This is a genomic window from Hydrogenophaga sp. (assembly GCF_025699295.1).
In the GTDB taxonomy this organism is placed as follows: Bacteria; Pseudomonadota; Gammaproteobacteria; order Burkholderiales; family Burkholderiaceae_C; genus Hydrogenophaga.
In genome coordinates, this window is sequence record NZ_JAILWB010000024.1 from 1 (window position 1) to 55272 (window position 55272).

Below are 55272 nucleotides of genomic sequence, written 5' to 3' on the forward strand. Positions count from 1 at the left end.
CGTGCTCGCGGCGGTGGCCGCCATTTCGCCGTCGCGCACCCAGTCCACGGCGTAGTGTTCGGCGCGCAGCAGGTCCAGCACGGCCTCGCCGATCATGGTGTCGTCCTCGACCAGCAACAACCTCATGGTGCACGTTCTCCTGGCCCGCGTGCCGGGCATCCTGCGTCCATCTTGCAGGGATTGGCTTAGGCCGGCCTTAGGCCCCGGGGACGCCGTCGGCGTCAGTCCCCGGCCAGCAAGCGCTTGAGATCGCCCGCCAGCGCCGCCGACCCAGTGCCGTATCGGTGATACAGGCGGATGCGACCCTGCGGGTCGTAGATGTAGCTGCCGGCCGAATGGTCCATGCTGTAGCTGGTGGGCGTGGGGCCGTCAACCTTCTTGTAATAGACCTTGTAGCTCCTGGCCAGCGCAGGCAGCGCGTCGGGTGCGGCATACAGGGCCAGGAAACTCGGATCGAAGCTGGCCATGTACTGCTTCATGATCTCGGGCGTATCCCGCTCGGGGTCGACGCTGATGAACAGGCCCTGGAGACGCTCGCCATCGGGCCCCAGCAGGCGCCTGGCCTCGGCCAGTTCGCTCATCGAGGTGGGGCACACGTCGGGACACTGGGTGAAACCAAAGAACACCACCACGACCTTGCCCTTGAAGTCGGTCAGCGTGCGCGGCTGGCCGTTGTGGTCGGTCAGCGAGAAGCCGGTGGCGTAGTCTGCACCGGTGATGTCGATGCCGGAGAAAGCGGCAGGCGCATCGGCCTGATCGGTGCAGGCCGCCAGGCCCAGCAGGGCGGCGCCACAGGCAGCGGCCATGAGGGTGCGGCGGGTCAGCGGGATGTGGGTCATGGTCATCAGATGTAGTGATCCACCAGCAGGGCGGCGAACAGCAGCGCCAGGTGAATCAGCGAGAAGCGAAACGTCTTGCGCGCCAGCGCATCGGAGTAGTTGCGCCACAGCGCGATGGCGTAGCCGCAGAAGCCGATGCTCAACACGACCGCCGCCACCAGGTAGACCCAGCCGCTCATGCGCATCACGAAAGGCATGAGGCAGGCTGCGAACAGCACGAACGTGTAGAGCACGATCTGCAACCGCGTGAACTCGGAGCCGTGCGTGACAGGCAGCATCGGCAGGCCAGACTTGCGGTAGTCCTCCACGCGGTACAGCGCCAGCGCCCAGAAGTGCGGTGGCGTCCAGAGGAAGATGATCAGGAACAGGATCAGCGCCTCGGGCGCGACCACGCCGGTCATGGCGGCCCAGCCCAGCACCGGCGGCATGGCGCCGGAGGCGCCGCCGATCACGATGTTCTGCGGCGTGAGCGGTTTCAGGATCACGGTGTAGACCACCGCGTAACCGACGAAGGTGGCAAAGGTCAGCCACATGGTCAAGGGGTTGACGAGGAAGTACAGCACCGCCGAGCCGGCGCCGCAGAGCACGGCGGAAAACGTCAGTGTCTTCGCGTTGGTGAGCTCGCCCTTGGCGGTGGGACGCCAGGCGGTGCGCTTCATCTTCGCGTCGATCTGCTGTTCGACCAAGCAGTTGAACGCCGCGGCGGCACCCGCCACCAGCCAGATGCCGAAGCAGGCAATGGCGGCCAGTTGCACCTGTGCCCACGTGGGCACACCCGGCACGGCCAGCACCATGCCGATCAGCGCGCAGAACACAATGAGCTGGATCACGCGCGGCTTGGTCAGCGCGTGGTACTGGCGCCAGACCGAGGGCAGCGCGGAGGCAACGGGAGGGGTGGGCGCGGTGCTCATCGGATCGGCATGGACAGGGGCAAGGAGGAAGAGGCTGGCGCAGTCGCACCGAGCGGGCGGGTGCTGCGTGTGCCGGCCAGCGCGCCGGTGAGCACGATCACCAGCGCGGCCGCGCCTCCGGTGTGCCCCACGGCGGCCAGCAGCGGCCAGTCGAGCACCACATTGCTCAGGCCGCTGGCGAACTGCCAGGCGGCCAGCAGCAGCAACGCACGCGCGCCCGGGCGCATGCCCGACACGCGCCACAGACGCCAGGCGAGCCAGAGCATCGCGGCCAGCACCGCATAGGCCATGAGACGGTGCACATAGTGGATGGCGGTCAGCGCCGGGAAGGTGATCGCCTCGCCAGCATGGCTGCGCCCGAGCTCGCGCCAGAGTGTGAAGCCTTCGCGCACCGCCATGGGTGGCCACCAGCTGCCCTGGCAGGTGGGGAAGTCGCGGCAGGCAAGCACGGCGTAGTTGGTACTGACCCAGCCACCCAGTGCGATCTGCAGCCACAACAAGGCAAACACGCCCACCAGGGCCCAACGCAGGCGGCCGGGCAGTTCCACCGGGCCAGGGTGGCCCGGTGCCGCCAGCGCATACCCACTCGACTGGGCGCGCAGCAGGGCCAGCAGGCCCAGACCGCCCAGCAGGTGCAGGGTGACGATGGCAGGGAACAGCTTCATCGTGACCGTGAGCGCACCGAATGCCCCCTGCAGGCAGACCCAAACCAGCGTGGCCAGCGGCCACAGGTACGACACGCTCACCCGTCTGCGCTCGACCCAGCTCACCAGCGCGAGCACCAGGATCAGCACTCCGACCGCGGTGGCAAGGTAGCGATGGATCATCTCGATCCAGGCCTTGGAGAAGGTGACCGGGCCGGAGGGCATGACGCTTTGGGCTGCTGCGATCGACGTGCTCGCCCCAACCGGGCTGGCACTGCCGTAGCACCCCGGCCAGTCGGGGCAACCCAGACCCGAGTCGGTCAGGCGCGTGAAGGCACCGAACAGCACCAGGTCGAAGGTGAGAAACAACGTGACCAGAGTGAGCACACGCAGGCGCTGTGCGGGCGGCGCATGGCGGTTGCGCAGCCAGACCCAGGCCAGTGGCCCGAGCGCGATCACCACGCCCAGGAGCATGAGGCGCGCCACGGGGGCGAGATCGTACAGGGGCTGGGCGCTGTCCATGTCAGTTGGCGCGCCCTTCTTTGTCCCAGAAGGCGGAGGCGCGCAGCAGGCGGTCCAGGTCGCGCCTGGCTTGCTTGGGGTCGAGGTTGGCGGGGAACCGCATCATCCAGTTGCCCAGCGGGTCGACGACATACAGATGGTCCTCGATCTTCTGGCCGGGGGCGGGTTGCAACCAGGCAGCGAGTGCCTGCGCATCCACATGCAGCACCTGCGCGGCAGCGGTGACCTGCTTCAGTGGCTCGGACAATACGGCCTCGCCGGTGCGCAGCCAAACCCAGTCGAGCCGCTCTTTCTCACGGCCCAGCGTTTCCCGCAGCTGGCGCTGCAGGTACAGGTGCTGCTGGCAGGCGTCGTTGCAGGCGCTGTCGGCCACGCTGATCAGCAGCCACTGGTCCTTGAGCATGCTCAGCGGCACGACGCGCCCTTGCACGTCGGTGCCGGTCCAGGCCGGCAGCGGGCGCTGCGGGTCGATCAGCTCGCCGTAGTTGCGGCGTCCCTCGGGGCGAACCACGTAGTAAGTGAGATAGGACGCAATGACGGGGGCGGCGCAGACCAGCATCAGGCCCAGCATCTTCCAGCGCCCGGCACGCGTGCTGGCCACAGCGTCCGCGCTCGCCCGGTCCAACTTCGGCAGGCTGTGCACGGTCAGGGTCAGGGGTTCATCGGGCGTCTGTGCCATGGGAACTGCGCTTTCGGCGGGGGGATAGGAATTGGAACCAGACATAGAGACCCGCCGCGAGGGCGCACAGGGCGAACCACTGGAAGGCGTAGCCATGGTGCTTGTGCACGTCGACCGCGATGCGGGGCCAATCGCGCTTCAGTCCATCGGCGGCTTCACCGCCTTGCAGGACGGACACGCCCAGCAGGTTCAGCCCGGTCTCCTGCGCAAAGGCGGCGAGATCGATATTTTGCCGGATCGCCCCGGTCCCCGCGCCGCCGAGTTCGAAAAGCTTGCCGGGCGAAGAGGCCAATCGCCCCTGTATCTCGACGGTGTCCAGGGGCGTGGTGATCGTGGGTACCCGGCTGCGATCGGTGAAATCGCGCGGCACCCAGCCGCGCTGGACCAGCACCGCGCGCTCACTGCCCAGCAAGCGCAGCGGCGTCACCAGGAACAGACCCACCCTGCCGTTCATCTGGCGGTTGTCCAGGAACACACTGGCCTGCGGCACCCACTGCCCCCGCAGGCGCACCGGACGGTGCACGCCCTCGGCCGGGTCTGCCGCGCCGAGCAGGTCGGCAGTGTTCCAGGCCGGCAGCACGCTGCGCTGATCGATCTGCGCCTGCAAGGCCAGCTTCTGACCCGCGCGGTCGAGCTGCCAGAGCCCGAGCGCGGCCGTCACCACCACCGTGATCACCGTGGCGGCGGTGACGGTCCAGAAGCGCGGCGTGCGAGTCGGCATGGCTCAGCCTCCGACACCGCTCACGCTGCGCAGGACGATAATCGGACCTATGAAATATCTGGTCATCGTGGCTTTCATCGCCATCATCGGCAGTCTGGGGGTCGCGCTGCTGTACATGATGCGGGGTGGTGAAGCCGACGGTGCCGAGGGCAGCGCGCCGCGCAAGAACCATATGGCGCGGGCGTTGGCCTTTCGGGTCGGGTTTTCCATCCTGCTCTTCGTGGTGGTGCTTGTCAGCTACCTGATGGGCTGGATCCAGCCCACGGGCCTGCCTCTGCGCGGCTGAGCCCCCATCCCCTTCAACAAAAAAGCGCCTGATGGCGCCTTTTTGTTGCGGGTTAGCCCGGGTGGAGCAACCTCCAGGGCGTATTACATCCAGTACACCAGGATGTACAGGCCCAGCCAGACCACGTCAACGAAGTGCCAGTACCAGGCCGCGCCTTCGAAACCGAAATGGCGCTCGGCCGTGAAATGGCCCCTCTGCAGGCGCAGGGTGATGAACAGCAGCATCAGCATGCCCACAAACACATGGAAACCGTGGAAGCCGGTGAGCATGAAGAATGTGGAGCCGAACACGCCCGACGAGAGCTTGAGGTTCAGGTCGGCGTAGGCATGAGCGTATTCATAGCCTTGCACGCCCAGGAACAGAATGCCCAGCAGCACGGTGATCCACATGAAGCCGATGGTCCTGGCGCGGTTGCCCGCCTGCAGTGCGTGGTGCGCGATGGTCAGAGTCACGCCCGAAGTGAGCAGCAAGGCGGTGTTGATCGTGGGCAACCAGAACGGTCCCATGGTCTGGAAAGGCTCGACGATGTCGCCCGGCGAGGCGGTGGCACCCACCTGCACACTGGGCCACACGGCGGTGAAATCGGGCCAGATCAGCGCGTTCTCGATGCTGCCCAGCGCCGGCACCGAGTGCGTGCGGGTCCACCACAGGGCGGTGAAGAAGGCGCCGAAGAACATCACCTCGGAAAAGATGAACCAGCTCATGCTCCAGCGAAACGACAGATCGACCTTGCGTCCGTACATGCCACTCTCGCTCTCGCCCACAGACTGGCTGAACCACTGGAACAGCACGACCAGCCAGAACACGAGGCCGAAAGCCAGCGAGTAAGCACCCCAGCCGGCGCCATTGATCCACTGACCGGCGCCCAGGATGACGAAGAAAAGCCCGATCGCGGCCATTACGGGGTGGCGCGACGGACCGGGAACGTAGTAGTAGGGCGTCGTGCCGTGGGATGCTGCTGACATGCTCACTCCTGTTGTGCTTTCGCTTGTATCAATGTCTAGGAATCAAAAAAACTGCGCTTTGCTGACCTCAGCCGGCCACCCAGTTCACCAGCAGGATCAGACCGAGCACGAAGAGAAAGGCCATGCCCAAACCCACCGCGATCAGGTGCAGTGGATTGAGCTTGGCGATGTCGTCCTGGTAGTCGGCGTTGCGTCGCACGCCCAGGAACCCCCAGAGCACCGCCCTGACGGTGCCCAGGAAGGAGCCTTTGCGCGGATCGACTGGCGTGCTCACACGGCCCCCGCCGGTTTGACGATCGCCGGGCTGATCGCCAGCGGGGCTGCGTCCTGGGGCGCCGCCGGCACCTTGCCACCCACCTCGAAGAATGTGTACGACAGCGTGATCGTGCTCACATCTTTCGACAGGCGTGGATCAATCACGAAGGCCACCGGCCATTCCTTCTTCTCGCCTGCCTGCAGTGTGTATTGCGTGAAGCAGAAGCACTCCAGCTTGTTGAAGTGGGCCGCGGCCTGCTGAGGTGCGTAGCTGGGAATGGCTTGCGCCGCCATCGTGCGGTTCTGGATGTTCTGGAACTCGTACATGACCGTGGTGAGTTCACCCGGGTGCACCTGAAGCGAACGCACCGCCGGCTTGAAATGCCACGGTCCGCGGCTGTTGACGTCGAATTCGACCGTGATGGTGCGGCTTGTGTCCACCTGCGTGTTGGCCGGAAGCTTCGGTGCCGCGCCTGGAATCTCGCGCTCGGTCAGCGCCAGCACGTTGATGCCGGTGACTTCGCAGATGGCCTTGTAAATCGGCACCAGGGCATAGCCGAAGGCGAACATGCCCAGCGCGATCACGCCGAGCTTGCCCACCATCTTGAAGTTTTCGCGCCGCAGTCCCACGGTATTCCAGTCGGTTGGTTGGGAGCTGGAAGTCAGCTGCCCAGAAACACCATCTTGCCGATGAAGCCGGCGAAAAAAACCAGCGCGACCGAGGCCAGGATCAGCGCCAGCCGCAAGTTGTTCTTCTTCTGTTCACGGGTCTTCATCGGGTCAGCTCCGTTTGCGTGCCAATCAGCCAATCACCTTGGTGGCGGTGGCGTCAAGCTTGGGTGGGTTCTCGAAGGTGTGGAACGGTGCCGGCGACGGCACTTCCCATTCCAGGCCCTCCGCGCCTTCCCAGGGCTTCTGCACAGCTTTTTCGCCCTGGCCACGCATGGCGGGAACGACCACGGCCACGAAGAAATACACCTGCGCAAGGCCGAAGCCGAAGGCGCCCACCGAGGCAATGGCGTTGAAGTCGGCGAACTGCATCGGGTAGTCGGCATACCGGCGCGGCATGCCGGCCAGACCGAGGAAGTGCATCGGGAAAAAGGTGATGTTGAAGGAAATCATCGACCACCAGAAGTGGATCTTGCCCTTGGTCTCGCTGTACATGACGCCGGTCCACTTGGGCAGCCAGTAATAGATGCCGGAGAACATGGCGAACAGGGATCCGGCCACCAGCACGTAGTGGAAGTGGGCCACCACGTAATAGGTGTCCTGCATCTGGGTGTCGATCGGCGCGACCGAAAGGATCAGGCCAGTGAAGCCACCGATGGTGAACACGAAGATGAAGCCCACGGCCCAGAGCATCGGGGTTTCGAAGGTCATCGAGCCCTTCCACATGGTCGCGATCCAGTTGAAGATCTTCACGCCCGTGGGCACAGCGATCAGCATCGTCGAGTACATGAAGAACAGCTGACCAGTGAGCGGCATGCCGGTGGTGAACATGTGGTGCGCCCACACGACGAAGGACAGGATGGCAATGGAGCCGGTGGCATACACCATGGAGGCATAGCCGAACAGCTTCTTGCGCGAGAAAGCAGGCACGACCTGGCTCACGATGCCGAAGGCCGGCAGGATCATGATGTAGACCTCGGGGTGGCCGAAGAACCAGAAGATGTGCTGGTACATCACCGGGTCGCCACCGCCGGCGGGGTTGAAGAAGCTGGTGCCGAAATGGCGGTCGGTCAGCGTCATGGTGATGGCACCTGCCAGCACGGGCATCACGGCGATCAGCAGGTAGGCGGTGATCAGCCAGGTCCAGCAGAACATGGGCATCTTCATCAGCGTCATGCCGGGGGCGCGCATGTTGAGGATGGTGACGATGATGTTGATCGAACCCATGATCGACGAGGCACCCAGGATGTGCATGGCAAAAATGCCGGCGTCCATCGAGGGGCCCATCTGCAGGGTCAGGGGGGCATACAGCGTCCAGCCGGCAGCGGGCGCGCCACCGGGCATGAAGAAGGAGGCCACAAGCATGATGGCCGCCGGGATCATCAGCCAGAAGCTGAAGTTGTTCATGCGGGCAAATGCCATGTCGCCCGCACCGATCTGCAGCGGAATCATCCAGTTCGCGAAGCCCACGAAGGCCGGCATGATGGCGCCGAACACCATGATCAGGCCGTGCATGGTGGTGAGCTGGTTGAACAGCCCGGGGTTGACCAGTTGCAGGCCGGGCTGGAACAGCTCGGCGCGGATCAGCAGCGCGAGAACGCCACCCACCATGAGCATGGTGAAGGCGAACAGCAGATACAGCGTGCCGATGTCCTTGTGGTTGGTGGCATAGACCCAACGCCGCCAGCCCGTGGGGGCATGGTGGTCGTGATCGTGTCCGTGCGCGTCGTGGTGGTCAAGAACTGCACTCATCGTCGATTCCTTTGAGACTCAATGTTTTTCTGGCAACCGGATCACTGGCGCGCGGCCTGCACTTCGGCGGGCTGCACGATCTGCTCGGTGTTGTTGGACCAGCTGTTCTTGGCGAAGGTCATGACCGCGGCCAGCTCGGTGTCCGAGAGTTGCTTCCAGGCGGGCATGGCACCACCGGCAGCGCCGTTGAGCATCACCGTGATCATCTTGCCGTGGTCCTTGTCGGTCACGATGGCGGAACCATCCAGCGGCTTGATCGGGCCAGCACCCTTTCCACTTGCCTGGTGGCAGGCTGCGCAATTGGCCGCGTATACCGACTCACCGCGCTTGACGAGATCGGCCAGCGTCCAGACCTTGCTCGGGTCGTCGGCTGCGGCGGCCATGGCCTTGTTTTTATCGGCCACCCAGGCGGTGTACTCCTCGGCAGAAACCACCTTCACATGGATGGGCATGTAGGCGTGCTCCTTGCCGCACAGCTCGGCGCACTGACCGTAGAAGTCGCCGGTCTTCTCCGCGCGGAACCAGGTGTCGCGCACGAAGCCGGGAATCGCGTCCTGCTTGACGCCGAACGCCGGCACCATCCAGGCATGGATCACATCGTTGGCAGTGGTGATGATGCGCACCTTCCTGTTCACGGGCACCACGAGAGGGTTGTCGACCTTGAGCAGGTAGTCGTCGGTGGCTTCGGGCTTGCCGCTGTTGGACATCACGCGGTGGCTGGTGTCCAGGGTCGACAGGAAGCCGATGCCTTCGCCTTCGCCCTTGATGTAGTCGTAACCCCACTTCCACTGCATGCCCGTGGCCTTGATGGTGAGGTCGCTGTTGGTGGTGTCCTTCTGCGCCACAAGTACCTTGGTCGCAGGCAACGCCATGCCGATGACGATCAGCAGGGGAACGATGGTCCAGCCCAGCTCCACCCAGATCGGCTCGGCCAGCGCCTGGGACTTGTGGCCCACCGACTTGCGGTGCTTGAGGATGGAATAGAACATCACCCCGAAGACGATGACGAAGATCACCGCGCACAAGGCCATCATGAACCAGTGCAGCCAGTGCTGCTCTTCGGCAATGCGCGTGACTGGCGGGTGAAAGTTCAGCTGATTGACCGCCGGTCCACCGGCCAGATCCTTGACCGTCTGCGCAGCGACCGTGGACCAGGCGCCTGCGCCCAGCGCCAGGGTGGTGCCCGCAGCACGGATCATGGCCCATCGGTTTCGCAGGGAATGCACCGTTTTCTTCGTCGTACTCACTTTAAGCGCCTCAAATATAAGTATTGATTTATATCAATGCCGATTAGAACAAATTTTCCGGGCTCACCCACCCAAAACCCACTGTCACGCGCCACGCAAAGCCTGGCGAATCTCCCGTGCCAGCACCGGTCGCAAGTCGGAACGCAAGAACCGCCCCACCCGCACCGACTGGCCGCCACCCCGGACTTCGATCATCTGACCGCCGTCGCCTGACGCCTCCACCCTCACCCACTCACGGGCGAACTCGCACCGCTTCGTCCGTCCCGCCGTCTCCAGTTCCACCACCAGCTGGCCTGGCCGAAGGCTGATGCGCTCGCGATCGGTCGCATGCCGCGCATAGGCCAGAAAGGCCGCACCCACGGCGACAAGTTCCAGCGCCGCGAAGGGCAGCACCAGTCTGGCGCCCAGTGACCAGCAAAAGCCAGCCACGGCGAGCGACACGACACACATGGAGGCGTACAGCCATCCCAGTTGTGTGGGCGTGATCGAACAGTTGCGCTTCAGCGACCACTCCATGCCGTGCTCGGACGGGGTCGCGAAACGGAAAGCGTTGCTGGCATGGCTCACCACCCACCACCGGATCAAACCGCGCCCGGCACGAAGGCCCGCGCGATGACGCAGGGAAAATACCCTTGAAACCTGGAACGCCGACAATTGTAGCGGCGGGAGCGCGGACCTTCTCTGGTAAAGCCGCCATATCCGACTCGGACAATGCGCCCGAACGGGAGACCGCAGCTGCAGCCGCCGGCACCCGGTTCAGCCCCGACGACCTCGCAACATGGAGCGCATGTCTTCCACGGCCACGGTGGCGGACGGTTTCATGGGGACCCGCGGCACGGCCTTGAACGCATGGCCATAGATGATTTCGAAGGTCAGCAGGAGACGCCCGTCCTGCGCGCGCGGCAAGCCGGCCTCGATCGCCTCACACAGGCGCTCGCGCCATTGACGCGACCGACAGGCGGGAAACCGCTGCGTGTGCAGATTGCGCCCCAGGCTGCGCAGTTCAGCCAGTAGAGGCTCGGCGCCGCTGTAAGAGAGCGTGATCCGCTCCATGTCCATCACCGGCTCCGCAAAGCCGCCGTGCACCAGCATGTCGCCCCAGTCGTGCATGTCCGTGAAGGCGTGGGACGGCTCGGGCCATCCCTGTTGCGCGTAGACGGCACGCAATTCGCGCAGGCTGTCCGGCCCCAGGCAGGAAAACATGAGGAATCCGTCGGTCTCGATGTGCGTGTTCCAGCGCCGGAGCAGGGCCTGCGGCTGCGCCTCCATGTGCAGGACCATGTTGGCCCACAGCATGCGAACCCTCGTGGACGCGTCCGCTGGCCGCGGGCCATTGCCTCGTCGCCAGCTCAGCGGATTCCAGAGCGTGCCCCTCGACTCGTGCGTCGCCTGAAGTGCCTCCGGCAGGCGCAGTGCCGCGACATGACACGGCGCGTCGGGCCACAGGGCCCGCAGCTGCTGGTGCGCCAGCAGGCCACCGTTGACCGGCTCCCAGTGCATCCAGTTCGCTGGCGGCTCGCGAAACCACTTCAAGCGCTCCGCCATGCGCGAGGCCACTTCCTCGTGAAGCCACGGGCTGGTGGAGGCACGGCGCTGCAGCCAGCGCTGCGCAGCCACCATGTCCATGCCGGGCACGGCTGTTTCAGGGTCAGGGGAGGTGTTCAAACGGACAGCCAGCTGCAGGAAAAGGATGCAAGTCAGTGAGGACGCGGCGCCCCAGTATATTGGCGCGATGTTCTCCACCATGACCTCTCTGCCACAGCGGCTGCCCGGCACCTGTCAGGTGTGCGGTGCCTGGCCTTCGCGTCCTGTGTGCGAGGACTGCGTCACGCGATTTCACGGCGCACGTCACCGGTGTCGTGAGTGCGCGGCGCCCATGCCGTCCGACATGCCTTCCCAGTGCGGCGCCTGCCTGACGCGCCCGGGCACCTCCGCGCTACAGGCCTGCGCGGCCGCGGTGGACTACGCCTACCCGTGGGACGGACTGATCGCGCGCTTCAAGTTCCAGGGCGAACCAGGCTGGGCCTCGCAATTCGCCTGCCGCATGCTGCAGGCACCGCGATCAATCACACTGCTGTCACAAAGCGACCTGCTGGTGCCGGTACCACTGACGGCGGCCCGGCTCGCCGAGCGTGGCTACAACCAGGCGTGGGAACTTGTGAAGGCCCTGAAACGCCTGTGCACGGCGACAGTTGCCGCGCAGCCGGTGGCCGATGCGCTGGTGCGCGTGATCGAGGCACCCGACCAGCATCACCTCACACGCGAACGGCGCCTGCGCAATCTGCACGGCGTTTTTGCGCCACACCCGTGGCATGCATCCCGCCTGTCGGGCGCACATGTCCTGCTGGTCGACGACGTGACCACCACCGGCGCCACCCTGCAGGCTGCCGCGCAGGCGCTCTGCCAGGCCGGGGCAGAGCGCGTGAGCGCCCTGGTCTTCGCGTGCACGCCACCGCGGTAAGCTCGCTCGCCACCCTGTACCGCCTGTCATGTTCCATATCGTCCTGGTCGAGCCCGAAATCCCGCCCAACACTGGCAACGTGATCCGCCTCAGCGCGAACGCAGGTTGCGCGTTGCACCTCATCGAGCCTCTCGGATTCTCGATGGACGACAAGCACATGCGCCGCGCCGGACTCGATTACCACGAGTACGCGAAGTTGCGCTGCCATGCCAGCTGGTCCGACTTCCTGGGCAACGAGCGTCCCGATCCGCAACGCATGTTCGCATTCACGACCCGCGGCAGCCACAGCGTGTTCGACAACCGCTTCCGGGCGGGCGACTGGCTGGTGTTCGGCGCCGAGACCCGTGGACTGCCCGAGTCCGTGCGCGAGTCGTTCCCCGCAGGCCAGCGGCTGCGGCTGCCCATGGTGGAAGGTCAGCGCAGCCTCAATCTGTCCAACGCCGTGGCAATCACCGTGTTTGAAGCCTGGCGCCAGAACGGGTTTGTCATGCCCCTTCCGTGACGCAGATCACGCGGATCGCAGATGGTGCGAGCCAACCCTTGCGTGGAACGCGCAACATAGCTGCATCGGCCTGATCCGGGGTGCCAGCGGCCACAAGCGCCAGTGCCCCGACCAGGCTCCGCAACCCGAACGGCTGCCCGGAGACCGCATTGATCACTGCAATAGCACGGATGTTTCAGGTGCACCTTGCGCCCCAGAGGCGACCGCATCGCCATGCCAGCATCAAGGACGTGGCCAACATCCGCCATCAGCTGCAGGGCAGCATCGAGGACTGCACGAGCGAATCCGCGCACCGCCTGCGCAAGAAAATCGATCAAGCCCGCACACCCCAGGAACTCTGGCTGCTGCGCAACGATGCCTACCAGTTGATATCGCAGCAACACAACCAGGCCGTTGCCGCCCAGCGCATCAACGGCCTGATCCCATCCTTCGAGGGCTGGCTCGAACCCAGGCAGCTCGTTCGTATTGGCTAGGGATACCGGCGCACCAGCGACTCGGCGAAACACACGGGCTTGTCGCTGCCCTCACGCTCCACCACCACGCCCCAGGTCATCTGCACACCACCCTGCTCGATGGGCTCGGAGGCCTGCAGTGTCATGCGCGCACGCAGGCGGCTGCCCACTGGCACCGGCGCGGTGAAGCGCACACGGTTCAGGCCGTAGTTCACGCCCATGCGCGAGCCACGGATGTCGAAAGCCGACTCGAAGAACACCGGCAGCAACGACAGCGTGAGGAATCCGTGGGCAATGGGTGCGCCGAACGGGCCGGCCCTGGCGCGCTCCACGTCCACATGGATCCACTGGTGGTCGCCCGTGGCCTCGGCAAAGCGGTTCACCTGCTCCTGGCTGATGGTGACCCAGTCGCTGACAGCCACTTCCTGGCCCACGCAGGCCGCAAGGTCGGCCAGGGTTTCAAAGATTTTCATGCCACGCACTGTATCGTCCGCCTCCGGCCGCGCATGTCGGACCGGGGACAGGACGGTCGGGGCTCAGCGGTCAAGCCAGTCACAGATGCCCTGCCACTGGTTCAGGTCCTTTTCCACCCTGCCGGGCGCCACGTCGAACAGCGTCAGTCCGCGCGCGGCAAGGTGCACGTAGTTCTGCGTGTCGCGCAGCGCGCCCAGCACGGGCAGGCCCAGGCCGGTCACGAACTCGCGCAGCTTGTCGGCCGAGATGGTGCGCATGTCCACACGCATGCCCACAATGCCGACCTGCAGCTTGTCCGCACGGCGCGACTCGGCCAGTTCGTCGAGAAAGGCTCGTGTGGCATAGATGTCGAAAATGCTGGGCTGCAGCGGCACCAGTACCTTGTCGGCGATCTTGAGCACGTCCTTGAAGCGCCAGCCGTGCAAGCCCGCTGGCGTGTCGAGCACGACGTGGGTGACATCCTTGGGAGGACGGGCAATCAGGTCCTGGGACACATCCCAGGTCTGGATCGGTCGAGCCTCAGGCGGCCGCAACTTGAGCCACAGCGCGGACGACTGCTGCCTATCAGCGTCCCCCAGCATGACCGAATGGCCTTTGCGGGCAAAGTAGCCGGCGACGTTGGTCGACAGCGTGGACTTGCCCACGCCTCCTTTGGGATTGGCAACCACCACGATGGGCATGTGAAGCTCCTTTGTGTGCGGACGCCCCACGCGGCCAGCGCGGTGGGGATGGGGGTATCGGGCCCTATGTTATCGCCACCGCATCCCACACCAGTTTGCAGCCTGTAAGGAACATGCCGGCGTAGATCAATCGGTAGAACAGCCGGGGCTTGATGCGGTGGGCAATGCGCACACCCAGCCACACGCCCAGCGGCGCAAACGGCAGCAACGCGAGTGAGGTCGTCATGTTGCGCAGGTCCAGCAGGCCCAACCAGGCGTAGGGAATCCATTTGGCCAGGTTGATGAAGAAGAAGAAGAACGCCAGCGTGCCGGTGAACACCACCGGCGACAGGCGCATCGGGATCACATAGGCATTGATGGGCGGCCCACCCGCGTGCGCGATGAAGCTGGTGAAACCCGAGGTGGCCGTAAGCAACGCGCCCACCCACTTCGGCGGCGGCGCGCTGTCGGGCCGAGGTGGGAACAGCAGGCGCTGCGCCAGAAACAGCAAGGTGAAGACACCCACGATACCGGCCACCACGCGCGCGTCCAGCAGCTTGAACAGCAGCGCGCCCACGACAATGCCCACCAGACCCGAGGGCAACAGGAACATCAGCAGGCGCCGGTCCACATTCTTTCGAAAGGCCGCCATGCCCAGCAGGTCCATGAGCAGCAGCACCGGCATGAGGATGGCGGCCGCCTGCGGCACCGTGACCGCCAGCGCCATCATGGGAACTGCCAGCGAGCCAAAGCCCGCACCGAAACCGCTCTTGCTGACGCCCAGCAACAGCACGGCAGGAACCGCCACGGCGTAAAAGAACGGGTCTGTGATCAAAGGCATGAAGCGACAATCCGGTGATGCAAAACGTTCAAGTCTGGGGCGAGACCGTGCGCCTGCTGGTGGAACTCGCAGCCACGGCCGCCTTCGCACTCTCGGGCATCCTCATGGGCGCGCGCGTGCGGCTGGACGCGGTGGGCGTGGCGGTAGTGGGTTTTCTGGCTGCGTTTGGCGGCGGCACACTGCGCGATCTGCTGCTCGACCAGCGGCCCTTTTTCTGGGTACGGCATGTGGAAATGCTGTGGGGGGTGCTCGCGCTGTGCGTACTGGCCATGCTGTTCCTGCGCAAACGGCACGTCGCACTCACCGAGCGCGCCATCCAGTGGCCCGACGCGATGGGGTTGGGCCTGTTCACCGCCACCGGCGTGCATCAGGCCCTGCTGCTGGACATGCCGGCGCTGGTGGCCGTGCTCATGGGTCTGATCACCGGGGTGTTCGGCGGCGTGTTGCGCGACGTGGTGTGCAACCAGATTCCCACCGCCTTCCGCGATCATCGGCCGTACGCGCTGTGTGCGTTTGCGGGAGGCTGGCTGTACGTCGGCCTGTGGCAGGTGCAGGCCCCGGGCTGGCTGGCCCTGGTGGCCTGCGTGCTGTTCACCGCTGGATTGCGTGCCCTGGCACTGTGGCGCAATTGGCAACTGCCGGCGTGGAAGTTCTGAGGGCACTCACACCCGTTCGAGCACCAGCGCAATACCCTGCCCCACGCCGATACACATGGTGCACAGCGCGTAGCGGCCGCCCGTGGCGTGCAGACGGTTCACGGCCGTGGTCGCCAGTCGCGCGCCGCTGGCCCCCAGCGGGTGACCCAGCGCGATCGCGCCGCCCCAGGCGTTGACGCGCTCGTCGTCGTCCTTCAGCCCCAGCATGCGCAGCACCGCCAGCCCCTGCGCGGCAAACGCCTCGTTGAGCTCGATCACGTCCAGCTGTTCCAGCTTCAACCCGGTGAGGGCCAGCACCTTCTGCGTGGCCGGCGCCGGGCCGATGCCCATGACACGCGGCGCCACGCCGGCCGTGGCCATGCCCACGATGCGGGCCCTTGGCGTGAGGCCGTTCTTCGCCGCCATCGCCTCATCGGCCAGCAGCAGCGCGCAGGCGCCGTCGTTCACGCCGCTGGCGTTGCCCGCGGTCACCGTGCCGTCGGGCTTGACCACGCCCTTGAGCTTTGCCAGCGCCTCCAGGCTGGTTTCGCGCGGATGTTCGTCGGTGTCCACGATCAGCGGATCGCCCTTCTTCTGCGGCACGCTCACCGCGCAGATCTCGCGCGCCAGGTGCCCCGCCTTGATGGCCGCGACGGCCTTCAACTGGCTGAACAACGCCATGCGGTCCTGCGCCTCGCGTTCGATCTTGTGGTCGACGGCCACGTTCTCGGCCGTCTCGGGCATGGAGTCCACACCGTACTGCGCCTTCATCAGCTTGTTGACGAAGCGCCAGCCGATCGTCGTGTCGTAGACCGCATTGGCCCGGCTGAAGGCACTTTCCGCCTTGGGCATGACGAAGGGCGCACGACTCATGCTTTCCACACCACCGGCGATCATCAGGCCGGCCTCACCTGCCTTGATGGCACGCGCGGCCGTGCCCACGGCGTCCAGGCCGGAGCCGCACAGGCGGTTGATGGTGGCGCCGGGCACTTCCATGGGCAGGCCAGCGAGCAGGCCGGCCATGCGCGCGACGTTGCGGTTGTCCTCACCGGCCTGGTTGGCGCAGCCAAAGATGATGTCGACCACGGCGGCCCAGTCCACGCCGGGGTTGCGCTGCATGAGAGCCTTGAGCGGAATGGCGCCGAGGTCGTCGGTGCGCACGCTGGAGAGGGCGCCGCCGTAGCGGCCAATGGGTGTGCGAATCGCGTCGCAGATGAAGGCTTGGGTCATGTGTGTTCTCCTCAGGTCAGCCTGCGACTGTAACCAAGCCGGGCGCATGGGTGCGCGGCATGCGGGAGAATCCCCGCACCATGTTCAACCCATCTCAAGCCGACGTGCGCCGGTTTTTCTGCGCCGTGCATGCCAAGCGCCTGCAGCAGCAGCCCATGGAGGCCATCGAGACCCTGGCCGGCCAGTGGATCGCGGAACACCCCGAATACCACCCGGAACTTGCCGACGTGGACGCGGCGCTGGCGCGCCTGGGCGAGCCGGATACGGCGCGCGACAACCCGTTTCTGCACCTGTCCATGCACCTGTCGGTCAGCGAACAGTGCAGCATTGACCAGCCTCCCGGCATCCGCCAGGCGGTGGAGTTGCTGGCCGTGCGGCGCGGCGATCTGCATGCCGCGCACCACGAGGTCATGGAATGCCTGGGCACCATGCTGTGGGAGAGCCAGCGGGCGGGGCGCCCACCCGATGGGCAGGCCTACATCGATGCGGTGCGCCGCCGGGCCACGAAGGACTGAAGAGGCAAGAAAAAAGCCGCTCGACGAGCGGCTTTTTTCAGAGGCAGGTTCAGCTCACTTGAAGCGCGACTGCGGCACGGTCTTGAGTTCGCCTTCCACGGTGGAGAGGTACTTGGCGATCTCGCGCATTTCGGCGGGCGTGTACTGCTTGGCGATGCCGGCCATGATGCCGTTGGAACGCCCGATCATGCCATTGCCCTCGACCGTGTAGGCCTTGAGCGCGAAGAACAGGTAGTCGGCGTGCTGGCCACCGATCTTGGGGTAGCTCGGATCGATCGGCTTGCTGAAGTTGGCGCCATGGCAGGAAGCACAAGCGCCCTTCTCGATCAGTGCGGCGGCAGCTGTGCTGGCGCTGCGCGGCGCATCGGGCGCAATCCTGTCGGCATGCGAGGCGTAAAAGGCGCCGAGGTCGGCCATGTCCTGCTCGCTCAGCGAACCCGCGATGCCACGCATCGTCGGGTGCTTGCGATCGCCCTTCTTGTAGGCATTCAGCGCGGCCACGATGTATTTGTCCGACTGTCCCGAGATCATGGGCACCTTGTGGATCTCGGGGAAGCTGTTCTGGTAGCCCGGGATGCCATGGCAGCCGATGCACATCTCGGCCTTCTTCTGGCCGGCCTGCACATCACCCGTCACGCCCTGGGCATGCGCGGCCACGGCAACCGCTGAAAACGTCGCAGCGGCGACAAGGGTACGGACGATCGTGGGCAACAGTTGGATCATTTTGCAAGCACAATGAATGGGGCGGCTGAGGAAAAATCAACCGCCGATTATATAGACTGGGCAAGCCTGCGCACCGCACCCGACCTGCCGTGGCGCAAGTCCCGCCCGAACATCCCGCGGCAGCCCCCTCGCGCCACATTCCGCCTCAATCTTCCTGCAAAGCTTCCCATGAAATTCCAAGGCTCCGAGAACTACGTCGCCACGCAAGACCTGATGCTGGCGGTGAATGCGGCCATCACGCTCAAACGCCCGCTGCTCGTCAAGGGCGAACCCGGCACCGGCAAGACCATGCTGGCCGAGGAAGTGGCGCAGTCCCTGGACCTGCCACTGCTGCAATGGCACATCAAGAGCACCACCAAGGCACAGCAGGGCCTGTACGAATACGACGCCGTGAGCCGTCTGCGCGACTCGCAACTGGGCGACGAGCGCGTCAAGGACATCCACAACTACATCGTCAAGGGCGTGCTCTGGCAGGCCTTCACGGCCGAGCAACCGGTGGCGCTGCTGATCGACGAGATCGACAAGGCCGACATCGAATTCCCCAACGACCTGCTGCGCGAACTCGACCGCATGGAGTTCTATTGCTACGAAACCCACGAGCTCATTCGCGCGAAACACCGCCCACTGGTCTTCATCACCTCCAACAACGAGAAAGAACTGCCCGACGCCTTCCTGCGCCGCTGCTTCTTCCACTACATCAAGTTCCCCGACGCCGAGACCATGCAGCGCATCGTCGACGTGCACTTCCCGAAACTCAAGAAGGAGCTGCTGGCTGCGGCCATGAAGACCTTCTACGACGTTCGCAACCTGCCCGGCCTGAAGAAGAAGCCCAGCACCTCCGAGCTGCTGGACTGGCTCAAGCTGCTCATGGCCGAGGACATCCCGCTCGAGGCGCTGCAAAGCGCCGACAGCAAGGTCAGCATCCCGCCGCTGGTGGGTGCGCTGCTCAAGAACGAGCAGGACACCACGCTCTTCGAGAAGCTCGTCTTCATGAACCAGCGGAATCGCTGATCGGACACGCCATGGCCTTCGTCGAAGCCGTCACCCTGCGCGACAACGGCATTGCCCTGGTCCCGTTGTCGCTCGACCACGAGGACGGCCTGCGCGCCGCGGCGGCCGACGGCGAGCTGTGGAAGCTGCGCATCACCTCGGTGCCCGAACCCCACGAGACGCGCGGCTACATCGAGTCCGCTCTGAAAATGCGCGACGAAGGCCATCGATTCGCGTTCGCGGTGACCGAGGAGGCCACCGGCCGGGTGCTGGGCAGCACCAGCTACCACGACATCCTGCCCGCTGTGAAGCGGGTGGAGGTCGGCTACACCTGGTACGCGAAAAGCGTGCAACGCACCCACGTCAACACCACCTGCAAGCTGCTCATGATGGGCCACGCCTTCGACACACTGGGCTGCCACGTGGTGGGCTGGCGCACGGACAACTACAACTTCGCCTCGCAGCGCGCGATCGAGCGTCTCGGTGCGAAGCAGGACGGCGTCATCCGCGGTCACGCGTTGCGCCGCGACGGCACCATCCGCGACACTGTGATGTACAGCATGCGCTCGGGCGAGTGGCCCGAGGCCAAGGCGCAGTTGCTCTACCTGCGTGGCCTGCGCGACTGACCCCGGGAGATCACGACCATGTTGATCGACTTCTTCTACACCCTGCGCTCAGCCAAGCTGCCGGTCTCGGTCAAGGAATACCTGGTGCTGCTCGAGGCCATGCAGGCCGACGTGGTGGGGCCGCGCAATCCCGATGCCTGCAGCATGGACGACTTCTACTTCCTGGCGCGCACCGCGCTGGTGAAGGACGAGAAGCACTACGACAAGTTCGACCGCGCCTTCGCCGCCTACTTCAAGGGCGTCGAGATGATCGCGGACTTCACCAAGCCGATTCCCGCCGACTGGCTGCGCCGCGAAATGGAGCGCATCCTCTCGGAGGAGCAGAAGGCCAACGCGCCGAAGATGGACTGGGACGAGCTCATGGAGACACTGCGCAAGCGGCTCGAGGAGCAGAAGGAGCGCCACGAGGGTGGCAGCAAGTGGATCGGCACTGGCGGCACCTCGCCCTTCGGCAACAGCGGGCAGAACCCGCAGGGCGTGCGCATCGGCGGCAAGGGCGGCAACAAGAGCGGCGTGAAGGTCTGGGAGCAGCGCGCCTACCGGGACTACGACGACACGCAGGAACTTGGCACGCGCAACATCAAGGTGGCGCTGCGCCGCCTGCGCAAGTTCGCGCGCGAGGGCAACGAATTCGAACTCGACCTGCCCGACACGATCCGCTCCACCGCAGCCAACGCCGGCTGGCTGGACATCAAGATGATCCCCGAGCGGCACAACAACGTGAAGGTGCTGCTGCTCATGGATGTGGGCGGCACCATGGACGAGCACATCCAGCGCGTCGAAGAGTTGTTCTCGGCCGTCAAGAGCGAGTTCAAGCACCTGGAGTTCTATTACTTCCACAACTGCGTCTACGACTTCATGTGGAAGAACAACCGCCGCCGCTATGCGGAGAAATTCCCGACCTGGGACATCATCCGCAAGTACAACAAGGACTACAAGCTCATCTTCGTCGGCGACGCGACCATGAGCCCCTACGAGATCCTGCAGCCCGGCGGCAGCGTGGAATACAACAACGAGGAGGCTGGTGCCGAGTGGCTGCAGCGCCTCACGCACGCCTTTCCCAAGTACGCGTGGATCAACCCGGAACCTCAAGGGGTGTGGCAGTATCGACAGAGCATCAGCGTGATCCAGCAGCTGATGGGCCAGCGCATGTACCCGCTGACCCTCAAGGGGCTGGAGGACACGATGCGATTGCTCTCGAAATAACTGCTGCATGAGATTTCCCCTCCCGGGCCACGCTCCCCTGGCGTGGCTGCTGTGCCTGTGCGCGGCGCTGCTGTGGCCCCTCGCCGCACACGCCCAGGGCACTCCCGCGCCCGCCATTGCGCCTGCGGCGGACGCGGACGAAGCCGCGGAAGACGGCGCCAGCACACCCGGGGCCGTTGCACAGCGCCGGACTCGCGCGCCCGGCGGTCCGCGCTTCGAGATCGACATGCAGGCACCCGAAGCCATCGGCGACTTCCTCCTGCGCCACATGGAATTGCAGCGCTACCGCGAATTGCGCAACCTCGACGCCAACGAGCTGGGCCGCCTGCTGGCCCAGGCGCCTGCCAACCTGCGCGAGCTGCTGGCCACGCTGGGCCACTTCAAGCCCATGGTCGAGGTGAGCGCGCCACCTGGCCTGGATGACGCGCTGGCCCAGGGCGAAGGCGGTGCCACGCCGGCCAACCCATCACCGCGGCAGCTGGGCACCGTCACGATCCGCGTCGAGCCGGGGCCGGTGACGCAGGTGGTCTCGGTCAACGTGTCCTTCGTGGGCGACATCGCCCAGGCACCGGAAGCGGCGGCGCAGCGCGCCGATATCCAGCGCGAGGCGGCCCTGATCGAAAACCTGCCGTTCTCCCAGTCCGACTGGGATGCCGCCAAAACCGCCGCGCTGCGCCGGCTGATCGCGCAGCGTTATCCCCTGGGCCGGGTGCAGAACAGCCTGGCCGACATCGACGCCGAGGCGCACCAGGCGCGGCTCTACATCGAGCTCGACTCGGGCCGGGCCATGCGCATGGGCGACGTGGTGGTGCAGGGCGCCGACCGCTACGACGCCATCACCGCCGAGCGGCTGGTGCGGCTCTCCGGACTCACGCCGGGCAGCGACTACGACCTGGACAAGCTGCAGGACGCGCAGCGGCGCATCGCCGAAAGCGGGTACTACGACTCCGCCTTTGTGTACGTGGAGCCGTCCCCCGACGGCGAGACGCTGCCGGTGATGGTGCAACTGCGCGAAGCCCGGCGGCAGAAGGTGGCCATCGGCATCGGCGGCAGCACCGACAACGGCGCCCGCTTCTCGCTGGAGCACACCCACAACAGCGTGCCGGGCCTGGGCTGGCGCGCGCTGAGCAAGTTGCAGCTCGAACGCATCGACCAGCTCGCCAGCACCGACTGGAGCTCGCCACCCAACGACGACGGCTGGCGCAGGATCGTCGGTGGACAACTGGCCGAGCAACTCAATGACTTCACCACCACCACCAGCCTGCGCCTGCGCGCCGGGCGGTCACAGGTGGGCGTCGAGTACGACCGCAGCTTCTACCTGCAGTACGACCGGGCGCGGGTGGCCAGCGACGTCACCGGCCAGGACGACGCCAACGCGTCCATCAGCGCCAACTACGCCTGGACGCGGCGCCGTTTCGATGACCTTGTCTTTCCCCACCGGGGCTATGGCCTGGCCGTGGAGCTCGGCGTGGGCTACACCCTGGGAGGCACGCGCCTGCCCTTTGGCCGCACCCAGGCGCGCTGGCTCACCTACTGGCCGCTGGGCGGCCTGGTGCAACTGGCCGACCCGGTGCCCGGCCAGGCGCGCGATGTGGGTTCGGCCGCCACACGGCGCACGCAGCTCGGACGGCTGGCCTTGCGACTCGAAGGCGGCGCGGTCATTGCACGCGACGACGCGCCGATCCCGGACACGCAGCTCTTCTACACCGGTGGCGACAACACGGTGCGCGGCTACGGCCTGCGCGACATCGGCGTGCCGCGCGCCGACGGCACCCTCGGGCCCGGCCGCTACAAGGCGGTGGTCAGCCTGGAGTGGCAGCGCCCGATCTGGAACGAGGACCAGCGCTCCAACTGGGAGAACGTGATCTTCATCGACGGTGGCGCCATTGCCAACCAGGCCGGCGACCTCAAGCCCGTGTGGGGCGTGGGCACTGGTGTGCGCTACAACAGCCCTGTCGGCCCGCTGCAGCTGGATCTGGCCTACGGGCTCGAGACCCGGCGCTGGCGGCTGCACCTCAACGTCGGTTTCACGTTCTGACCGCGCGCATGACGCCCGACCCCGACACCACCGCCCCGCCGCCCTCGCGCACCGGCCGCATCGTGCGCCGGCTGCTCGGCGGTCTCGTTGCCCTGGTGCTGCTGGCCCTGCTCGCCTTCGGCCTCTGGGCGGCCTCGCCCGGGTCGCTGGCGCAGGCCATCGGCTGGGGCCAGTCGTTCATGGCGCGCCAGGGCCCGGCCGCCGGCACGCTCACCACCGAAGGCGTGCAAGGCAGCCTGTTCGCCGGCGGCCAGATCGGGCAGTTGCGTTGGCAGCGCGACGGCCTCACGGTCGAAGCCAGCGGCGTGCGCATCGGCCTGAGCCGCTGGTTCTGGGCCGACGCGCTGCTCGGGCGCGGTGTGCGGCTGTCGCAGCTCGACATCGACCGGCTGCGCATCGACGACCGGCGCCCGCCCCAGCCGCCCAAGCCGCCCGAACCGTTGCAGCCCGTCACCCTGCCGCTGCCGGTCACCCTGCCCTGGTCGATCGGGGTGCTCGAATTCGCCGGCGGCGCGCAGACCCTGACCCTGAGTGAACTCGAAGGCGAGTACCGCTACCGGACGGCGGACAGCGCCTGGCGGCTCGGCGTGGCCGACGCGCACCAGCTCGACCTGAAGAACCTGCGCGTGGCCGGCGGCCGCTACGAAGCGCAGGCGGTGCTGGGTGCGCAGGCCCCGATGCCACTGCGTGTGGATGCCCGCGGCGAGGTGCAGGCCACCGTGCCCGGCGGCGCCAGCGTCGCCCTGCAGGCGGTGGCAAAACTCGCCGGCACGCTGGCCACGCAGGATGCCGCGCTCGACGCATCGGCCAGCCTTCGATCCAGCGACGCCGCCACCGCCGCCCAGGCACCGACGCTGGAGGCCACGGCGCGCCTGCGGCCCTGGCGCGCGCAGCCGGTGGACACCGTCGACGCCACCATGGAGCGCCTGGATCTCGCCGCCCTCTGGCCCCAGGCTCCGGCCACGCTGCTCAGCGGCACGGTGCAGGCGCGGCCCGACGGCGCGGACACCTGGCGCGCTGCGCTGCGCATCACCAACGCCGCCAGCGGCCCGGCCGATCAGCAGCGCCTGCCCGCCGAGCGCATCGAGGCCGACCTCGAACAACGCGGTGCGCGCTGGACGCTCTCGCGGCTGGACGCGCGCCTGGGCGGCGGGCGCCTGCAGGGCCAGGGCTGGTTCGAACCCGGCAGCAGTGCGCCCGCCGCAGCCTCGTCTTCATCCTCCCCTGCCCGCTGGCACGGCGACGTGACCGCCACCAGCGTCAACCCGTCGCTGCTCTGGAGCCGCATCGCACCGGCCGCGCTCGACGGCTCGGCCCAGGCGCGCACGGAAGACACGGGTGCTGGCGAAGCCATCGCCATCAGCGCGCGCATCCAGCCCTCGGGCACGCAGCCACGCGCCGGTGCGCTCGCCGGCCTGCGCCTGCGCGAACTCGATGTGAAAGGCCGCTGGCGCCCTGCCCCCACCGACATGGCGCAGGGCGTGCTGGAGCTGCGCTCGTTGCGCCTGCTGGCCGCCGACGCCACGCTGGAAGGCCAGGGCAGCCTGGACACGCAGGCGCGCCGCTTCGACGGCCAGCTGGCGCTGCAGGTCCCCGGCGCGCAGGCCCGCTGGCAGGGCCAGACCGCGCACGCGCAAGGCCAGGGCGATCTGGACCTGCGACTGGACGACGCCGCGCGCGTGCTGGCCTGGGTGCGCGGCCTGCAGACGCTGCCCGTTGCCGGCCCGGTGATCGCCGCCGCGCTCGAAAGCGTGCCCGGTCTGGCACTGGACGGCAGCGCCCGTCTGGACGCCGCCTGGCAAGGGGGCTTGGGCGCATTCGGCTACCCCGCGCCGGCCTCGGGCGCTGCGCCAGCCGCCGCGCCGCGCCTGCAGGTCGACCTGAACCTGCCGCGCCTGCGCGTCACGCGCGACGGCACCGAAGCCGGCCCGCCGCAAACCCTTGAACTGGGCGCGCTGCGCCTGCAGGTCAGCGGCCCCCCGCAACAACTGGCTCTCAGCCTCGCCGGTCAGGCCACGCAAGGACCATGGCGCGCCGACCTCGACACCGAGGGCACGCTGCAACTGGGCGGCGCGCGCCAGCCCGACGCAGACAGCGGCCGCATCGACCTGAGCCGGCTGAGCCTGCGGGCCACCGACAACGCGCGCGCCGACCGCAGCGTGGTCTGGTTGCTGCAGAGCGCGTCCCGGTTCGGCCTGCGATGGCAGGGCGCGCGCAGCGGCAACTTGCAACTGCAGGCCGAGCCCGGCGAGCTTCGGCTGCAGCCCTCGTTCAACCGCAAGAGGGGGACCACCACCGCGCCGGCCGTGGCCGACAGCGCTGCTGCTGCGGCGGCGGCCGCCACACCGAGCGTGACCACGCCCATGGTGCTGTCCTGGGAGCGCCTGAGCTGGCGAGCCGGGGCGCTGGACACGCGCGGGCGCCTCACCGGCCTGCCACTGTCCTGGCTGGACACCCTGGCCACCGCCGAGGGCGCGCGCCACGGACCGCTGAGCCAGGCCGGACTGGGCGGAGACGTCGTGTTCGATGGCGACTGGGACCTCTTCCTGCCCGCCGACGCCAGCGCGCCGCCCCGTCTGACGGCACACGTGCAGCGCCGCAGCGGCGACCTCTCGGTGCAGACCGACGGCGCCTTCGACGAGAACGCCTCGTCCCTGCAGCGCCTGCAGACCGGCATCCGCGAAGCACGGCTGGACATCGAGACACAGGGCAGCAATGTGCAGGCGCGGCTGCGCTGGGACAGCGAGCGCCTGGGCACGGCCAGCGCCGACCTGAACACCACCCTGAACCCGCCCGGCGCCGGGCAGGCGGCCTGGCACTGGCCCGAACAGGCGCCGCTGCGCGGGCGTGTACAGGCCCGCCTGCCGCAGATGGGCGTCTGGTCGGCGCTGGCGCCACCCGGCTGGCGCGTGCGCGGCTCGCTCGCCGCCGACCTCGCGCTGTCGGGCACACGCGCCGCGCCGCAGTTCAACGGCTCGCTCAACGCGGACGATCTCGCCCTGCGCTCGCTCGTCAACGGCATTTCGTTCTCGCGCGGACAGCTGCGCGCCACGCTCGCGGGCGAGCGCATCACCGTCGAGCGCTTCTACCTGCAGGGTCGTGGTGGCGCCGACAACGGCGGCACGCTGCTGGCCACCGGCAACACCGAGTGGCGCAGCGTCACCGTGGACGGCCAGACGCGGCGTCAGCCGTATGTGAGCCTGCAGGCCACGGCCACGAAGCTGCGCGTGTCCACCCGCGCCGACCGCCGCCTCACGCTGTCCGGGCAACTGCAGGCCGAACTCGCCGGCCCGGCCTTGCAGCTGCGCGGCCAGCTCACCGCCGACGAAGCCCTGTTCGTGCTGCCCGACGACACCACCCCCAGCCTGGGCGACGACGTGGTGGTGCGCGGCACCGAAATTCCACTGGAAGATCCCAACGCCTACCGGGTGCAGCCGGACGTGCTGGTCGACCTGAACCTGGGCAACAACTTCGAGGTGCGCGGGCAGGGCCTGCAGACCCGGCTGAGCGGCGAGATCAACGTGCGCAGCACCCCCGCCGCGCCCACGCCGCGGGTGCTCGGCGAAGTGCGCACCGTGCGCGGTACCTACCGCGCCTATGGCCAGCGGCTGGCCATCGAAACCGGCGTGCTGCGCTTCACCGGCCCCTACGACAATCCCACGCTGGACATCACCGCCGTGCGCCCCAACACCACACAGCGCGTGGGCGTGATCATCAGCGGCACGGCACAGGCGCCACGCGCACGCCTGTTCTCGGAACCCGAACTGCCCGACAGCGAAAAACTCGCCTGGCTGGTGCTGGGTCGACCCGCCAGCGGCGCGGGTGCCGAGGCCGCCGTGCTGCAGCAGGCCGCGCTGGCACTGCTGTCGCGCGGCGGTGGCGGGCTCGAAGGTGGCGTGGCGGGCGCACTGGGGCTGGACGAACTCACGTTCACGGGCAGCGCCACGAACGCCGACGGCACCACGTCGGCCGCCGCGGTCACGCTGGGCAAGCGCCTGTCCAGCAAGCTGTACCTGAGCTATGAAAGCAGCCTGGCCGGTGCCATGGGCACGGTATCGATGTTCTACGACCTCTCGCGCCGTCTCACGCTGCGCGCCAGAGCGGGCGAAGAGAACGCCATCGATCTCATCTTCACGACCAGTTTTGACTGACCCCCCGCGCCGCGCCTGCGGCGCGTCACCCCCCTTGCAGGGGGGGCAACACCTGCGGCCCGGCGAAGCCGGTTCCGCGGTGTTTCTGGATCGGTGGGCTCTCGCCCCTGAGATGCTTCAGGCCACGTTGGCGACTGCGGGCTGGTTGGCAGCCACCGCGGTGAGCGAACGGATCTCGACTTCAGCGGCGCTGATCGCCTTCGCCTTGGGTTCCGGCCCCATGGCCACGCCCTCGGCGCGCACGAAGCGCACGTCGGTGATGCCAAAAAAGCCCAGCACCGTCTGCAGGTAGGTTTCCTGGTGCTCCATGGCGCGGCCGGCGTCGCTGGCCGAATACACGCCGCCGCGCGTCAACGCCACGATCACCGTCTTGCCACCCGCCAGACCCTTGGGGCCTTGTTCGGTGTAGGTGAAGGTGCGCCCGGCCTGCGCCACGCGGTCGATCCAGGCCTTGAGCTGGGTGGGGATGGTGAAGTTGTAGAGCGGTGCGCCGATCACGACCACGTCGGCCGCCAGGAACTGGCTCACCAGCGCCTCGGACAGTGCGTTTTCCTGGCGCTGCGCTTCAGTGGCGGCGGCCTGGCCGGTGCGGAAACCCAGCGCATCGGCGCCCAGGTGCGGCACCACGCTGGCGGCCAGGTCCAGGTGCTGCACCTGGGTGCCCGGGTGGGCAGCGACCCAGGCAGCCACGGTCTGCGCGGTCAGCTGGCGGGAAACGGACTGGTCGCCAGTGATGGCGGAATCGATGTGAAGCAGTTGCATGGAAATCTCCAGTGAGGGAAGCCACGCCGTGTGGCCATGGATAGATTGTGGTTTCGAACCCAATTTCTGATAAGTCGGCAGAATTGCGACATATCGTCTCATTTACAGGACAATCAGCACCATGCAAGACCTCAACGACATGCTGTTCTTTGCCGAAGTCGCCGAGCGCGGCAGCTTCGCGGCCGCCGGCCGGGCGCTGGGCCTGCCCAAGTCGCGCCTTTCACGCCGCGTGGCCGAACTGGAAGCGCAGCTCGGCGTGCGCCTGCTGCAGCGCACCACGCGCAAGCTCTCACTCACCGACGTGGGTGAGACCTACCTGCGCCACTGCCTGGCGCTGCGCGAATCGGCCCAGGCTGCCGCCGACGCCGTGGCCCACGCGCAGACCGAACCGCGCGGTACCATCCGCGTGGTGTGCCCGGTCACGCTGGCGCAGACAGTGCTCAGCGGCGTGATGCCGATCTACCTCGCACGGCATCCGCAGGTGCGGGTGGAGATGGAAGTGAACAACCGCGTGGTGGATCTGGTGGAAGAAGGCGTGGACGTGGCGCTGCGCGTGCGCCTGACGCTGGAGGAAAGCGGCAGCCTGGTCATCAAGCGGCTGGACGAGGCGCGCTCCGTGCTGGTGGCCAGCCCCGCTCTGCTGGCCCGCCAGGGCACGCCCACCACGCTGGAGGAAGCCAGTCGGCTCGACAGCGTCGCGATGTCGGCCACGGACGGCCAGGTCAGCATCCGGCTCACCAATGCCGAAGGGCGCGAGGCGACGCTGCAATACACACCGCGCTACATCGCCGACGACCTGCTCACCCTCAAGTACGCGGTGCTTGGCGGCAGCGGCATGTGCTGGCTGCCCGACTACATGTGCGAGGACGAACTGCGCGACGGCCGGCTGGTGCGCCTGTTGCCCGAATGGAGCACGCCGGTGGGCGTGGTGCACGCGGTATTTCCCTCGCGCCGGGGCCTGTCGCCAGCGGTGCGCAGCTTCCTCGACTTCCTGGGCGAATACGTACCCGTGTGCGGCAACCTGCTGCGCCGCCCGGGCAACACGTGAGCGCGCTCAACCAGGGAAGAGGCGGGTCGCCAGCGTGTCGCGCGCGCGGTTGAGCATGGGCAGGAAGGCGTCGCGGAATTCGCCCATGCCCATGCGTTCCACGCCCACGGCAATGCTCATGGCCGCCACCACCTGCCCCTGGCGGTCGCGCACCGGCACCGCCATCGACCGCACGCCGACCTCGAGCTCGCCATCGTTGGTCGCATAGCCTTCTTCGCGGCACCGCTGCACCAGCTCGACCACGCGCGGCACGCTGAAGATCGTCTGCCGCGTCAGTGCCACGCGGGGCATGTTGCGCAGGCGTGCCTGGGCTTCCTGCGGCGGCAGCCCGGCCAGCAGCACGCGGCCCAGGGCCGAGCAATAGGCCGGCAGTCGCGAGCCGATGCCCAGTCCCGTGCTCAGGCTGCGTCGCGCCGTGGAGCGCCCCACGATGATCGCGTCGTTGTCCAGCAGTTGCCCCAGCGAGGCCGATTCGCGTGTGCGCTCGGACAAGGCATCCAGCAAGGGCTGCGCCAGCGAAGGCATGGGCCGCGAGGACAGGTAGGCGTTGGCCACCAGCAGTGCGCGCGGCTGCATCCAGAAGCGCTTGCCATCGCTGTCCAGATAGCCCAGTTGCTCCAGCGTGAGCAGGGAGCGCCGCGCGGAAGCTGGCGACATGCCGGTCAGGCGCGCCACCTCCGACAGCGTCAGGCGGCTGTGCTGCCGGCCAAAGCAGGTGAGCACGTCCAGCCCCTTCTGCAAGGACGTGACGAAATGGCGGTCGACCGCATTGACCTCGGTCAACGCTGCGGGTGGATTCTTGCGCATAGCGCAAATCTAGCTTGTTCCCTGTCGTGTGTGTTGGGACACTTGCCTTCCCCATTGAGCCATCACGGAGACAACCCATGACCCATTCCTTCTCGCGCCGCCTTGGCGTGGCCCTCGCATTGGCCTCGTGCCTGTTCGGCAGCGCCTTTGCCCAGTCGAATCCTCCGCTGCTGAAACTGATCGTTCCCTTCCCGGCCGGAGGCACTGCAGACGTGTTGCCGCGCATCCTCGCGGAAAAGCTGCGCACGCACTACACGGCGGGCGTGGTGGTCGAGAACCGCACCGGCGCGGGCGGCAACATCGGCGCCGAGACGGTGTTCCGCTCGGCACCCGATGGCAGCACCTTCCTGGCTTCACCGCCCGGACCAATCGCGATCAACCACCACCTGTACAAGAAGCTGCCCTTCGACCCCACCCAGTGGGTGCCGGTCACGGTGATGGCCACCGTGCCCAATGTCCTCGCGGTCAGCACCAAGCTGCCGGTGCAGAGCGTGGCCGAGTTCATCGCCTACCTCAAGGCGAATCCGGGCAAGGTGACGTATGCCTCGCAGGGCAACGGATCCACCTCGCACCTGACCGCCAGCCTGTTCATGCAGCTGACCGGCACCGAGATGACCCACATTCCCTACCGCGGCACGGCCCCCGCGCTGGTCGATCTGGTCGGTGGCCAGGTCGACGTGTTCTTCGACAACCTGAGTTCTTCCGCACAGTTCCACACCACCGGCAAGCTGCGCATCCTGGCGATCGCGGACGCGGTGCGCTCGGCCGCCTTGCCCCAGGTACCCACCTTCGAAGAATCGAAGGTGGCCGGCATGAACGCCGTCACTTTCTTCGCCGTGGTGGCGCCTCCCGGCACGCCCGCGGCCACCGCCGCAGCGCTGCAGAAGCAGATTGCCGACGCCATGGCCATGCCCGATGTGAAGTCCCGCTTCGCCGAACAGGGCGCCGAGCCACGCGGCTGGTCGCCCGAGCAGACCGGCCGCTTCATCCAGGCCGAGTCCGACAAGTGGAACAAGGTCATCAAGAGCGCCAACGTGACCCTGGAGTGAGAGAGAGCCCGTCATGCACGAACAGACCATCCACTGGCGCAGCGACGCGCTCACGCGCATTCCCTATGCGCTGTACAGCGACGCGCAAGTGCCCGAACAGGAGCAGGAGAAGATCTTCCGCGGCAACACCTGGAACTTCCTCTGCCTGGACGCGGACCTGCCCGAAGCAGGCAGCTACCGCACCACGTTCGCCGGCACCACGCCGGTGGTGGTGGTGCGCGACGGCGACGGCGAGGTCTACGCGTTCGAGAACCGCTGTGCGCACCGCGGCGCGCTGATCGCGCTGGAGAAGTCAGGCAAGGTCGAGAACTTCCAGTGCGTCTACCACGCCTGGAGCTACAACCGCCAGGGCGACCTGACCGGCGTGGCCTTCGAAAAAGGCGTCAAGGGCGAGGGCGGCATGCCGCCCGACTTCTGCAAGGAAGCGCACGGCCCGCGCAAGCTGCGCATCGCCGTGTACTGCGGCCTGGTGTTCGGCAGCTTCTCCGACGACGTGCCCGACATCGAGGAATACCTGGGCGACGAGATCTGCCAGCGCATCGAGCGCGTGATGCACAAGCCGGTAGAAGTCATCGGCCGCTTCACGCAGGCCCTGCCCAACAACTGGAAGCTGTACGTCGAGAACGTCAAGGACAGCTACCACGCCAGCCTGCTGCACCTGTTCTTCACCACCTTCGAGCTGAACCGCCTTTCGCAGAAGGGCGGCGTCATCGTCGACGAATCGGGCGGCCACCACGTGAGCTATTCGATGATCGACACCACGGCGGAAAAGGACTCTTCGTACAAGGACCAGGCCCTGCGCTCCGACAACGACCGCTACCGCCTGAAGGACCCGACGCTGCTCGCCGGCTTCAAGGAGTTCGACGACGGCGTGACCCTGCAGATCCTCTCGGTGTTCCCGGGTTTCGTGCTGCAGCAGATCCAGAACTGCCTGGCCGTGCGCCAGGTGCTGCCCCAGGGCGTGGACCGCACCGAGTTGAACTGGACCTACTTCGGCTACACCGACGACACCCCCGAGCAGCGCAAGGTTCGCCTCAAACAGGCCAACCTGGTGGGGCCGGCCGGCTTCATCTCGATGGAAGATGGCGCCGTCGGCGGTTTCGTGCAGCGCGGCATCGCCGGGGCACGCGACAAGGAGGCGGTGGTGGAAATGGGCGGCGACGAATCCGGCTCCAGCGAGGGCCGCGCCACCGAAACCTCGGTGCGCGGCTTCTGGAAAGCCTACCGCCACCACATGGGGGCCTGAGCATGATCGACCTGCTGACCATCGCCGCCTTCAACGCCCGCTACGCCCACACCATCGACAGCGACGCGCTGGAAGCCTGGCCCGCGTTTTTCACCGAAGACTGCCACTACCGCATCACCCACGTCGAGAACGAGCTGGAAGGGCTGGCCGCCGGCATCGTCTATGCGGACTCGCGCGCCATGCTGGAAGACCGCATCGCCGCGCTGCGCGAGGCCAACATCTACGAACGCCAGCGCTACCGCCACCTGCTGGGCCTGCCCATGGTGGTGTCGGCCGACGACACGGCGGCGCAGGCGCAAACACCCTTCATCGTGGTGCGCATCATGGCCACCGGGCAGAGCGAGGTGTTTGCCACCGGCGTGTACCGCGACCGCTTCGTGCGCGATGCTGGCGAGTTGTTGCTGGCCGAGCGCGTGGCCATCTGCGACAGCACGGTGACCGACACCCTGATGGCGCTGCCGCTGTGAACGCCTCACAGGCACCGCGCCGCCTGGCTCTCTCGGCGGGAGACCCCAACGGCATCGGCCCCGAGATCGCGCTCAAGGCGCTGGCCGCGCTGGCGCAGGACCAGCGCGACCGCATCACCGTGTTCGGGCCTCGTGCGGTGCTGCAGCGGGCCGCGGCCGTGTGCGGACTGTCGGCGCTGCTTTCCCAGATCCGGCACGTCGAGGCTGGCTCGTTGCCCGACAGCGCCGCCGTGCCCGGCCGCATCGACCCGGCCGCCGGTGCGTCCACGGTGGCATCGGCCACCGCCGCGCTGCAGGCCGTGCGCGCGGGGGAATTCGACGCGGTGATCGCCTGCCCGCACCACGAGACCGCCATCCACCAGGCCGGCATCGCCTTCAGCGGCTACCCCTCGCTGGTGGCGCGCGTGTGCGGCATGCCGCAAGACGAAGTCTTCCTGCTGCTCGTGGGCGGCGGCCTGCGCATCGTGCACGTGACCCTGCACGAGAGTGTGCGCACGGCGCTCAACCGCATGACGCCCACGCTCGTTGAGCAGGCGGTGCGGGCCGGTGTGCGTGCCTGCGCCCTGCTGGGCGTGAACGACCCGAGCATCGGCGTGTTCGGCATCAACCCGCACGCCTCGGAGGGCTCGCTGTTCGGCCCGGAAGACCAGCAGATCGTGGTGCCCGCCATGGCCACCCTGCGCACCGAGGGCCACCGCGTCGACGGGCCGCACGGCGCCGACATGGTGCTGTCGCAGCGCCGTCACGACCTCTACGTGGCCATGTTGCACGACCAGGGCCACATTCCCGTCAAGCTGCTCGCGCCCAACGCCGCCAGCGCCCTGAGCATCGGCGGCGACGCCCTGCTCTCCAGCGTGGGCCATGGCAGCGCCATGGACATCGCGGGCCGCGGCATCGCCGACCCCACCGCGCTGCTGCGCACGATCGCCCTGCTGTCGGGCGACGCCCGAACACAGATCCCTTCATGAGCCATTCCATTTCCATCGGGGCGACCGAGGTCGCCTTCGACAATCCGCCCGGCCAGAGCCTGCTCGACGCGGCCCTGCACGCCGGCATCGAGCTGCCCTATTCCTGCCGCAAGGGCGTGTGCGGCAGTTGCGCCGGCGGCATCGTTTCGGGCGAGGTGCGCGGGCTGAACGGTGCGGCCATTCGCAACGACACCTGCGGCCCGGACCAGGTGCTCTACTGCCTGTGCGAACCCGTCTCAGACGTGGTCTTGCAACCGGTGTCCTGGAAGCGCATTGACCCGGCCGCGCGCAAGACCTTCACCGCCAGGGTGTACAGCAACCAGCTGGCCGCGCCCGATGTGTCGGTGCTCAGGCTGCGCCTGCCCGCGGGCCAGCGTGCGAAATTCCAGGCCGGCCAGTACCTGCAGATCCTGCTGGAAGACGGCAGCGCGCGCTGCTATTCCATGGCCAACCCGCCGCACGAAAGCGATGGCGCCACGCTGCACATCCGCCGCGTGCCGGGCGGGCAGTTCAGCGCCCGTGTGGCGCAACTCGCCCCCGGCGACCTGCTCCAGATCGAACTGCCGTTCGGCAACGTGGCCCTGGCCACCGAAGACACGCGCCCGATCGTGTTCGTGGCCGGCGGCACCGGCTTTGCACCGGTCAAGTCCATCCTGGACGACATGATGAAAAAACGCGTGCAGCGCGACATCACCCTGATCTGGGGCGCACGCGAGGCCGGGGGCCTGTACCTGCGCCCGGCGGTGGAGCGCTGGCAGAAGCAGTGGCCGGGCTTCCGCTTCACCGCGGCACTGAGCGGAGCGCCATCGGACGGCGCGTTCCCGGGCCGCGTGGACGAGGCATTGCGCAGCACCTGTGGCCCGCTGGCCGGTCATGTCGTGTACTGCTGCGGTTCCCCTGCGATGGTGACCGCCGTGCGCGCGGCAGCTACCGACAAGGGCCTGGCCCACGAAGACTTCCACGCCGACGTGTTCGTGCCGGGGCCGTCGTCCACGCCCACATAGCCGGAACGCGCGGCGCCCACCCCGGGCGCGCCCGTACAATGCGGGCTCGTTTTCGCCGCCATAGTTCAATGGATAGAACGAGCGCCTCCTAAGCGCTAGATACAGGTTCGATTCCTGTTGGTGGTACCACCCGCAGGCCCGCTCAGCGCAGCATCGCGTAGCCCACGCCGATCGCCGCCACCAGCCCCACCACATCCGCGAACAGCGCGCACGCCAGCGCGTGGCGCGCGTGCTTCACGCCCACGCTGCCGAAGTACACGGCAAGCACGTAGAAGGTGGTTTCGGTGGAGCCCTGCACGATGGCCGCCAGGCGCCCGGCGAACGAGTCGACGCCGTGGGTCTGCATCACGTCGATCATCAGGCCGCGCGCGCCCGATCCCGAGAGGATCTTCATCAGGCCCACGGGCAGGGCCGGCAGGAAGTCGGTGTCCCAGCCCATCGCCGCCACCGCCGCGCCGATGCCCGACATCAGGAAGTCCATGCAGCCGGCCGCCCGGAACACGGCGATCGCGATCAGGATGGCGATGAGGTAGGGCACGATGTGGATGGCCACGCCAAAGCCCTCCTTGGCGCCGTCGATGAAGGCGTCGTAGACGTTCACTCGCTGCCACGCACCCGCCAGCAAAAACAGCGCCACCACGCCCAGGATGACGCCCGCGCCCGTGGCGCCGGCCACGCGCGCCGCGTCTTCCGCGGGCAGTTGCGCCAGCGCGCTCACCGCCCATGCCAGCAGCCCCCCGACGACCAGCACCGGCAGCAGGAAGCGCGGGCGCCACAGCGGCAGGCGCTGACACACGGCCACCGCGAGCACGCCGGCCAGCAGCGCGATGAAGGTGACCAGCAGCACGGGCAGGAAGATGTCGGCCGCGTTGAAGCCCGGGCCGAGCCCTTGCTTGAGCGCGATGCTCTGGCGGATGGCGATCACCGAGGTCGGGATCAGCGTGAGCCCGGCCGTGTTCATCACCACGAACATGATCTGCGCGTTGCTCGCCGTGCCCGGCTGCTCGGTGTTGAGCGTCTGCAGTTCGCGCATGGCCGTCAGGCCCAGCGGCGTGGCCGCGTTGTCCAGACCCAGCAGGTTGGCCGAGACGTTCATGGTGATCGCGCCCTGCGCGGGGTGGCCCTGCGGCACGCCAGGGAACAGGCGCCGCAACAGCGGGCCCGCGAGCCGGGCCAGCAGCTCGATCATGCCGGCGCGCTCGCCCACCTTCATCAGGCCCAGCCACAGCGCCATCACGCCCGCCAGGCCCAGGGAAATCTCGAAGCCCGAGCGAGCGCCGTCGAACAGGGCGGTGAGCAGCGCCTGCAGGATGCCGTCCTCGCCCAGCACCCAGCGCACCAGGGCGGTGGCGAAGGCCACGAGGAAGAGACCGATCCAGACCCAGTTCAACGCCATGGAGAGCGATGGTAGCGGGTGGCGCCGCACGACCGGCCATTCATCGGCGCGGCACGGCGCATGTCGAAACGGCGACTCGCCATCCGTCGTGGATGGGCAGGCCGAAGATCCGGGCGCCCATGGCCGCCCGGGCGCATGCAACCCCGTTCACACCACCACCAGGAGATTCACACCATGTCCACGCAACTCTGCGCCTACCTGTCCTACGACGGCAACTGCGCCGAAGCCATGAAGTTCTATGCCCAGGTGCTGGGCGCGAAGCTCGAAGCGCTCATCACCTACGGCGAGATGCCCGGCGGCGACCCGGTGCCGCCCGAGCAGGCCGGCCGCATCATGCACGCCTACCTCGTGCACAAGGACTTCGCCCTGATGGCCGGCGACGCGCCGCCCGGCGTGCCATTCGCCGGCATCCAGGGCTGCATGATGGCCATCACCTATCCCACGGTGGCCGAGGCCACGCGCGTGTTCAACGCCCTCGCCGAAGGCGGCAAGGTGGGCATGCCGCTGGCCGAAACCTTCTGGGCCGACACCTTCGGCATGGTGACGGACCGCTTCGGCACGCCCTGGGGCGTGAACGGCGGACCGAGGGAAATGGCCGGGAACTGAAGGAGAAGCCGGCAGGGCTACGACTTCGCGTCGGGCGGTGGGGGTGTCGTCACCACCTTGCCGTCCTTCACGGGCAGCGTCGCACCCGGCTTGAACGACATCCGCACCGTGGCCTCCTGGCCGTCGAGGCGGTAGGTGACGTTGTAGCCGCTGAGCTTCTGCGACTTGTCGTTCACGGTCCTGCAGCGGCGCTCGGTCGTCGTGACGACGTCCTTCTGCTGCATGTTCTTCTGCACCTGGTTGCCGGCGTAGCCCCCGGCGGCCGCACCGGCGACGGTGGCCAGCGTCTTGCCGCTGCCGCCACCGATGGTGCTGCCCAGCAGGCCACCGGCCACGCCGCCGATCACCGTGCCCGCGATGCGGTTGCTGTCCTTCACCGGCGCCTGTCTCTGCACGGCCACGTCCTCGCACTGCTCGCGCGGGGTCACCACGGTCTGCATGACCTCCTTGACCGCGATCACCTCGGCGGTGGCCGGCTTCGTCAGCGTCTGGTACCCGGTAACGCCACCGGCCCCCAGCACCACCATCGCCAGACCACCCACGGCGACGCCTTTCATCATTGACTTGTCCATGTGCACGCTCCTTTCGCAGGGACTGAATCTAGCGGCGGCTTGTGTCGGGCGCGCACACCGGCCTGTTACGGGAGGTAAGACTTCGCAAGCTACAGCTGCCCCTCGGTCAGCGTGTCGAGCTGGAAGCGCCCGCTGCGGTCCCAGAGCCAGGTGTCGACGTACTGCACCCGCCCGAAGCCGGAGGGAGGCGGGAACGGTGCCGCCAGCCGCACCAGCCGCACGATCTCGGTCATGACTTCGGGGGCGTGGCTCGGCCCGCGCAGCCAGCGCGTGGCACCCACGCGCCCGCCCTGGTCCAGCTCCACTTCGAGCACGCCGATCGCATACAGCATTGACGGCAACCGGCCGCGGTAGATGCGCTCCGGGTACTTGCGGTAGAGATGGGCCGCGGCCTCGCGGCGGTAGGCCGCGCTGGCGGGCGCCTGGCCCGGCAGCGGGCTGCGGATGACTGAACAGCCGGCCACCACGGCCGCAGCGGCCAGTGCCAGCAGCTGGCGGCGTTCGTCCGGTACGGTGCGGAGGCAGCGCATCCGGGCATTTAAGCAGCGGTGGATGCGCGGCACAAGCGCCGCAACATCCGCTTACCGAGACCGCAGCGTGCGGCTCAGCAGGATCACCGGCACCAGGCCCACCAGCACCAGGGTGAGCGCCGGCAGCGCCGCCTCGCCCAGGCGCTCGTCGCGCGCGAGCTGGTAGGTCACCACGGCCAGGGTGTCGCTGTTGAAGGGGCGCAGCACCAGCGTGGCGGGCAGTTCCTTCATCACATCCACGAACACCAGCAGCAGCGCAGCGGCGGTGGAACGCTTCAGCAAAGGCCAGTGCACGCGCGCGGCCAGCCCCAGGCCGGTGGCACCGAGCATGCGGGCGGAATCGTCCAGGCTGGCCGGCATGCGGGCATAGCCACTTTGCACCGACTGCAGAGCCACCGCCGTGAAGCGCACCAGGTAGGCCCAGACAATGCCGAGCGCGGTCGCGGTCACCCAGTAACCCACGCTGGACTCGGGCCGCACGGCCTGTACCCAGCCCACGGGCAGCAGCAGGCCTACCACGATCACCGCGCCGGGCACGGCATAACCCAGGCTGACCAGTTGCACCACGCCGCGGGTGACCTGCCCAGGCCGCGCGCGCTGCGCGAATGCCAGCGCCAGCGCAATGGCGGTGGCCAGCGCGGCGCCCAGGCTGGCCAGCCAGAGGCTGTTGCGCGTCCACTGAGCGAAGGCGGTCCAGGGCAGTTCGTCCCAGCCCCCGATGAGCGGTCGCAGCATGAACAGCACCGGCAGCACGAAGCCGAAGGCGATGGGCAGCGCGCAGACCGCCACGGCCAGCGTTGCGCGAGCGCCGCGCAGTGCCACAGGCTGCGCTTCGGCGCTGCCGGCGCGCTGGCCGCGCAGTGTGGCAAAACGCATGCGGCGCTGCGCGCGGTGTTCCAGCCAGAGCAGCAGCGCCACCGTGGCCAGCAGCACGCTGGCGAGCTGCGCGGCGGCCAGGCGGTTGTCCATGGCCAGCCAGGCCTTGTACACGCCGGCGGTGAAGGTCTGGATGCCGAAGTAGCTCGCCACGCCGAAATCGGCCAGCGTTTCCATCAGCGCCAGCGCCACCCCGGCGGCCACGGCCGGGCGCGCCAGCGGCAGCGCCACCTCGCGGATGCGCCGTGCCAGCGGGGCGCCCAGCAGGCGCGCGGCTTCCATCAACTGCGCGGCGCGCTCGGACAGCGCGGTGCGCGCGAGCAGGTAGACATAGGGGTACAGCGAAAACGTGAACACCCAGACCGCGCCGGGGGTGCTGCGCACCTCGGGCAGCAAGCGCCCCTGCAGGGCAAAAGTCTCGCGCAGCCACACCTGCAAGGGGCCACTGAACTGCAGGAAGTCGGTGTAGGCGTAGGCCACCACGTAGGCCGGCATGGCCAGCGGCAACAGCAGCGCCCACTCGAACATGCGCCGGCCGGGGAAATCGAACAGCGTGACGGCGCTGGCCGTGGCCATGCCCACCACCGCGACACCGATCGCCACGCTCACGCACAGCACCAGCGTGGTGAGCGTGTACTCGGGCAGCACGGTCTGCGCCATCTGGCCCAGCACGTCGCGCGCCACCGCATCGAACTGGAACCACGACGCCCCCAGCGACAGCACCGGCAGCGTGAGCAGCAGGGCAAGCAGGATCAGGAGGGCCGGGGCGAACCAACGCAGCATGGTCAAGGGAATCCGGGTGAAAGGGCCATTGACCCGCGTCAACACAAATGAGAATTGTAGTTATCTACAATGAGCCGCCTATGTTTCTTGACGTCTCCCACCTCAGCGTGCGCTACCCCGGCCTGTCCCAGGCCGCGGTGGATGGCGTCTCGCTCGGGCTGCGCGCGGGCGACATCGGTGTGCTCATCGGCCCATCCGGCTGCGGCAAGACCACGCTGCTGCGCGCCGTGGCGGGCCTGGAGCGCGCCAGCGGCGGCAGCATCACGCTCGACGGCGAGACGGTGAGCGACGACCAGCAGCACATGCCGGCCGAGCAGCGCCGCATCGGCATGGTGTTCCAGGACTACGCCCTGTTTCCGCACCTGGACGTGGGCCAGAACATTGCCTTCGGCATCCACCGCCTGCCGCGCGCCGAGCGCGAGGCGCGCGTGGCCGAGGTGCTGCAGCTGGTGGGCCTGGCCGGCATGCAGGCGCGCTTCCCGCACGAGCTCTCGGGCGGGCAGCAGCAGCGCGTGGCGCTGGCCCGTGCGCTCGCACCGCGCCCGCGCCTGCTGCTGCTGGACGAACCGTTCTCCAACCTGGACGTGGACCTGCGCGAGCGGCTGGCACACGAGGTGCGCGCCATCCTCAAGGCGGCCGGTGCCACCGCCCTGTTCGTCACGCACGACCAGCTCGAAGCCTTCGCCATCGGCGACGTGATCGGCGTGATGCACGAAGGCCACCTGCACCAGTGGGAAGACGCCTACGCCCTGTACCACCGCCCGGCCACGCGCTTCGTGGCCGAGTTCATCGGCCATGGTGTGTTCGCGCCGGCGCAGATCCGCATGAACGGCCAGGACGTCTCGGTGCAGACGCCGCTGGGCGCACTGCACGACGTGGAGGAATGCCCGCTGCCCACGGCCTACGAGGCCGGTCTGTGTGATGTGCTGCTGCGCGCCGACGACATCGTGCACGACGACGACGCGCCGGTGAAGGCGCAGATCCTGCGCAAGGCCTTCCGCGGCTCGGAGTTCCTCTACACGCTGCGCCTGGCCAGCGGCGAGCTGCTGATGACGCACGTGCCCTCGCACCACAACCACGCCGTGGGCGAGTGGATCGGCATCCGCGCCGAGGTGGACCACGTGGTCACCTTCGAGCGCGGCTCCGGCTCGAGCTCACCCCCAGCACCCGGCGTGGCCCGGATTGCACCGGCCTGATCAGCGCAGCGCCGCGCGCAATGCCGGCAGGCGCGAGATCACCAGCCCGTCCAGCACCAGCACCGCCAGCAGCACGGCGCCCGTGAGCGGAAACGCCAGCGCCACCGCGCACATCACCACCGCCCCGCCCTTCCACAGCGGCAGGTTGCTCGGCATGGGGGGTGCCCCCAGCCGCCAGTGTCCCGCGGGTCGGCGCTTCCACCACAACACGATGCCGCTGACGCACAGGAATACGGTGGCCGCGCAGAACAGCAGGTTGAGCCCGGCGTTCCAAAGCCCCAGGTCGCCCTGGTGCAGTGCAATGCCCACCGCCATGGCCTTGGCCAGCAGCGGGTAGTCGGCGTACGCGGCTTCGGCCAGCACGCGGCCGCTGTAGCGGTCCACGTGCACGGTGCGGTCGCGGGTGGGGTGGTTCAGGTCGCCGCTCATGGTGTCGGCCGAGAGCGTGAACACGCCGGTGTCGCCCTGCGGCAGCTGGATGTGGTGCTGCCCCTGGAAACCGAGCCGCTGCGCCAGCGCGGCCACGGTGTCGAGGTTCACCGGCTGACCGGCCGGCACGCCCGCAACACCCGCCGCCGAACCCGAGAGCGGCAGCAGCGTCTGCTCCAGGCCCCAGGGCACCTCGTGCAGGCCGGCAGGGTTCAGCGTGGCGTGCGTCGCGTCAGAGGTGGGCACGTCGTCCCACTTGGTGGCCGGGAACGTGCCCCAGGGCTGCGCGAACTGCGCGCCCCACACCCCCGTCCAGGACAGACCGGTAAGCAGGAACACCAGCAGCACCGCAGCAAGCCAGAAGCCCAGGCTGGCGTGCAGCGAGCGCCACCACAGCCGCCCCTTCAGCCGCAGGTCGGGTAGCAGCACCTGCGCCCAGCGCGTGCCGCTGCGCGGCCACCAGAGGTACAGGCCGGTGGCGATCATCACGATGGCAAAGCCGGCGGCGACCTCGATCAGGCGATCCCCCACGTCGCCGAGCAGCAGCGTGCCGTGGATCTTCTCGGCCCAGGCGAACACGGTGTCGTCCTTGTCCACCAGTTGCAGCACCCGCGCTGTGTAGGGGTCGACCGCAACGGCTTCGTTGACGCCATCGCGTGCCACCACGAACCAGCTCGCGCGCTCGGGGGTAGCCGGCGCGATGTACTCGCGCAGCACGGCCTGCGAACGCAGTTCGAGCACGGCATCCGCCTGCGCGCTCACCGCCAGCGGCACCTGGCCGGGCGGCACCGGCACCGTCACGACGGGCCCGAGGCGGCTCTGGAAACCGGTGAAGAACACCATCACGGCACCGGTGAGCGCCAGCATGAGCAGAAAGGGCACCACATAGAGGCCGGCGTAGAAGTGCCAGCGCCAGGCCACGGCGTGGAACCGGGGCGCGCGCACCCCCGCGTCCGGGGCGGACGCGCCCTGGATGTGAGCGGTCATGGTGGCCGCCTCAGTGCTTGTGCTTGCCGTGGTCGTCAGCGGCAGCCGCAGCCGCCGAAGGCGCCTTGGCATTGAGCGCACGGGCGGTGGCCTTGACCTCCAGCGTCGAGCGCTGGCCGTCCCGGTCTTCGAGCACCAGCGTCACGGGCACCACGTCGCCGGCCTTCACCTGGCCCTTGAGGTCCAGGAGCATCACGTGGTAGCCACCGGGCTTGAGTTCCACCGGTTGGCCCGCGGGCAGCGACAGGCCGGCGCTGAGTTCGCGCATGCGCATCACGTCCTTGTCCATCGCCATTTCGTGGATCTGCACCACGCCAGCGATGGGGGAACGGGCCTCGACGACACGGGTGTCGGTGCGGGCGGTGAGCTGCATGAAGGCGCCGGTGGCCTTTTGTTGCGCGACGGTGGCGCGCACCCAGGCGTCCTTCACGTCGACGTGCACGGCGGGCGCTTGCGCCCAGGCGCCGGCGGTGACGGCCAGCAGGGTGGAGATGAGCAGTTGTTTCATGGAAGCAGCCCTTGAGAGGGAAGACAGGGATCGGGGGTAGCCCGGCGTCCGGTCGCATCGGGGTGCGAACGCAAGGCAATGAGCAGGACGGCCGCGCGCGACCGGATGGCCACACGAACCGCGAAAGGGCGTCAGGCCTGCGGCGGCGCGCGCGACGGCGCGGCGGGCCAGTGCGTGGACGGAGCGGACGCGACCGGCGGTGCCAGCGGCCGTTCGGCACGGGGCGCGGGGGCCAGCGACTGCGGGGAAACATCCGGCGGCAGGCCGGCGGCGCCCTGCAGGCTGCACCAGGGGCAATGCCGGGAGGCGTCGGCCATGGGCTTCTGTCCCGTGGCTTCGCCTGCGACCTCGAGCGCATCGGTCTGTACCCAGACCATGCCGCTGGCGCTGCAGACCTGCACCCAGCCCTGGCCGCCCTGGGCCACGACAACCGCCTGAGCCACCGTGGGCGCGAGCGCGCCCAGCACCATGGCGAGCATGGCCAGCCAGGCAGCGAAACGGTGGGTGGCACGGGTCAGAGGCATGGCGGCCGATTCTACCCACCGGGCCGCGTCAACTGCGGGACGCCCGGGCAAGGCCCGCCGCGACTACGATGGGACCACAACCCGTTCAATGGAGACAGACGACATGCTCACACTCTGCGGCTTCGCGGCCAGCAACTACTACAACAAGGTCAAGCTCGCCCTGCTGGAAAAGGGCCTGCCGTTCGAGGAAGAACTGGCCTGGATCGGCGAAACCGACAAGGCCTGCAGCCCGCTGGGCAAGGTGCCCTACCTCAAGACCGACACGGGCGCCATGTCCGAATCCACCGTGATCCTGGACTACCTGGAGTCGGCCTACCCGCAGCACCCGCTGATCCCGACCGACCCGTTCGAGGCCGCGAAGGTGCGCGAACTCGTGCGCTACCTGGAGCTGCACCTGGAGCTGGTGGCGCGCAATCTCTACCCCGAAGCCTTCTTCGGCGGCAAGGTGAGCGACAGCGCCAAAGAGAAGATCGCGCCGCAACTGGAGAAGAACATCGCGGCGTTCGCCAAACTGGCGAAGTTCTCGCCCTTCCTGGCGGGTGGGACGTTCACGCTCGCCGACTGCGCGGGCGCGGTGCACCTGCCGCTGCTGAGCAGCGCAACAAAGATCATCTACGGCCGCGACTTCCTGGCCGACCTGCCGGTGCGCGACTACCTGAAGAAACTCGCCGAGCGGCCCACGGTGCAGAAGGTCAATGCGGACCGCAAGGTGAACACCGAGTTGATGCTCAGCCGAGCGAAGAAGGGCTGACGTCAGCGGAACCGCCGCACCAGTTCCACCCCCACGTACGCAGAGCGCCGCGCCCCGGGCTCGTAGTAGCGACCATTGCCCTCGTTGACGATCACCGAGCCGGCGTAAGCGCGGTCGGTGAGGTTGTCGACGCGCAGGAACTCGCGCCAGGTCCAGTCGCCCCGGGTCTGCTCGAAGCGCACGCCCAGGTTGAACACGGTGCTGGCGGCAGCGAACTCGGTGTTGCGGTCGTTGACCGCCATGCGCCCGGTGTGCAGAGCTTCGAACGTGAACACGCTGCCCGCCCAGCCCGGCTCCCAGGCCAGTTGCAGGTAAGCCTGCTGGCGCGCCAGCCCCGGCATGCGGTTGCCGGCCGCCACCGGCACGGTGGGCGTGGCGCAGGGTGTGCCCGCGCAGGTGAGGAAACCGTCGCGGTAGCGCGCGTCCATCCAGGTGAAGGACGGCGTCACTGTGAGCCTGCCCCATTGCAGCAGGCCCGCAACCTCCAGCCCGTGGCGGCGCGTGCGCCCCGCGTTCTGAAAGGTGGAGCGGCCGCCGCTGTTGGACAGCACCACGATCTCGTCGCGCGTGCGTGTCTCGAACAAGGTGGCGCTCCAGCTGCCCCAGCCGTACCTGCCCCGCAGGCCGGCTTCGGCGCTCTGGCTGCGCGAGGCGTTCAGCGCGGGGTTCAGGCCGGTCAGGCCCGAGGCGCGGTAGGCCACTTCGTTGAGCGTGGGCGTCTCCAGTCCGCGCCCCACGCTGGCGAAGGCCTGCAGCTGCGGCGTGATTTCGCGCCGCACGCCCAGCACCGGGCTGAAGCCGTCGAACCTCACCTCGCCGCTGTCGTCGGGGTTGCCGGCGACGATGTAGCGGTCGGCCGACGAAAAGCGCACACGCGAATGCCGCAGACCCGCCATCAGCGTGGTGGCGTCGGTGCGCCACTCGGCCTGCACATAGGGGTCGAGCGTGCTGGCGCGGTTGGTCTCGTCGCGCCGCAGATTGCCCTGCACGCCCAGCGTGGTGCCGACGAAGTTCTCGTAGCCCAGGCGGTCCTCGGTCTGCCGGTCGGCCGCGAGGCCGGTGGCCACGGTGAGCCGTCCGCTGTCGTAGCGCCGGTCGAGCCGCCAGCGCGCGTTCAGGCCCCAGTAATCGCGCGCGAGGTCGATCACGCCGCCACCACTGCCGGCCGGTATCTGCGCACCGGTGGGCACGGCGAGGAACTGGCGCACCTGGCGCTGCCCGCCATAGCCCATGAGCTCGATGCGGTGTCCATCGCCCAGCGCCTGCTCCCAGGCCAGGCCGGCCTGCGTCTGCGACACGCTCTTGCGGGTGTTGAACTGCGTGGCCGCCGTCGTGGTCTGACCCGGGTCGGCATCGAAATCGGCGCGGGTGAGGCCAAGCGGATCTTGCGCCACGCTGCTCTGGCGGTTGAGCACGAGCACGGTGCGCCCGCCCTCGTGGCTGCGCGCGAGCTTGAGGTTGCCGGTGCTGCGCGAGGCGGCCGACTGCGCCCGCTCGCCGTCGGTGGCGAACTTGCCGGCATCGAGCGTGTACGACCAGCCGGGCTGCCCCGCCGCGCCGGTCTGGCCGCTGAGCTGGGTGGACAGGCGCCACAGGCCGTTGGCACCACCGGCCAGGCCGGTGCGCCACTCGGTGGGGCGCGCGCCGTCCTGCGTGTAGAGCGTGATCACGCCACCGGCCGATGTGCCGTACAGCACGGAAAACGGCCCACGAATGACCTCGATGCGCTCGGCGCTGCCGATGGGGAAGTTCGCCGCCTGGCCCTGCCCGTCGGGTGCGCTGGCGGGAATGCCGTCCACGAACAGGCGCACACCGCGCACGCCGAAGGGCGCGCGTGCGCCGAAGCCACGCACGGAAATCTGCAGGTCCTGCGCGAAGTTCTGGCGGTTGCGCACCACCAGACCGGGCACGCGGCCCAGGCCTTCGGACAGATTGATCTGCAACTGACCCGCGCGCAGTTCCTCGCCATCGACGACCTCGACCGAGCCGGGCGCGAGCCAGCGTCGCTGCCAGGCGCCATCACCGGTGACCAGGACCGGTGCAAGCGCGCCGGCGGTGTCCTCACGCTCGGGCAGTGTCTGTGCAGAAGCGAGGCCGCTGGCCAGCAGCAGACTGCTGGCAACCAGCCGCCACCGGTCAGTTCTTCGGCCGAATGGCATCGGCCGTACCTTGAATGAACGCCTTGATCTTCTGAACATCGTCGGGGCTGAGTTTGCCGGTGAAATCGGGCATGCCTCGCGCCGAGGCCGGGCCGTTGAACACGAACTTGTCGAGGTTCTCGATGAAGGAGGCATCCATGTAGCCCAGGTTGGGGATGTTGCCGCCGCGGTCCACGCCGGGCACGCCATGGCAGAACACGCAGTTGCTCACGTACAGCGCGGTGCCATCGGGCACGTGGGCCGGGTCGTACTTCACACCGGCCACCAGCTTGCCGAGCTGGTAGTTCACGAAGGCCGGCGGCTCGGCCTTGCCGCCCACGGCAAAGGTGTAGACCGTGCCCGGGCCCTGGCGGTCGGTGGCGCGCTGGGCCAGGCCGTACACGCCGCCCCAGCCGACCGCGATCGACACATACTGCTTGCCGTCCACCAGGTAGGTCGACGGTGCGGCGATCACGCCGGTGCCGGTGGGCGTTTCCCACAGCTTCTCGCCGGTGGTGGCGTTGTAAGCGATGAAACGCCCGTCGGCCGTGCCCTGGAACACCAGGTTGCCGGCGGTGGTGAGCGTGCCGCCATTCCAGGGCGAGATCTGCTCCTGCGTCCAGGCAGCCTTCTGCTTGACCGGGTCCCAGGCCACCAGCCGGCCAAAGGGTTTGCTGGTGGGCGGCTCCACGTTGGCGAAGGTGGCCAGGTTCCAGCCCATGCCGCTGTGCGGTTCACCCGGTCGTTCGGCGTTGAACTTCCAGTCCTTGTTGTCCATCAGCGTGATGGGCACGCCCTGCACCGGCATGTAAACCAGTCCGGTGGCCGGGTTGTACGACATGGAATGCCAGTTGCGCGCGCCGAAGGCACTGGGGATGATCTCGCGCGGACGGTCGGCCACGCGCGCGATGTCGGTCTCGATCGGGCGGCCATTCTTGTCGTAGCCGGTGGCCCAGTTCACGTCGACGAAATTCTTCGCCGAGATGAACTGGCCGTTGGTGCGGTCGATGATGAAGAAGAAGCCGTTCTTCGGTGCATGCATCACCACCTTGCGCTTCTTGCCGTCCAGCATGAGGTCGGCCAGGATCATGGGTTGCGTGGAGGTGAAGTCCCAGTTGTCACCCGGCGTCTCCTGGTAGTGCCAGACGTACTTGCCGGTGTCGGGGTTGAGCGCGACGATGGAAGCGAGGTAGAGGTTGTCGCCACCGGCCGGGCTGCGTTTCTTGTGTGCCCAGGGCGAACCGTTGCCGGTGCCGATGTACATCAGGTTGAGTTCGGGGTCGAACGCCATGGCGTCCCAGGCCGTGCCGCCGCCACCGGCCTCCCACCACTTGCCGGCGGGATCCCAGGTCTTGGCGGCCTTGGCCATGGACTCGTCCTCGAACGGCTTGCTCGGGTCGCCAGGCACCGTGAACCAGCGCCACTTCTGCTCGCCGGTCTTCGCGTCGTAGGCGGTGATGTAGCCGCGCACGCCGTATTCGGCGCCGCCGTTGCCGATGATCACCTTGCCCTTGAAGACGCGCGGTGCGCCGGTGATGGTGTAGCTGAACTTGCGGTCGATGATGGTGTCCTTTTCCCACACCTTGGCGCCGGTGGCTGCGTCCAGCGCGATCAGGCGGCCGTCGTAGGCCGCGACGAACACCTTGCCCTCGTGCAGCGCCACGCCGCGGTTGACCACGTCGCAGCAGCCCTTGTAGCCCGCCTCGCGCGAGACCTGAGGATCAAAGGTCCAGATGCGTTTGCCGGTGCGCACGTCCACCGCGTGCACGATGCTCCAGGAGGCGGTGACGTACATGATGCCGTCGACCACCAGCGGCGTGGACTCCACGCCGCGTTTCGATTCGAGGTTGTAGGACCAGACCAGGCCCAGGTCCTTCACGTTGGCAGTGCTGATCTGCTTCAGTTTCGAGTGGCGCGTCTCGGCGTAGTCCAGACCGTAGCTGGGCCAGTCGGGTGTCTGCTTCGCGTTGCCCTTCATGAACGCCGCGTTGACCTGGCCGACCGCGGCCTTGATGTGGCCAGGCGAACCTTTGGCCGGTGATTGCGCGAACGCGGCACCGCTGAGCGCCAGCGCGGCGAACAGGCAGGCGGCCGCGCGGCACCTGGCTGAGGCGAGGGGTGTCGGATTCATCGTGTCTCCTTGTAGTGCCTGCCGCGTGCAGACCTGTTGTGGGGCGGCCGCACCAGGCGAGCCCGGTGCAGCTTCTCCATCTTCTCGCTGGGCGCCGCGCGTTTCATCTTCGGGATTTCCCTGTACCCGATGTGTTCCGGCGTGGAACACCTGGCGCTGGCGAACAAGGGCATACCCGCATGCCCTGCCCGGGTGTTGAAACGGATACTGACCGGGGAGACACCCCGCAGGACCCATCCCATGCCCCACCCCGTCAACGGGCAGGCGCACGCGCCGCGCCAGCTCTTCTTCCAGACCACCGAACAGCGCACCGCGCTGGCACGGCAGCGGTTCTTCGACGAAGGCGCGCGCCCCTCGGGCCTGGTGGGTGAAGCGGTGATCCAGTCGTGGCTGCGCTGCGCCTCGGCCCGCCATCAGCCCACCGACATGGTGAGCTTCGAGCAGGTCTCGCGCAGCCGGGCTCACGCCAGCCTGAACCGCAACCGCCAGTTGCTGCAGGCGGGCAACCTCGAACTCGACAACATGGAAGCCGCGCTGCGCGGCACCGACTGCCGCGTGCTGCTCACCGACGCGCAGGGCGTGGTGATCCATGCCACGCAGTTGCCGCAGGTGAGCCAGCAGCCGTTGCTCAGGACCGCCTCGCGGGTCGGCGTGAACATCGCCGAAAGCCAGATCGGCACCAACGCGCCCGGCATCGTGGTGCGCACCGGCGAGGCCTGCACCGTCTCCGGCGCCGAGCACTTCTTCCAGTGCCTGCAGTCGGTGCACTGCGCGGCCGCGCCAATCCGCGACATCCACGGCCAGCTCGCGGGCGTGCTCGACGTGTCGGTCGAGGCCGGGCGTTTCCACTTCGACGCTGCCTCGGTGGTGGGCATGTACGCCACCACGATCGAGAACCGCCTGCTGCAGCTGCAATCGGTCGAGCACCTGGTGCTGCACTTCCAGGCCAGCCCGACCCTGCTCGGCACGCCGATGGAGGCGCTGGCCGGCATCGACAGCAGCGGACGGGTGCTGTGGCTCAATGGCGCTGGCCGCCGCCTCACCGGCTGCCGCATGGAGGGCCGTCCCACCGTGGACGAGGTGTTCGGTGCGCCGTTGCAACACCTGCTTGCCCTGCCCCGCCAGGCGCAGGTGCAGACCCTGCACCTGCCCAACGGCCTGGGCGTGTGGATGAAGGCCACGCTCACCGCCCGCGATGGCGCCGACTTCAGGCACGCCGTGGCCGTGCCGTCCCTCGCGCGGCCGGCTCCGCCTGCCGGGGTGTCGACGGCGCAACCCCCGCCTGCGACGCCGATCACCACACCAGCACCCGGCACGGTGCCCGACAGCGCGCGGGCCACCCTGCTCGACCACAAGCAGCGGCTGATCGAATCCACGCTGGCCGCGTGCGGCGGCAACATTGCCAAGGCCGCGCGCGCGCTGGGGGTCTCGCGCGGCATGCTGTACCGGCGCCTGCAGAAGCCACAGGCGTCCGACAGCTGAGGGCGCTCTACATCCTCAAAGCTTGCGCAGACGATCGACCTCGGTGCGCAGGTCATTGGCCCAGGCGCGGCGGTCGCGCCCCTGGTCTTTTTGCGGCACGCCGTACTGCACCACCGCCCGCAGGTGATCGGCGCTCAGCGTGGCCCATATGGAAGCGATCAGCGTGGTGTCGCCCACATACACCGGCGCGGCATGCGGCCCGCCACGCTGGCTGTCCTCGAACCGCAAGCCCACCGGCAGCACCGGGGCTCTGGCCGCGATGGCCGCCTGCAGCAAGTTGGCATGGAAGGGCAGCATCTCGCTGCCGTCGCCCGTTGTGCCTTCGGGAAACACCGACAGGATGTCACCAGATTCGAGCCGTTCGGCCATGTGGTGCACCATGCGCATGGCGGCGCGGCGGTTGCTCCGCTCGATGTAGAGCGTGCCCGCGCCGGTGATCAGCGAACCCAGCAGCGGCCAGCGCCGGGCATCCGATTTGGAGACGAAGCGGCTCGGGCGCGCGGCGTTCATGACGAGGATGTCCAGCCAGGACACGTGATTGGCCACCTGCAGCAATGGCCCCTGCTCGGGCGGCGTGCCCTGCACCACCAGGTCCACGCCCAGGATCACCAGCATGCGCCGCGTCCATTCGCGCACCAGGAACTGTGTCTGGGATGGCGTGAGCCGACCGAACTCGGTGCGGATGGTCCACAGCCCGCGCACCACGTGGGCGGTGGCGCGCAGGGCGCGCGAGAACGCGCGCAACAGCTTCACGCGTGGGCTGCCCGTTCGCCTGCGTCCGCCGCCTGGTGCGCCACCTGCCCCCCCACCAGCGTGGCACGCACGCTCACCGGCAACTCGTGGCCACCGAAGGGCGTGTGCTTGCCCTGGCTGCGCAGCGTTTCGGGCCGCACCGTCCAGCTCGCGCTGGTGTCGAAGATGCAGAGATCGGCCACGCCGCCCACCGCCATGCGCCCCACGCTGGCCTGCAGCGTGCCCAGGCTGGCACCCAGCACGCTCTGCGGGCCGCTGGTGAGCACGGCGAGCGCCTGCATCAGGCCCAGGCCTTCCTGCTGCGCCCAGGTGCAGGCCAGGCCCAGCAGCAGCTCCACCGCGGTGGCTCCGGGTTCGGCCTCGGCAAAGGGCAGTGTCTTGGCGTCGCTGTCCACCGGGTTGTGGTCGGACACCAGCGCGTCGATGGTGCCGTCGGCCAGGCCAGCGCGCAGCGCGTCGCGGTCGCGCTGCTGGCGCACCGGCGGCTGCAGGCGCAGGCGGCTGTCGTAGAAGCCGATGTCCACGTCCGTCAGGTGCAGGTTGTGCACGCTCACGTCGCAGGTCACGAGCAGGCCCTCGGCCTTGGCCTGGCGCACCAGCGCCAGCCCCGCCGCGCTGCTGATGCGGCACAGGTGCACGCGCGCCTTGCCCTGCGCGCCGCGCATGAGTTCGAACAGGGTGTGCAGCGCAATGGTTTCGGCCGCGGCGGGAACGCCGGCCAGGCCCAGGCGCGTGGCCAGCGGTCCGCTGGCCGCCACGCCCTTGCCGAGCCAGAAGTCCTGCGGCCGCAGCCACACCGTGTAGCCGAAGGTGGCCGCGTACTGCAGCGCGCGCTGCAGCACCTGCACGTTGACGATGGGCACCTCGGCCTGGCCGAAGCCGATGCAGCCGGACTCGGTGAGCTCGGCCATCTCGGTCAGCACCTCGCCCTGCAGGCCACGCGTGAGCGCGCCCAGCGGGAACACGCGCGCCAGGTGCAGCTTCTCGGCGCGGAACTTGAGCATGTCGACCAGGCCGGGCTCGTCCAGCACCGGGTCGGTGTCGGGCGGACAGACCAGCGAAGTGACACCACCGGCCACGGCGGCGGCCATTTCGCTCTCGAGCATGCCGGCGTGTTCCTGGCCGGGTTCACGCAGGCGCACCGCCAGGTCCACCAGGCCGGGCGCGACCACGCAACCGGTGGCGTCGATGATGCGGCTGGCGTGGAAATCGGGTGCCACGTTGCCGATGGCGATGATGCGGCCGGCGGCGATCGCCACGTCGGCCATCTCGTCGCGACCGGTGGCCGGGTCCATGACGCGGCCGTTCTGGATCAGGATCTTCATGGTTCAGGCCTCGTTGCTCGCGACGATGGACATCACGGCCATGCGCACCGCAATGCCATACGTCACCTGCGGAAGGATCACGCTCTGCGGGCCGTCAACGACTGCCGAATCGATTTCCACGCCCCGGTTGATCGGGCCCGGGTGCATCACGATCGCATCGGGCTTCGCCCAGCGCAGGCGCTCGGGCGTGAGGCCAAAGCTCTTGAAGTACTCCTGGCTCGAAGGCAGCAGGGCCCCGCTCATGCGCTCGTTCTGCAGCCGCAGCGTGATGACGACGTCGCAGTCCTTGATGCCTTCTTCCAGCGTGTGGCACACGCGCACACCCATGTGCGAGAGGTCACCAGGCACCAGGGTGCGCGGGCCGACCACACGCACGTCGGGACAGCCCAGGGTGGTGAGGGCGTGGATGTCGGAACGCGCCACGCGTGAATGCAGCACGTCGCCCACGATGGCCACCGACAGCCGGGTGAAGTCCTGCTTGTAGTGGCGGATGGTGTACATGTCGAGCAACCCCTGCGTGGGGTGCGCGTGGCGCCCGTCACCGGCGTTGACCACGTGCACGTGCGGCGCCACGTGCTGCGCGATCAGGTAGGGCGCGCCCGACTCGCTGTGGCGCACGACGAAGATGTCGGCCGCCATCGCGCTGAGGTTGGCGATGGTGTCGAGCAGGGATTCACCCTTGGCCGTGGAACTGCGCGCGATGTCGAGGTTGATCACGTCGGCCGACAGGCGCGTGGCCGCGATCTCGAAGGTGGTGCGTGTGCGCGTGCTGTTCTCGAAGAACAGGTTGAAGACGCTCTTGCCGCGCAGCAGAGGCACCTTCTTGACCTCGCGGTTGCTCACGCTCGTGAAGTTGGCCGCGGTGTCCAGGATCTGCGTGAGGATGTCGCGCGACAGCCCCTCGGTGGAGAGCAGGTGAATGAGTTCACCGTTCTTGTTGAGCTGGGGATTCTTGCGTTGCACGGTCAGGCTTCCTTGGTTTCCAGCACGAAGCTCAGGCGGCCGCTGGCCTCGTCGCGCGCGAGTTCGAGCGAGCTGCCCGACGGCACCTCGACGCGCGCGGCACACACGTTGGGCTCGATCGGCAGCTCGCGCCCGCCGCGGTCGACCAGCACCGCCAGGCGCACGCTGGCCGGGCGGCCGTAGTCGTAGAGCTCGTTGATCACGGCGCGCAGCGTGCGCCCGGTGTGCAGCACGTCGTCGACCAGCAGCACATGCGCGCCGTTCACGTCGAAGGGCAGCACGGTTTGCGCGCTCGATGCCAGGCCGCGCTGCGCGAAGTCGTCGCGGTGCATGCTGGAGGAGATCACGCCCGCCGGACCGGGCAACCCCAGGTCGCGCTGCAGGCGCTCGCCCAGCCAGGCACCGCCCGAGGTGATGCCGACCAGCGTCACCGGGTCGGGCGAGGCTGCCAGCAACTGCTTCACCCCGCGCACGAGTTCGGCATAGAGCGCCTCGGCGTCGGGCAATGGATCGGGCGTCAAGGCAGGCTCCTCAAGAACTGTTCCAGGATGATGCAGGCCGATGCGGCATCGGCGTCTTTCGCGCCCAGGCTGTGCGCCTCGGTCGTGCTGTAGCGTTCGTCGACCTCGAACACCGGCAGGCCATGGCGGCCGCGCAGCTGGCGCGCGAACTTCTGCGCGCGTGCGGTGTTCTCGTGGGCGGCTCCGTCCGGGTGGAAGGGCACGCCGACGACCAGCGCGTCAGGCTGCCATTCCTTCAGGCGCAATGCAACTTGTGCAAAACGCGCGTCGCCCTCGGCGGCGATGGTGGGCTGCGGCGTGGCACTGCGGGTGAGGCGGTTTCCCGTTGCCACCCCGGTGCGCTTGAGGCCGAAATCGAAGGCGAGGAATGTCTGGCAGTGCGCCGGGACATCGGGCGCCGAAACACTCATGCGTGCCCCGCGTCAGGGGAAAGCATCCAGGGCTGCAGGCCCAGCAGGGCCATGGCGCGCTCGTAGCGCTCGGCCACCGGCGTGTCGAAGATCAGGCTCGGGTCGGCTTCCACGGTGAGCCAGCTGTTCTCGGTGATCTCCGATTCGAGCTGGCCCTGGCCCCAGGACGCATAGCCCAGCGACACGAACACCCGGCGCGGACCGGCGCCCGAGGCCATCGCCTCCAGCACGTCCTTGGACGTGGTCATCTCCAGGCCGCCGGGAATGGACAGGGTGGACGCATAGACCGACTCGCCTTCGCCTGAAACCGCCTCGTGCAGCACGAAGCCGCGCTCGGTCTGCACCGGACCGCCCTGGAACACGGGCAACCTGGCCAGGTCGTCGCGCCCCATGGGCAGGTCGACCTTCTCGAACAGGCGGGAGAGCTGAATGTCGCTGGGCTTGTTGATCACCAGTCCCAGGGCACCGCGTTCGCTGTGCTCGCACATGAACACCACGCTGCGGCCGAAAAGCTCGTCGCTGAGGCCGGGCATCGCAATCAGAAAGTGATTGGTCAGGTTGATGGAGGCAGAATCAGCGGACATGGCGCGATTTTAAGCCGCCGACTCTGCTGGCCTTCGTCTGGCAGGGGGAAACCCGCCCTGCCCCATGAACAGCTACGACAAAGGTCTGATGTGGTTCCGCCGCGACCTGCGCGCACAGGACAACGCGGCGCTGTACCACGCGCTCAAGGTGTGCCGGCAGGTGTGGTGTGTGTTCGTCTTCGACCCCGACATCCTGACCCCGCTGCTGGAACGCGGTCTCAAGGCCGACCGGCGGGTGGAGTTCATCCGCGAATCCCTGGTGGAACTCGATGGGCGGCTGCGTGAGCTGGGCCGCGAACACCGCGTGGACGGCGCGGGCCTGATCGTGCTGCACGCGGCGGCGGCGCAGGCGGTGCCCGCGCTGGCGCAGCGACTGGGCGTGCAGGCGGTGTTTGCCAACCACGACGACGAGCCCGCCGCACTGGCGCGCGACGCCCGGGTGTTTGGCGATCTGGCGCACGCCGGGATCCTGCTGCACAGCCACAAGGACCACGTCATCTTCGAACGGCGCGAGGTGCTCACGCAGGCCGGTCATGCGTTTGGCGTGTTCACGCCCTACAGGAACGCCTGGCTCAAGGCGGTCACACCCTTCCATCTGAAGAGCTACCCCGTGGCAGCGTACGCGGCAACACTCGCCAGTGTGCCGGCCGGACACGCGCGGCCGGTACCGACGCTGGCAGACCTCGGTTTCGAACGCAGCAACCTCGCCCACCTGCCGGTGCCAGTGGGCGCCAGCGGCGCGCAGCGGCTGTTCGAGGACTTCGTGGACCGCATCGAGCGCTATGACGAGGCGCGCAACTTTCCCGCCATCAAGGGGCCGAGCTACCTCAGCGTGCACCTGCGCTTCGGCACCATCTCGATCCGCCAACTCGCCTCGGTGGCGTACCAGATGCACCTGCAAGGCATCACAGGCGCGAGCACCTGGCTGTCCGAACTGATCTGGCGCGACTTCTACCACCAGGTGCTAGCCAACTTCCCGCACGTGGTGGACAAGGCGTTCAAGCCCGAATACGACCACATCAAGTTCGAGCACGGCAAACACGCGAAGGAATTGTTCGCCGCCTGGTGCGAGGGCCGCACCGGCTACCCGCTGGTGGATGCGGCCATGGCCCAGATCAACCAGACTGGCTACATGCACAACCGCCTGCGCATGGTGGTGGCGAGCTTTCTGGTGAAGGACCTCGGCATCCACTGGCAGTGGGGCGAGCGCTACTTTGCCGACCATCTGATCGACTTCGACCTCGCAGCCAACAACGGCGGCTGGCAATGGGCCAGCTCCAGCGGCTGCGACGCGCAACCCTGGTTCCGCATCTTCAACCCCGTCACGCAAAGCGAGAAGTTCGACCCGGGCGGCAAGTTCATCCGCCGCTACCTGCCCCAGCTTGCCGGCTTGCCCGATGCCGCCATCCACGCGCCCTGGAAGGCCAACGAGATCGAACTGGCGGCCGCAGGCGTGGTGCTGG

The 55272-nt window shown here is 68.0% G+C and carries 57 protein-coding genes, 1 tRNA gene and 1 pseudogene (1 of these 59 only partly in view); 23 read left to right on the top strand and 36 right to left on the bottom strand.

Features of this window, described 5'->3' with window-relative positions; genetic code table 11:
• From K5880_RS20525 to K5880_RS20550, 6 genes and pseudogenes are all read right to left on the bottom strand, one after another.
• Window positions 1-126: pseudogene (locus K5880_RS20525) on the bottom strand (DNA-binding response regulator); the annotation flags it as partial.
• Window positions 127-221: 95 nt separating this feature from the next.
• Window positions 222-839 carry an SCO family protein gene (locus tag K5880_RS20530; protein WP_297657068.1) on the bottom strand — a complete coding sequence of 206 codons (618 nt, stop codon included), beginning with the start codon at window positions 837-839 and terminating at the stop codon, window positions 222-224.
• 5 nt (window positions 840-844) lie between these two features.
• Complete coding sequence (cyoE, locus tag K5880_RS20535; protein WP_297656892.1) at window positions 845-1750, bottom strand: heme o synthase; 906 nt, start codon at window positions 1748-1750, stop codon at window positions 845-847.
• The gene (locus K5880_RS20540; RefSeq protein ID WP_297656895.1) at window positions 1747-2916 is read right to left on the bottom strand and encodes a heme A synthase; all 1170 of its coding nucleotides are present in this window, start codon (window positions 2914-2916) and stop codon (window positions 1747-1749) included. The genes cyoE and K5880_RS20540 overlap by 4 nt, the downstream gene beginning before the upstream one ends.
• A gap of 1 nt (window position 2917) precedes the next feature.
• Window positions 2918-3595 (bottom strand): hypothetical protein, encoded by a 678-nt coding sequence (locus K5880_RS20545; RefSeq protein WP_297656897.1) that lies wholly within the window; start codon window positions 3593-3595, stop codon window positions 2918-2920.
• The gene (locus K5880_RS20550; protein WP_297656899.1) at window positions 3576-4316 is read right to left on the bottom strand and encodes an SURF1 family protein; all 741 of its coding nucleotides are present in this window, start codon (window positions 4314-4316) and stop codon (window positions 3576-3578) included. The genes K5880_RS20545 and K5880_RS20550 overlap by 20 nt, the downstream gene beginning before the upstream one ends.
• A 49-nt stretch (window positions 4317-4365) precedes the next feature.
• On the opposite strand from K5880_RS20550, the gene K5880_RS20555 reads away from it, so the two are divergent.
• Entirely contained in the window at window positions 4366-4602 is a 237-nt protein-coding gene (locus K5880_RS20555; RefSeq protein ID WP_297656900.1) for a twin transmembrane helix small protein, read from the top strand.
• Between the two features lie 83 nt (window positions 4603-4685).
• On the opposite strand, the gene K5880_RS20560 is transcribed toward K5880_RS20555, so the two are convergent.
• The 8 genes from K5880_RS20560 to K5880_RS20595 all read right to left on the bottom strand — a co-directional run bounded on the left by K5880_RS20560 (window position 4686) and on the right by K5880_RS20595 (window position 11155).
• The gene (locus K5880_RS20560; RefSeq protein WP_297656902.1) at window positions 4686-5567 is read right to left on the bottom strand and encodes a cytochrome c oxidase subunit 3; all 882 of its coding nucleotides are present in this window, start codon (window positions 5565-5567) and stop codon (window positions 4686-4688) included.
• 67 nt (window positions 5568-5634) lie between these two features.
• Window positions 5635-5841: a DUF2970 domain-containing protein gene (locus tag K5880_RS20565; RefSeq protein ID WP_297656904.1), complete on the bottom strand. Its 207-nt coding sequence runs from the start codon at window positions 5839-5841 to the stop codon at window positions 5635-5637.
• Complete coding sequence (locus tag K5880_RS20570; RefSeq protein WP_297656906.1) at window positions 5838-6452, bottom strand: cytochrome c oxidase assembly protein; 615 nt, start codon at window positions 6450-6452, stop codon at window positions 5838-5840. The genes K5880_RS20565 and K5880_RS20570 overlap by 4 nt, the downstream gene beginning before the upstream one ends.
• 32 nt (window positions 6453-6484) lie before the next feature.
• A complete protein-coding gene (locus K5880_RS20575) occupies window positions 6485-6598 on the bottom strand; it encodes a cytochrome oxidase small assembly protein (protein ID WP_297656907.1) in 114 nt (37 codons plus the stop codon).
• Window positions 6599-6623: 25 nt separating this feature from the next.
• Entirely contained in the window at window positions 6624-8243 is a 1620-nt protein-coding gene (gene ctaD, locus K5880_RS20580) for a cytochrome c oxidase subunit I (protein WP_297656909.1), read from the bottom strand.
• A 41-nt stretch (window positions 8244-8284) separates the two neighbouring features.
• Entirely contained in the window at window positions 8285-9442 is a 1158-nt protein-coding gene (gene coxB, locus K5880_RS20585) for a cytochrome c oxidase subunit II (protein ID WP_297656912.1), read from the bottom strand.
• Between the two features lie 132 nt (window positions 9443-9574).
• Entirely contained in the window at window positions 9575-10006 is a 432-nt protein-coding gene (locus tag K5880_RS20590; protein ID WP_297657071.1) for a DUF2244 domain-containing protein, read from the bottom strand.
• A 240-nt stretch (window positions 10007-10246) separates the two neighbouring features.
• The gene (locus tag K5880_RS20595; protein WP_366883329.1) at window positions 10247-11155 is read right to left on the bottom strand and encodes a biotin synthase; all 909 of its coding nucleotides are present in this window, start codon (window positions 11153-11155) and stop codon (window positions 10247-10249) included.
• 223 nt (window positions 11156-11378) lie between these two features.
• Here K5880_RS20595 and K5880_RS20600 point away from each other — a divergent pair, with 223 nt between their 5' ends.
• From K5880_RS20600 to K5880_RS20610, 3 genes are all read left to right on the top strand, one after another.
• On the top strand, window positions 11379-11951 hold the full coding sequence (locus tag K5880_RS20600) for a phosphoribosyltransferase family protein (protein WP_297656915.1): 573 nt from the start codon (window positions 11379-11381) through the stop codon (window positions 11949-11951).
• Window positions 11952-11979: 28 nt separating this feature from the next.
• Entirely contained in the window at window positions 11980-12453 is a 474-nt protein-coding gene (gene trmL, locus K5880_RS20605) for a tRNA (uridine(34)/cytosine(34)/5-carboxymethylaminomethyluridine(34)-2'-O)-methyltransferase TrmL (protein ID WP_297656918.1), read from the top strand.
• Between the two features lie 230 nt (window positions 12454-12683).
• Entirely contained in the window at window positions 12684-12926 is a 243-nt protein-coding gene (locus K5880_RS20610; RefSeq protein ID WP_297656921.1) for a hypothetical protein, read from the top strand.
• Here the strand turns inward: K5880_RS20610 and K5880_RS20615 are convergent.
• The 3 genes from K5880_RS20615 to K5880_RS20625 all read right to left on the bottom strand — a co-directional run bounded on the left by K5880_RS20615 (window position 12923) and on the right by K5880_RS20625 (window position 14879).
• Window positions 12923-13378: a MaoC family dehydratase gene (locus K5880_RS20615; protein WP_297656924.1), complete on the bottom strand. Its 456-nt coding sequence runs from the start codon at window positions 13376-13378 to the stop codon at window positions 12923-12925. The two genes, K5880_RS20610 and K5880_RS20615, sit on opposite strands and share 4 nt — an antisense overlap.
• Before the next feature lie 63 nt (window positions 13379-13441).
• Window positions 13442-14059 (bottom strand): ParA family protein, encoded by a 618-nt coding sequence (locus K5880_RS20620; protein ID WP_297656927.1) that lies wholly within the window; start codon window positions 14057-14059, stop codon window positions 13442-13444.
• Between the two features lie 64 nt (window positions 14060-14123).
• On the bottom strand, window positions 14124-14879 hold the full coding sequence (locus K5880_RS20625) for a sulfite exporter TauE/SafE family protein (RefSeq protein WP_297656931.1): 756 nt from the start codon (window positions 14877-14879) through the stop codon (window positions 14124-14126).
• A 17-nt stretch (window positions 14880-14896) separates the two neighbouring features.
• Here K5880_RS20625 and K5880_RS20630 point away from each other — a divergent pair, with 17 nt between their 5' ends.
• Window positions 14897-15535 (top strand): trimeric intracellular cation channel family protein, encoded by a 639-nt coding sequence (locus K5880_RS20630; protein WP_297656934.1) that lies wholly within the window; start codon window positions 14897-14899, stop codon window positions 15533-15535.
• A 6-nt stretch (window positions 15536-15541) separates the two neighbouring features.
• On the opposite strand, the gene pcaF is transcribed toward K5880_RS20630, so the two are convergent.
• On the bottom strand, window positions 15542-16744 hold the full coding sequence (gene pcaF, locus K5880_RS20635) for a 3-oxoadipyl-CoA thiolase (protein WP_297656938.1): 1203 nt from the start codon (window positions 16742-16744) through the stop codon (window positions 15542-15544).
• An 80-nt stretch (window positions 16745-16824) separates the two neighbouring features.
• Here pcaF and K5880_RS20640 point away from each other — a divergent pair, with 80 nt between their 5' ends.
• The gene (locus K5880_RS20640; RefSeq protein WP_297656941.1) at window positions 16825-17259 is read left to right on the top strand and encodes a DUF1841 family protein; all 435 of its coding nucleotides are present in this window, start codon (window positions 16825-16827) and stop codon (window positions 17257-17259) included.
• Between the two features lie 54 nt (window positions 17260-17313).
• On the opposite strand, the gene K5880_RS20645 is transcribed toward K5880_RS20640, so the two are convergent.
• Window positions 17314-17982: a c-type cytochrome gene (locus tag K5880_RS20645; RefSeq protein ID WP_297656944.1), complete on the bottom strand. Its 669-nt coding sequence runs from the start codon at window positions 17980-17982 to the stop codon at window positions 17314-17316.
• Between the two features lie 168 nt (window positions 17983-18150).
• On the opposite strand from K5880_RS20645, the gene K5880_RS20650 reads away from it, so the two are divergent.
• The 5 genes from K5880_RS20650 to K5880_RS20670 are packed head-to-tail and all read left to right on the top strand — an operon-like array spanning window position 18151 to window position 26993.
• Window positions 18151-18993, top strand: a complete 843-nt coding sequence (locus K5880_RS20650) for a MoxR family ATPase (protein WP_297656946.1) — start codon at window positions 18151-18153, stop codon at window positions 18991-18993.
• An 11-nt stretch (window positions 18994-19004) separates the two neighbouring features.
• Window positions 19005-19598, top strand: coding sequence for a GNAT family protein (locus K5880_RS20655; RefSeq protein ID WP_297656949.1), 594 nt, complete (start codon window positions 19005-19007; stop codon window positions 19596-19598).
• Window positions 19599-19616: 18 nt separating this feature from the next.
• Entirely contained in the window at window positions 19617-20804 is a 1188-nt protein-coding gene (locus K5880_RS20660; RefSeq protein ID WP_297656952.1) for a VWA domain-containing protein, read from the top strand.
• Between the two features lie 7 nt (window positions 20805-20811).
• Window positions 20812-22842 (top strand): BamA/TamA family outer membrane protein, encoded by a 2031-nt coding sequence (locus tag K5880_RS20665; protein ID WP_297656954.1) that lies wholly within the window; start codon window positions 20812-20814, stop codon window positions 22840-22842.
• An 8-nt stretch (window positions 22843-22850) separates the two neighbouring features.
• Entirely contained in the window at window positions 22851-26993 is a 4143-nt protein-coding gene (locus K5880_RS20670; RefSeq protein ID WP_297656956.1) for a translocation/assembly module TamB domain-containing protein, read from the top strand.
• Window positions 26994-27110: 117 nt separating this feature from the next.
• Here the strand turns inward: K5880_RS20670 and K5880_RS20675 are convergent, their stop codons facing one another.
• Window positions 27111-27755 carry an NAD(P)H-dependent oxidoreductase gene (locus K5880_RS20675; RefSeq protein ID WP_297656958.1) on the bottom strand — a complete coding sequence of 215 codons (645 nt, stop codon included), beginning with the start codon at window positions 27753-27755 and terminating at the stop codon, window positions 27111-27113.
• Window positions 27756-27876: 121 nt separating this feature from the next.
• On the opposite strand from K5880_RS20675, the gene K5880_RS20680 reads away from it, so the two are divergent.
• Window positions 27877-28803 carry a LysR family transcriptional regulator gene (locus K5880_RS20680; protein ID WP_297656960.1) on the top strand — a complete coding sequence of 309 codons (927 nt, stop codon included), beginning with the start codon at window positions 27877-27879 and terminating at the stop codon, window positions 28801-28803.
• Between the two features lie 6 nt (window positions 28804-28809).
• Here the strand turns inward: K5880_RS20680 and K5880_RS20685 are convergent, their stop codons facing one another.
• On the bottom strand, window positions 28810-29610 hold the full coding sequence (locus K5880_RS20685; protein WP_297656963.1) for an IclR family transcriptional regulator C-terminal domain-containing protein: 801 nt from the start codon (window positions 29608-29610) through the stop codon (window positions 28810-28812).
• 77 nt (window positions 29611-29687) lie between these two features.
• Here K5880_RS20685 and K5880_RS20690 point away from each other — a divergent pair, with 77 nt between their 5' ends.
• The 6 genes from K5880_RS20690 to K5880_RS20715 all read left to right on the top strand — a co-directional run bounded on the left by K5880_RS20690 (window position 29688) and on the right by K5880_RS20715 (window position 34473).
• Window positions 29688-30659: a tripartite tricarboxylate transporter substrate binding protein gene (locus K5880_RS20690; protein WP_297656966.1), complete on the top strand. Its 972-nt coding sequence runs from the start codon at window positions 29688-29690 to the stop codon at window positions 30657-30659.
• A 13-nt stretch (window positions 30660-30672) separates the two neighbouring features.
• Entirely contained in the window at window positions 30673-31905 is a 1233-nt protein-coding gene (locus K5880_RS20695; RefSeq protein WP_297656969.1) for an aromatic ring-hydroxylating dioxygenase subunit alpha, read from the top strand.
• A 2-nt stretch (window positions 31906-31907) separates the two neighbouring features.
• Window positions 31908-32372: an aromatic-ring-hydroxylating dioxygenase subunit beta gene (locus tag K5880_RS20700; RefSeq protein ID WP_297656972.1), complete on the top strand. Its 465-nt coding sequence runs from the start codon at window positions 31908-31910 to the stop codon at window positions 32370-32372.
• Complete coding sequence (locus tag K5880_RS20705) at window positions 32369-33340, top strand: 4-hydroxythreonine-4-phosphate dehydrogenase PdxA (protein ID WP_297656976.1); 972 nt, start codon at window positions 32369-32371, stop codon at window positions 33338-33340. Before K5880_RS20700 ends, K5880_RS20705 begins: the two co-directional genes overlap by 4 nt.
• A complete protein-coding gene (locus tag K5880_RS20710; protein WP_297656979.1) occupies window positions 33337-34344 on the top strand; it encodes a 2Fe-2S iron-sulfur cluster-binding protein in 1008 nt (335 codons plus the stop codon). The genes K5880_RS20705 and K5880_RS20710 overlap by 4 nt, the downstream gene beginning before the upstream one ends.
• 54 nt (window positions 34345-34398) lie before the next feature.
• Window positions 34399-34473: transfer RNA gene (locus K5880_RS20715), tRNA-Arg, on the top strand.
• Window positions 34474-34486: 13 nt separating this feature from the next.
• Here the strand turns inward: K5880_RS20715 and K5880_RS20720 are convergent.
• Window positions 34487-35740 (bottom strand): spore maturation protein, encoded by a 1254-nt coding sequence (locus tag K5880_RS20720; protein ID WP_297656982.1) that lies wholly within the window; start codon window positions 35738-35740, stop codon window positions 34487-34489.
• Window positions 35741-35914: 174 nt separating this feature from the next.
• Between K5880_RS20720 and K5880_RS20725 the strand changes: the two genes are divergently transcribed.
• Complete coding sequence (locus tag K5880_RS20725; RefSeq protein WP_297656985.1) at window positions 35915-36346, top strand: VOC family protein; 432 nt, start codon at window positions 35915-35917, stop codon at window positions 36344-36346.
• Between the two features lie 17 nt (window positions 36347-36363).
• Here the strand turns inward: K5880_RS20725 and K5880_RS20730 are convergent, their stop codons facing one another.
• From K5880_RS20730 to K5880_RS20740, 3 genes are all read right to left on the bottom strand, one after another.
• Window positions 36364-36918, bottom strand: coding sequence for a glycine zipper 2TM domain-containing protein (locus K5880_RS20730; protein WP_297656988.1), 555 nt, complete (start codon window positions 36916-36918; stop codon window positions 36364-36366).
• Window positions 36919-37007: 89 nt separating this feature from the next.
• Window positions 37008-37448, bottom strand: a complete 441-nt coding sequence (locus K5880_RS20735) for a hypothetical protein (protein WP_297656990.1) — start codon at window positions 37446-37448, stop codon at window positions 37008-37010.
• A 51-nt stretch (window positions 37449-37499) separates the two neighbouring features.
• Window positions 37500-39107: an iron ABC transporter permease gene (locus K5880_RS20740; RefSeq protein WP_297656993.1), complete on the bottom strand. Its 1608-nt coding sequence runs from the start codon at window positions 39105-39107 to the stop codon at window positions 37500-37502.
• 80 nt (window positions 39108-39187) lie between these two features.
• On the opposite strand from K5880_RS20740, the gene K5880_RS20745 reads away from it, so the two are divergent.
• A complete protein-coding gene (locus K5880_RS20745; protein WP_297656996.1) occupies window positions 39188-40303 on the top strand; it encodes an ABC transporter ATP-binding protein in 1116 nt (371 codons plus the stop codon).
• On the opposite strand, the gene K5880_RS20750 is transcribed toward K5880_RS20745, so the two are convergent.
• The 3 genes from K5880_RS20750 to K5880_RS20760 form a co-directional block, all read right to left on the bottom strand.
• The gene (locus K5880_RS20750) at window positions 40304-41719 is read right to left on the bottom strand and encodes a PepSY domain-containing protein (protein ID WP_297656999.1); all 1416 of its coding nucleotides are present in this window, start codon (window positions 41717-41719) and stop codon (window positions 40304-40306) included.
• Between the two features lie 10 nt (window positions 41720-41729).
• The gene (locus K5880_RS20755) at window positions 41730-42227 is read right to left on the bottom strand and encodes a copper chaperone PCu(A)C (RefSeq protein WP_297657002.1); all 498 of its coding nucleotides are present in this window, start codon (window positions 42225-42227) and stop codon (window positions 41730-41732) included.
• A gap of 131 nt (window positions 42228-42358) precedes the next feature.
• Window positions 42359-42751: a DUF2946 domain-containing protein gene (locus tag K5880_RS20760; protein ID WP_297657005.1), complete on the bottom strand. Its 393-nt coding sequence runs from the start codon at window positions 42749-42751 to the stop codon at window positions 42359-42361.
• A gap of 103 nt (window positions 42752-42854) precedes the next feature.
• Here K5880_RS20760 and K5880_RS20765 point away from each other — a divergent pair, with 103 nt between their 5' ends.
• Window positions 42855-43502, top strand: coding sequence for a glutathione S-transferase (locus K5880_RS20765; protein WP_297657008.1), 648 nt, complete (start codon window positions 42855-42857; stop codon window positions 43500-43502).
• A 2-nt stretch (window positions 43503-43504) separates the two neighbouring features.
• Here K5880_RS20765 and K5880_RS20770 read toward each other — a convergent pair whose 3' ends face one another.
• Both K5880_RS20770 and K5880_RS20775 read right to left on the bottom strand, forming a co-directional pair.
• Window positions 43505-45661 carry a TonB-dependent receptor gene (locus K5880_RS20770; RefSeq protein WP_297657011.1) on the bottom strand — a complete coding sequence of 719 codons (2157 nt, stop codon included), beginning with the start codon at window positions 45659-45661 and terminating at the stop codon, window positions 43505-43507.
• Window positions 45639-47771, bottom strand: a complete 2133-nt coding sequence (locus tag K5880_RS20775) for a PQQ-dependent dehydrogenase, methanol/ethanol family (RefSeq protein WP_297657014.1) — start codon at window positions 47769-47771, stop codon at window positions 45639-45641. The genes K5880_RS20770 and K5880_RS20775 overlap by 23 nt, the downstream gene beginning before the upstream one ends.
• Window positions 47772-48011: 240 nt before the next feature.
• Between K5880_RS20775 and K5880_RS20780 the strand changes: the two genes are divergently transcribed.
• The gene (locus K5880_RS20780) at window positions 48012-49253 is read left to right on the top strand and encodes a helix-turn-helix domain-containing protein (RefSeq protein WP_297657017.1); all 1242 of its coding nucleotides are present in this window, start codon (window positions 48012-48014) and stop codon (window positions 49251-49253) included.
• A 15-nt stretch (window positions 49254-49268) separates the two neighbouring features.
• Here K5880_RS20780 and K5880_RS20785 read toward each other — a convergent pair whose 3' ends face one another.
• From K5880_RS20785 to K5880_RS20810, 6 genes are read right to left on the bottom strand one after another with little or no spacing between them, the layout of a single operon-like run.
• On the bottom strand, window positions 49269-50006 hold the full coding sequence (locus K5880_RS20785) for a lysophospholipid acyltransferase family protein (protein ID WP_297657020.1): 738 nt from the start codon (window positions 50004-50006) through the stop codon (window positions 49269-49271).
• Window positions 50003-51331 carry a dihydroorotase gene (locus tag K5880_RS20790; RefSeq protein ID WP_297657023.1) on the bottom strand — a complete coding sequence of 443 codons (1329 nt, stop codon included), beginning with the start codon at window positions 51329-51331 and terminating at the stop codon, window positions 50003-50005. The genes K5880_RS20785 and K5880_RS20790 overlap by 4 nt, the downstream gene beginning before the upstream one ends.
• A gap of 3 nt (window positions 51332-51334) precedes the next feature.
• On the bottom strand, window positions 51335-52300 hold the full coding sequence (locus K5880_RS20795) for an aspartate carbamoyltransferase catalytic subunit (RefSeq protein WP_297657077.1): 966 nt from the start codon (window positions 52298-52300) through the stop codon (window positions 51335-51337).
• Window positions 52297-52815: a bifunctional pyr operon transcriptional regulator/uracil phosphoribosyltransferase PyrR gene (gene pyrR / locus K5880_RS20800; RefSeq protein ID WP_297657026.1), complete on the bottom strand. Its 519-nt coding sequence runs from the start codon at window positions 52813-52815 to the stop codon at window positions 52297-52299. The genes K5880_RS20795 and pyrR overlap by 4 nt, the downstream gene beginning before the upstream one ends.
• On the bottom strand, window positions 52812-53225 hold the full coding sequence (ruvX, locus tag K5880_RS20805) for a Holliday junction resolvase RuvX (RefSeq protein ID WP_297657029.1): 414 nt from the start codon (window positions 53223-53225) through the stop codon (window positions 52812-52814). The genes pyrR and ruvX overlap by 4 nt, the downstream gene beginning before the upstream one ends.
• Window positions 53222-53809, bottom strand: a complete 588-nt coding sequence (locus K5880_RS20810) for a YqgE/AlgH family protein (protein ID WP_297657032.1) — start codon at window positions 53807-53809, stop codon at window positions 53222-53224. Before K5880_RS20810 ends, ruvX begins: the two co-directional genes overlap by 4 nt.
• Window positions 53810-53873: 64 nt before the next feature.
• On the opposite strand from K5880_RS20810, the gene K5880_RS20815 reads away from it, so the two are divergent.
• Window positions 53874-55272, top strand: partial view of a deoxyribodipyrimidine photo-lyase gene (locus tag K5880_RS20815; protein ID WP_297657035.1) — the 5' portion only. Its footprint extends 101 nt past the window's final position; 1399 of the gene's 1500 nt are visible here — the first part of the coding sequence; it begins with the start codon at window positions 53874-53876; its stop codon lies beyond the right edge, outside the window.

Coding starts and splice junctions, on each gene's coding strand:
- K5880_RS20530 (WP_297657068.1), bottom strand. CDS start 839: ATGACCCACATCCCGCTGACCCGCCGCACCCTCATGGCCGCTGCCTGT.
- cyoE (WP_297656892.1), bottom strand. CDS start 1,750: ATGAGCACCGCGCCCACCCCTCCCGTTGCCTCCGCGCTGCCCTCGGTC.
- K5880_RS20540 (WP_297656895.1), bottom strand. CDS start 2,916: ATGGACAGCGCCCAGCCCCTGTACGATCTCGCCCCCGTGGCGCGCCTC.
- K5880_RS20545 (WP_297656897.1), bottom strand. CDS start 3,595: ATGGCACAGACGCCCGATGAACCCCTGACCCTGACCGTGCACAGCCTG.
- K5880_RS20550 (WP_297656899.1), bottom strand. CDS start 4,316: ATGCCGACTCGCACGCCGCGCTTCTGGACCGTCACCGCCGCCACGGTG.
- K5880_RS20555 (WP_297656900.1), top strand. CDS start 4,366: ATGAAATATCTGGTCATCGTGGCTTTCATCGCCATCATCGGCAGTCTG.
- K5880_RS20560 (WP_297656902.1), bottom strand. CDS start 5,567: ATGTCAGCAGCATCCCACGGCACGACGCCCTACTACTACGTTCCCGGT.
- K5880_RS20575 (WP_297656907.1), bottom strand. CDS start 6,598: ATGAAGACCCGTGAACAGAAGAAGAACAACTTGCGGCTGGCGCTGATC.
- ctaD (WP_297656909.1), bottom strand. CDS start 8,243: ATGAGTGCAGTTCTTGACCACCACGACGCGCACGGACACGATCACGAC.
- coxB (WP_297656912.1), bottom strand. CDS start 9,442: ATGATCCGTGCTGCGGGCACCACCCTGGCGCTGGGCGCAGGCGCCTGG.
- K5880_RS20590 (WP_297657071.1), bottom strand. CDS start 10,006: ATGGAGTGGTCGCTGAAGCGCAACTGTTCGATCACGCCCACACAACTG.
- K5880_RS20600 (WP_297656915.1), top strand. CDS start 11,379: ATGCCTTCCCAGTGCGGCGCCTGCCTGACGCGCCCGGGCACCTCCGCG.
- trmL (WP_297656918.1), top strand. CDS start 11,980: ATGTTCCATATCGTCCTGGTCGAGCCCGAAATCCCGCCCAACACTGGC.
- K5880_RS20615 (WP_297656924.1), bottom strand. CDS start 13,378: ATGAAAATCTTTGAAACCCTGGCCGACCTTGCGGCCTGCGTGGGCCAG.
- K5880_RS20620 (WP_297656927.1), bottom strand. CDS start 14,059: ATGCCCATCGTGGTGGTTGCCAATCCCAAAGGAGGCGTGGGCAAGTCC.
- K5880_RS20625 (WP_297656931.1), bottom strand. CDS start 14,879: ATGCCTTTGATCACAGACCCGTTCTTTTACGCCGTGGCGGTTCCTGCC.
- K5880_RS20630 (WP_297656934.1), top strand. CDS start 14,897: ATGCAAAACGTTCAAGTCTGGGGCGAGACCGTGCGCCTGCTGGTGGAA.
- pcaF (WP_297656938.1), bottom strand. CDS start 16,744: ATGACCCAAGCCTTCATCTGCGACGCGATTCGCACACCCATTGGCCGC.
- K5880_RS20640 (WP_297656941.1), top strand. CDS start 16,825: ATGTTCAACCCATCTCAAGCCGACGTGCGCCGGTTTTTCTGCGCCGTG.
- K5880_RS20645 (WP_297656944.1), bottom strand. CDS start 17,982: ATGATCCAACTGTTGCCCACGATCGTCCGTACCCTTGTCGCCGCTGCG.
- K5880_RS20650 (WP_297656946.1), top strand. CDS start 18,151: ATGAAATTCCAAGGCTCCGAGAACTACGTCGCCACGCAAGACCTGATG.
- K5880_RS20655 (WP_297656949.1), top strand. CDS start 19,005: ATGGCCTTCGTCGAAGCCGTCACCCTGCGCGACAACGGCATTGCCCTG.
- K5880_RS20660 (WP_297656952.1), top strand. CDS start 19,617: ATGTTGATCGACTTCTTCTACACCCTGCGCTCAGCCAAGCTGCCGGTC.
- K5880_RS20665 (WP_297656954.1), top strand. CDS start 20,812: ATGAGATTTCCCCTCCCGGGCCACGCTCCCCTGGCGTGGCTGCTGTGC.
- K5880_RS20670 (WP_297656956.1), top strand. CDS start 22,851: ATGACGCCCGACCCCGACACCACCGCCCCGCCGCCCTCGCGCACCGGC.
- K5880_RS20675 (WP_297656958.1), bottom strand. CDS start 27,755: ATGCAACTGCTTCACATCGATTCCGCCATCACTGGCGACCAGTCCGTT.
- K5880_RS20680 (WP_297656960.1), top strand. CDS start 27,877: ATGCAAGACCTCAACGACATGCTGTTCTTTGCCGAAGTCGCCGAGCGC.
- K5880_RS20685 (WP_297656963.1), bottom strand. CDS start 29,610: ATGCGCAAGAATCCACCCGCAGCGTTGACCGAGGTCAATGCGGTCGAC.
- K5880_RS20690 (WP_297656966.1), top strand. CDS start 29,688: ATGACCCATTCCTTCTCGCGCCGCCTTGGCGTGGCCCTCGCATTGGCC.
- K5880_RS20695 (WP_297656969.1), top strand. CDS start 30,673: ATGCACGAACAGACCATCCACTGGCGCAGCGACGCGCTCACGCGCATT.
- K5880_RS20700 (WP_297656972.1), top strand. CDS start 31,908: ATGATCGACCTGCTGACCATCGCCGCCTTCAACGCCCGCTACGCCCAC.
- K5880_RS20710 (WP_297656979.1), top strand. CDS start 33,337: ATGAGCCATTCCATTTCCATCGGGGCGACCGAGGTCGCCTTCGACAAT.
- K5880_RS20720 (WP_297656982.1), bottom strand. CDS start 35,740: ATGGCGTTGAACTGGGTCTGGATCGGTCTCTTCCTCGTGGCCTTCGCC.
- K5880_RS20725 (WP_297656985.1), top strand. CDS start 35,915: ATGTCCACGCAACTCTGCGCCTACCTGTCCTACGACGGCAACTGCGCC.
- K5880_RS20730 (WP_297656988.1), bottom strand. CDS start 36,918: ATGGACAAGTCAATGATGAAAGGCGTCGCCGTGGGTGGTCTGGCGATG.
- K5880_RS20735 (WP_297656990.1), bottom strand. CDS start 37,448: ATGCGCTGCCTCCGCACCGTACCGGACGAACGCCGCCAGCTGCTGGCA.
- K5880_RS20740 (WP_297656993.1), bottom strand. CDS start 39,107: ATGCTGCGTTGGTTCGCCCCGGCCCTCCTGATCCTGCTTGCCCTGCTG.
- K5880_RS20745 (WP_297656996.1), top strand. CDS start 39,188: ATGTTTCTTGACGTCTCCCACCTCAGCGTGCGCTACCCCGGCCTGTCC.
- K5880_RS20750 (WP_297656999.1), bottom strand. CDS start 41,719: ATGACCGCTCACATCCAGGGCGCGTCCGCCCCGGACGCGGGGGTGCGC.
- K5880_RS20755 (WP_297657002.1), bottom strand. CDS start 42,227: ATGAAACAACTGCTCATCTCCACCCTGCTGGCCGTCACCGCCGGCGCC.
- K5880_RS20760 (WP_297657005.1), bottom strand. CDS start 42,751: ATGCCTCTGACCCGTGCCACCCACCGTTTCGCTGCCTGGCTGGCCATG.
- K5880_RS20765 (WP_297657008.1), top strand. CDS start 42,855: ATGCTCACACTCTGCGGCTTCGCGGCCAGCAACTACTACAACAAGGTC.
- K5880_RS20770 (WP_297657011.1), bottom strand. CDS start 45,661: ATGCCATTCGGCCGAAGAACTGACCGGTGGCGGCTGGTTGCCAGCAGT.
- K5880_RS20775 (WP_297657014.1), bottom strand. CDS start 47,771: ATGAATCCGACACCCCTCGCCTCAGCCAGGTGCCGCGCGGCCGCCTGC.
- K5880_RS20780 (WP_297657017.1), top strand. CDS start 48,012: ATGCCCCACCCCGTCAACGGGCAGGCGCACGCGCCGCGCCAGCTCTTC.
- K5880_RS20790 (WP_297657023.1), bottom strand. CDS start 51,331: ATGAAGATCCTGATCCAGAACGGCCGCGTCATGGACCCGGCCACCGGT.
- ruvX (WP_297657029.1), bottom strand. CDS start 53,225: ATGAGTGTTTCGGCGCCCGATGTCCCGGCGCACTGCCAGACATTCCTC.
- K5880_RS20810 (WP_297657032.1), bottom strand. CDS start 53,809: ATGTCCGCTGATTCTGCCTCCATCAACCTGACCAATCACTTTCTGATT.